Annotated in this window: 36 protein-coding genes and 1 pseudogene; 21 read left to right on the plus strand and 16 right to left on the minus strand. The window is 43.1% G+C overall.

Annotated features, from left to right (window positions below; translation table 11 throughout):
* The first annotated feature begins 42 nt into the window (after positions 1 to 42).
* Both MICAI_RS11525 and MICAI_RS11530 read left to right on the plus strand, forming a co-directional pair.
* Positions 43 to 765 (plus strand): pyridoxine 5'-phosphate synthase, encoded by a 723-nt coding sequence (locus tag MICAI_RS11525; protein WP_198285290.1) that lies wholly within the window; start codon positions 43 to 45, stop codon positions 763 to 765.
* A 67-nt stretch (positions 766 to 832) separates the two neighbouring features.
* The gene (locus tag MICAI_RS11530; protein WP_008201910.1) at positions 833 to 1,144 is read left to right on the plus strand and encodes an MgPME-cyclase complex family protein; all 312 of its coding nucleotides are present in this window, start codon (positions 833 to 835) and stop codon (positions 1,142 to 1,144) included.
* A gap of 41 nt (positions 1,145 to 1,185) precedes the next feature.
* Here the strand turns inward: MICAI_RS11530 and MICAI_RS11535 are convergent, their stop codons facing one another.
* Entirely contained in the window at positions 1,186 to 2,826 is a 1,641-nt protein-coding gene (locus MICAI_RS11535) for a phospholipase D-like domain-containing protein (RefSeq protein WP_008201920.1), read from the minus strand.
* A 228-nt stretch (positions 2,827 to 3,054) separates the two neighbouring features.
* On the opposite strand from MICAI_RS11535, the gene MICAI_RS11540 reads away from it, so the two are divergent.
* The 5 genes from MICAI_RS11540 to MICAI_RS11560 all read left to right on the plus strand — a co-directional run bounded on the left by MICAI_RS11540 (position 3,055) and on the right by MICAI_RS11560 (position 8,503).
* Positions 3,055 to 5,481, plus strand: a complete 2,427-nt coding sequence (locus tag MICAI_RS11540; protein ID WP_008201923.1) for a dynamin-like GTPase family protein — start codon at positions 3,055 to 3,057, stop codon at positions 5,479 to 5,481.
* Positions 5,482 to 5,656: 175 nt separating this feature from the next.
* Entirely contained in the window at positions 5,657 to 6,520 is an 864-nt protein-coding gene (locus MICAI_RS11545; RefSeq protein ID WP_008201924.1) for a formylglycine-generating enzyme family protein, read from the plus strand.
* A gap of 15 nt (positions 6,521 to 6,535) precedes the next feature.
* On the plus strand, positions 6,536 to 6,796 hold the full coding sequence (locus tag MICAI_RS11550) for a hypothetical protein (protein WP_369751907.1): 261 nt from the start codon (positions 6,536 to 6,538) through the stop codon (positions 6,794 to 6,796).
* A 161-nt stretch (positions 6,797 to 6,957) separates the two neighbouring features.
* On the plus strand, positions 6,958 to 7,557 hold the full coding sequence (locus MICAI_RS11555) for a Uma2 family endonuclease (protein ID WP_008201927.1): 600 nt from the start codon (positions 6,958 to 6,960) through the stop codon (positions 7,555 to 7,557).
* 49 nt (positions 7,558 to 7,606) lie between these two features.
* Complete coding sequence (locus tag MICAI_RS11560; RefSeq protein WP_008201930.1) at positions 7,607 to 8,503, plus strand: AEC family transporter; 897 nt, start codon at positions 7,607 to 7,609, stop codon at positions 8,501 to 8,503.
* Positions 8,504 to 8,962: 459 nt separating this feature from the next.
* Here the strand turns inward: MICAI_RS11560 and MICAI_RS11565 are convergent, their stop codons facing one another.
* Positions 8,963 to 10,237, minus strand: coding sequence for an O-antigen ligase family protein (locus MICAI_RS11565; protein WP_008201932.1), 1,275 nt, complete (start codon positions 10,235 to 10,237; stop codon positions 8,963 to 8,965).
* A 1-nt stretch (position 10,238) separates the two neighbouring features.
* Positions 10,239 to 11,066 carry a YaaW family protein gene (locus MICAI_RS11570; RefSeq protein ID WP_008201934.1) on the minus strand — a complete coding sequence of 276 codons (828 nt, stop codon included), beginning with the start codon at positions 11,064 to 11,066 and terminating at the stop codon, positions 10,239 to 10,241.
* 97 nt (positions 11,067 to 11,163) lie between these two features.
* On the opposite strand from MICAI_RS11570, the gene MICAI_RS11575 reads away from it, so the two are divergent.
* The 4 genes from MICAI_RS11575 (at position 11,164) to MICAI_RS11590 (ending at position 15,577) form a co-directional block, all read left to right on the plus strand.
* Entirely contained in the window at positions 11,164 to 12,108 is a 945-nt protein-coding gene (locus MICAI_RS11575; protein ID WP_008201936.1) for an NAD(P)/FAD-dependent oxidoreductase, read from the plus strand.
* Between the two features lie 98 nt (positions 12,109 to 12,206).
* Positions 12,207 to 12,461, plus strand: coding sequence for a DUF7219 family protein (locus MICAI_RS11580; protein WP_002783089.1), 255 nt, complete (start codon positions 12,207 to 12,209; stop codon positions 12,459 to 12,461).
* A gap of 379 nt (positions 12,462 to 12,840) precedes the next feature.
* The gene (locus MICAI_RS11585) at positions 12,841 to 14,904 is read left to right on the plus strand and encodes an ABC transporter ATP-binding protein/permease (RefSeq protein ID WP_008201942.1); all 2,064 of its coding nucleotides are present in this window, start codon (positions 12,841 to 12,843) and stop codon (positions 14,902 to 14,904) included.
* 139 nt (positions 14,905 to 15,043) lie between these two features.
* The gene (locus MICAI_RS11590; RefSeq protein ID WP_008201943.1) at positions 15,044 to 15,577 is read left to right on the plus strand and encodes a GNAT family N-acetyltransferase; all 534 of its coding nucleotides are present in this window, start codon (positions 15,044 to 15,046) and stop codon (positions 15,575 to 15,577) included.
* Between the two features lie 356 nt (positions 15,578 to 15,933).
* Here MICAI_RS11590 and MICAI_RS11595 read toward each other — a convergent pair whose 3' ends face one another.
* The 7 genes from MICAI_RS11595 to MICAI_RS11620 form a co-directional block, all read right to left on the minus strand.
* Positions 15,934 to 16,908, minus strand: coding sequence for an MvdD family ATP-grasp ribosomal peptide maturase (locus MICAI_RS11595; RefSeq protein ID WP_008201946.1), 975 nt, complete (start codon positions 16,906 to 16,908; stop codon positions 15,934 to 15,936).
* A 105-nt stretch (positions 16,909 to 17,013) separates the two neighbouring features.
* Positions 17,014 to 17,991 (minus strand): MvdC family ATP-grasp ribosomal peptide maturase, encoded by a 978-nt coding sequence (locus MICAI_RS11600; protein ID WP_008201948.1) that lies wholly within the window; start codon positions 17,989 to 17,991, stop codon positions 17,014 to 17,016.
* A 278-nt stretch (positions 17,992 to 18,269) separates the two neighbouring features.
* Positions 18,270 to 18,422 carry a microviridin/marinostatin family tricyclic proteinase inhibitor gene (locus MICAI_RS23810; protein ID WP_008201950.1) on the minus strand — a complete coding sequence of 51 codons (153 nt, stop codon included), beginning with the start codon at positions 18,420 to 18,422 and terminating at the stop codon, positions 18,270 to 18,272.
* Between the two features lie 790 nt (positions 18,423 to 19,212).
* Positions 19,213 to 20,493 (minus strand): rod shape-determining protein RodA, encoded by a 1,281-nt coding sequence (gene rodA / locus MICAI_RS11605; RefSeq protein ID WP_008201951.1) that lies wholly within the window; start codon positions 20,491 to 20,493, stop codon positions 19,213 to 19,215.
* A gap of 244 nt (positions 20,494 to 20,737) precedes the next feature.
* On the minus strand, positions 20,738 to 21,799 hold the full coding sequence (locus tag MICAI_RS11610; RefSeq protein WP_002733003.1) for an Mrp/NBP35 family ATP-binding protein: 1,062 nt from the start codon (positions 21,797 to 21,799) through the stop codon (positions 20,738 to 20,740).
* Positions 21,800 to 22,094: 295 nt separating this feature from the next.
* On the minus strand, positions 22,095 to 22,886 hold the full coding sequence (locus MICAI_RS11615; RefSeq protein ID WP_008201953.1) for an MOSC domain-containing protein: 792 nt from the start codon (positions 22,884 to 22,886) through the stop codon (positions 22,095 to 22,097).
* Positions 22,873 to 24,150 carry a glycosyltransferase gene (locus tag MICAI_RS11620; RefSeq protein WP_008201954.1) on the minus strand — a complete coding sequence of 426 codons (1,278 nt, stop codon included), beginning with the start codon at positions 24,148 to 24,150 and terminating at the stop codon, positions 22,873 to 22,875. Before MICAI_RS11620 ends, MICAI_RS11615 begins: the two co-directional genes overlap by 14 nt.
* 165 nt (positions 24,151 to 24,315) lie before the next feature.
* Here MICAI_RS11620 and MICAI_RS11625 point away from each other — a divergent pair, with 165 nt between their 5' ends.
* A complete protein-coding gene (locus MICAI_RS11625) occupies positions 24,316 to 25,485 on the plus strand; it encodes a glycosyltransferase (protein WP_008201955.1) in 1,170 nt (389 codons plus the stop codon).
* Positions 25,486 to 25,571: 86 nt separating this feature from the next.
* Here MICAI_RS11625 and MICAI_RS11630 read toward each other — a convergent pair whose 3' ends face one another.
* The 3 genes and pseudogenes from MICAI_RS11630 to MICAI_RS27080 all read right to left on the minus strand — a co-directional run.
* Complete coding sequence (locus MICAI_RS11630; RefSeq protein ID WP_008201956.1) at positions 25,572 to 26,903, minus strand: AtzE family amidohydrolase; 1,332 nt, start codon at positions 26,901 to 26,903, stop codon at positions 25,572 to 25,574.
* Complete coding sequence (locus MICAI_RS23815; protein WP_008201957.1) at positions 26,900 to 27,076, minus strand: DUF4089 domain-containing protein; 177 nt, start codon at positions 27,074 to 27,076, stop codon at positions 26,900 to 26,902. The genes MICAI_RS11630 and MICAI_RS23815 overlap by 4 nt, the downstream gene beginning before the upstream one ends.
* A gap of 23 nt (positions 27,077 to 27,099) precedes the next feature.
* Positions 27,100 to 27,447: pseudogene (locus MICAI_RS27080) on the minus strand (ISAs1 family transposase); the annotation flags it as partial.
* Positions 27,448 to 27,708: 261 nt separating this feature from the next.
* Here MICAI_RS27080 and MICAI_RS11635 point away from each other — a divergent pair.
* The 3 genes from MICAI_RS11635 to MICAI_RS11645 are packed head-to-tail and all read left to right on the plus strand — an operon-like array spanning position 27,709 to position 31,907.
* On the plus strand, positions 27,709 to 28,434 hold the full coding sequence (locus MICAI_RS11635; protein WP_039900039.1) for a 15,16-dihydrobiliverdin:ferredoxin oxidoreductase: 726 nt from the start codon (positions 27,709 to 27,711) through the stop codon (positions 28,432 to 28,434).
* A 14-nt stretch (positions 28,435 to 28,448) separates the two neighbouring features.
* Positions 28,449 to 29,192: a phycoerythrobilin:ferredoxin oxidoreductase gene (locus tag MICAI_RS11640; protein WP_008201963.1), complete on the plus strand. Its 744-nt coding sequence runs from the start codon at positions 28,449 to 28,451 to the stop codon at positions 29,190 to 29,192.
* Positions 29,193 to 29,213: 21 nt separating this feature from the next.
* Entirely contained in the window at positions 29,214 to 31,907 is a 2,694-nt protein-coding gene (locus tag MICAI_RS11645; RefSeq protein ID WP_008201964.1) for a PAS domain S-box protein, read from the plus strand.
* A gap of 59 nt (positions 31,908 to 31,966) precedes the next feature.
* Here the strand turns inward: MICAI_RS11645 and MICAI_RS11650 are convergent, their stop codons facing one another.
* The 3 genes from MICAI_RS11650 to MICAI_RS11660 all read right to left on the minus strand — a co-directional run bounded on the left by MICAI_RS11650 (position 31,967) and on the right by MICAI_RS11660 (position 34,471).
* Positions 31,967 to 32,269, minus strand: a complete 303-nt coding sequence (locus MICAI_RS11650; protein WP_008201966.1) for a hypothetical protein — start codon at positions 32,267 to 32,269, stop codon at positions 31,967 to 31,969.
* Positions 32,270 to 32,545: 276 nt separating this feature from the next.
* A complete protein-coding gene (locus tag MICAI_RS11655) occupies positions 32,546 to 33,238 on the minus strand; it encodes a response regulator transcription factor (protein WP_008201967.1) in 693 nt (230 codons plus the stop codon).
* Positions 33,239 to 33,262: 24 nt separating this feature from the next.
* Positions 33,263 to 34,471 carry an RNA-guided endonuclease InsQ/TnpB family protein gene (locus MICAI_RS11660; RefSeq protein ID WP_008201969.1) on the minus strand — a complete coding sequence of 403 codons (1,209 nt, stop codon included), beginning with the start codon at positions 34,469 to 34,471 and terminating at the stop codon, positions 33,263 to 33,265.
* Positions 34,472 to 34,714: 243 nt separating this feature from the next.
* Between MICAI_RS11660 and MICAI_RS11665 the strand changes: the two genes are divergently transcribed.
* From MICAI_RS11665 to MICAI_RS11690, 6 genes are all read left to right on the plus strand, one after another.
* A complete protein-coding gene (locus tag MICAI_RS11665; RefSeq protein WP_008201971.1) occupies positions 34,715 to 36,079 on the plus strand; it encodes a sensor histidine kinase in 1,365 nt (454 codons plus the stop codon).
* A gap of 161 nt (positions 36,080 to 36,240) precedes the next feature.
* Positions 36,241 to 36,801 carry a C-phycoerythrin subunit beta gene (cpeB, locus tag MICAI_RS11670; RefSeq protein ID WP_008201973.1) on the plus strand — a complete coding sequence of 187 codons (561 nt, stop codon included), beginning with the start codon at positions 36,241 to 36,243 and terminating at the stop codon, positions 36,799 to 36,801.
* A gap of 92 nt (positions 36,802 to 36,893) precedes the next feature.
* The gene (locus MICAI_RS11675) at positions 36,894 to 37,388 is read left to right on the plus strand and encodes a bleomycin hydrolase (RefSeq protein ID WP_008201975.1); all 495 of its coding nucleotides are present in this window, start codon (positions 36,894 to 36,896) and stop codon (positions 37,386 to 37,388) included.
* Between the two features lie 93 nt (positions 37,389 to 37,481).
* Positions 37,482 to 38,288 (plus strand): HEAT repeat domain-containing protein, encoded by an 807-nt coding sequence (locus MICAI_RS11680; protein ID WP_232306183.1) that lies wholly within the window; start codon positions 37,482 to 37,484, stop codon positions 38,286 to 38,288.
* A gap of 175 nt (positions 38,289 to 38,463) precedes the next feature.
* Complete coding sequence (gene psb27 / locus MICAI_RS11685; protein WP_039900038.1) at positions 38,464 to 38,865, plus strand: photosystem II protein Psb27; 402 nt, start codon at positions 38,464 to 38,466, stop codon at positions 38,863 to 38,865.
* Between the two features lie 329 nt (positions 38,866 to 39,194).
* Entirely contained in the window at positions 39,195 to 41,564 is a 2,370-nt protein-coding gene (locus MICAI_RS11690) for an endonuclease MutS2 (RefSeq protein WP_008201988.1), read from the plus strand.
* The last annotated feature ends 552 nt before the right edge of the window (positions 41,565 to 42,116 follow it).

Consider the following 42,116-nt stretch of genomic DNA (forward strand, 5'->3'; position numbering starts at 1 on the left):
GGTAAGATGGAAAGTTGGACTAACAAACAAGGAGGTTCAACTTTGCTGACTTTGGGTGTCAATATCGACCATGTGGCCACAATTCGCCAAGCGCGTCGAACCGTGGAACCAGATCCCGTGGCGGCGGCAGTTTTGGCCGAAATCGGCGGCGCTGATGGCATTACCGTTCACTTGCGCGAGGATCGTCGTCATATCCAAGATCGCGATGTGCGGCTCCTCCGGCAAACGGTGCGGACTCATCTAAATCTGGAAATGGCCCCGACGGAGGAAATGATCGCCATTGCTCTCGATCTTAAACCCGATTATGTCACCCTTGTCCCCGAAAAGCGCCAGGAAGTGACCACGGAAGGGGGGATCGATATGCTGGGCAATTTTGACCGTTTTTGTGAGGTTGTAGAGCGCCTACAAGGAGCTAATATCCCCGTTAGTTGGTTTATTGATGCCGATTTTGCCCAAATTCAAGCGGCCGCTAATACGGGGGCGAAATTGATCGAACTCCATACCGGTCAATACGCCGAAGCACAACAGGAGAGCGATCGTCAAGCAGAATTAACAATTCTTAAAGAAGGTTGTGAATACGCTTCCTCTCTCGGTTTGCGGGTGAATGCCGGTCACGGTTTGACCTATTGGAATGTTTATGATGTCGCCTGTTTGCCCAATATGGAAGAATTGAACATTGGTCACACAATTATCAGTCGGGCGGTTTTGGTCGGGTTGGAACGGGCCGTTAGGGAAATGAAATTGGCTATGCGTGGACAATTGTAAAAGCCATCAGCTATCAGCTAATCTCCCGACTCAGGAACAATTACACTGAAAAATTAAAGGAAAGATCATGACAACTTATTATTATTTGGTAGCCAGTCAAAAGTTTTTAGAAGAGGAAGCGATCGAAAAGGAAGTTTTGAAGGAAAGAATCAGGAATTATCAAGAAAAAGGTCAAGAAATTGATTTTTGGTTAATTGCCAATCCAGCTTTTTTAGATACTCCCGCTTTTGCCGATATCAAAAAGAAAACTCCCCAACCGGCAGCGGCGATTGTTTCTCTCAATCAACAGTTTATTACTTGGCTAAAATTGCGTCTAGAATACGTTATTACCGGACAGTTTGAAGCTCCTTCCGATACTATTCCAGATCCGTTAAAATAACCCTTTTTTGTCTGTGGCAAAAAATGCAGACGAGGCAATCATCACCAGCTAACTTTGCCTTGCAGCTTGTTAATTTTTCCCCGACCGATTCCCGATACTCGATCCAAATCTTCTAGGGAAGTAAAGGGGTTTTGTTGCCGGGCTGCGATAATTTTTTCAGCTAATTTGCCACTGATACCGGGTAAACTATCTAATTCTTCTTTTGTGGCGGTGTTTAAATTAATTAAGCGATCGCTTTTAATTGTTACAGATTGGGGGCAGTTTTTTCTATCCTGTTCGATCCGATTTTTAATAGTTTCCGGCAGTCCTAATTTAGCGGTACGGTACAGATATTGAAATTCTCGATCGAAATGAGCGGCAACGGTGGGATTATCGATAATCACTAAAGCTTCATCGTTTTGATGGTTAGCGGCTCTTGACCAATTATGAGAACCAGTAATCACAATTTTATCATCGATTAAACCGAATTTATGGTGTAATTTATCTCCCCGGGCTAGATCGGGAACTCCTAGGGTATTAATTGGGTTTTGCCAAGGCTGATTATCTGGTTCATAACGACATTTATTACTGAGAGCAACTCCTAATAAATCTAATCCTTCGCTATAGTATCGGAAGGCAAAACTAGGATCAATTAAAGCTTTAATTTCTATCCCTTTTTGATGTCGTTGAGCGAGAATATTAGCTAAAGGCTGTTCCGTAAAGACAAACAGGGCTAAATTCACGGATTTTTTAGCTTTATTTAAAGTTTCACCGATCAGACCATTGCTAGTAATTGCCCAGGGATAAGCGGTAGAATCGGGGGAAAATTTTACCGTCAGAATACTATTACCGATAAGGATTGTTTGCGGTTTTCTCTGGGGTTTATCTAAGCCAAATTTATGCTGATCTTCCCTTCCCCACATCAGATTAAATTCTTTTTGAAAAGCTCTAGCTAGTGGGGGATTAGTAATTACTAATAAGTGATTGGCATTCCCAACAGTTTGGGTATTAGAAAAGTCTCCATGAATATCACTTAAGGTGTAGTTAGCTGAACTGATTAAAGTAGTGTAATTATCAATAACCATGAATTTATGGTGCATTAAACCGCTACCTTTTGAGCGATCAGCGCTATCATCAATTAGGGGAATGCCAGCTTTTTTGAGGATAGTAATTGCATCTCTTTGGGCGATTTCCTCTGGAGTTAATTTACCATCTCGATTTATATCAACTAAATCAAAAAGATTTTGATAACGTTCCTGTTCTCGATCGCTTGATTGTTCTTGGTTTTTGGCTAAACTATTAATAGGTTTATTGTAAATGTTTTCGAGGATAACCCTAACTTTAATTCCCTGTTGCTGACGCTCCACTAAAGCTTGAGCGATGGCGGGTAAACGTAACTCTTGCACTGCTAGATCGATCGAAATTTTTGCCGAGTTGATATGATCAATAATAACCTGTTCTAGATTGTCCCCCTGGCGATTAATTTGGCGATAGGGATCGGTATAATTTGAATTCTGGGCTTGATTATGATTAAAATAGACTTGAATGTATTGATCTTGGGGCAAGGGTTGCGGACGATTTGGGATAACATTCAGAGAATGACAACCACCCAAAAGAAAAACTGTCCCTAACAAAAATCCTAACTGTCCCATAGTCCGAATTTTTTTTAATCTCCATTTATCTATTGCCATTTTTGCCCACATAATTATCATTCCCCTAGGATTCAGGAGTGAGGAGGTAATTTTTACCTAAGGAGGTTCTCGGAAATCGGTATGTACTAAATTGATTATAATCAATCATGATTCTAGATTCAAGACTAGGACCTTGTCCTTGATTGCTTAAATTACTGAGCAAAGATGTGACATCTAGTTAGGGAATTTTGTTATCATGTGGGGAATAATAGCACTGTTCTTCTAGATCTGGGTTTTACCATGACTGAACTTTTACCCCAATGCAGTAATCTGGCTGGTAATGTTAACAGTATAATTGAACTATTGAAATGCGAATCGTCTCTCCGCAATCAACAGGATACCAGCAAGATAGAAATTGCCCTACAAAAAGCCATTTCTCCCAAATTTGAAATCGTTTTCGCCGGTGCTTTTAGTGCCGGGAAATCAATGTTAATCAATGCACTTTTAGAGCGAGAATTGCTCTATAGTGCCGAAGGACACGCAACGGGTACAGAATGTTATATTGAGTACGCAGAAGCTGATGAGGAAAGAGTGGTTTTAACCTTTCTCAGCGAAGCAGAAATTCGTACTTTAGTCGATAGCGTCTGTCAAAATCTGCAATTAACTAATCCCAGTAACATTAATTCCCCGGAATACTGTAGTCAATTAAACCAATACTGTCAAAAAATTATCGAACAGGAAGGGGGAGAAGGCAAATCCGAGCGAGCTAAACAAGCTCAGGGTTTAAAATTATTAATTGAAGGATTTACTCAAAATCGTGAGCGGATCCATACCCTGCATAATGCCACCTATTCCATGGAACAATTTCACTTTTCTAATTTAGCAGAAGCGGCCAGTTTTGCCCGTCGTGGTAGCAATAGCGCCGTCTTAAAACGTCTAGAATATTACTGTCATCATCCTCTCCTTAAAGATGGTAACGTTTTGGTAGATTTGCCCGGTATTGATGCCCCAGTCAAAAAAGATGCCGAATTAGCCTATCGTAAAATAGAGCATCCTGATACTTCAGCAGTGGTTTGTGTTTTAAAGGCTGCTTCTGCGGGAGAATTAGCCACAGAAGAAACAGAATTACTCGAAAAAATTAGCTCTAATGCTGGTATTCGTGATCGAGTTTTTTATGTTTTTAACCGCATTGATGAAACCTGGTACTCAGCCCAACTAAAACAGCGTTTAGAGAACCTGATTCAAACGCAATTTCGTGATACTTCCCGCATTTATAAAACCAGCGGACTTTTAGGGTTTTATGGGTATCAGGTGAAAAATCAAACCAATATTAATCAGCGTTATGGGTTAGATTCTATCTTTGCCGAAAGTGTTAAAAATTTAGGAGGACAAGAAGAAACACCGCAATTTGTCAGCGAGTTTAATAACTATTGTGCCAACTCTGGTAAATTACTGGCAACTCCCTTTAAAGTTTCCATCCACGGTTATGAAACTCCTAATAAAAATTACTTCCGAGTTTTAAGTGAGTGGGGAACTCCTTTATTAGAGCAGTTAATTGCTGATAGCGGTATCGAAGAATTTCGCAGGGCAATTACTCGTTATCTTACCGAAGAAAAACGCCCGCAATTGTTTGCAACTTTAGCTGATGATTTACAATCTCTTTGCATTACTCTCAAAAATCATTATCAAGGGATTTATCGTGATTTAGAAAGTCAACCACGAGAAATTGAGGCGATGAAAGCTCTGGAGTTAAATCACCTCAATCAAGAGTTAAAGGAAGTGGGAGAGAAATTAACTAAACATATCGAGGGTTATGTCAATGCTATCGTGGTTAATAGCGATGACAACTTTGAGGAAGACTTTAAGAAACTGAAAGCGAGAATGGTATCAAGATTGGATGAGTTGTTAAATACTTTTTCTGTTAGAAATGCTTACTCGCAGGCGACTTTAGCTCATCCTCGCAATGCTACAGCACCTTTATTAGCAGTATTAGTGGAAGCTTTTTATTATCTGTCTAACCAGCTAGAAGATGTGTTAATTGAGGAGTCAACCAGTTTAATTACTCGCTTTTGTCAGCGTCTCTTAGATGCGGTAAGGCAAGGTGATTATTATCGGCAAATCTATCGTTTATTGGGTAATGATGGTGGCATAGAAAATCAGCTAAAACAGGTGGAATTGCAGTTAATTAATGCCTTGATTTCCGAAGCAAAAACTGAGTGCGATCGCTATGTAAGAGAAAATCACAATTTTTACAACGAAGGCACTTTTTCGATCTTTCAATTTCGGCAAACTGTCCAACAAACTGCCCAGGGTTATGACTGTGAAAGTATTCTTGATGCCGAACCTGCTATCCGTCAATTACTTAAGTTAGATTTTGAGCCAAAAGTATCAGCAACAATTCAGAAAAACTTCCGCCAAACCGTTAATAATACTCTCAAAAATCAATTGATACCAATGGCGAAAAAACAAGCGGATACTATTCTAAAACAGTTCAATCAAGCTCGTTCTTATCTAGAACAAACCTTAGAACAGGAAGCGGCGGAAAAAATTGCTAATAATGCCCACAAACAGCAAGAAATTCACCAAAAAATTGAGGATTATAACCAAGCGATTAACTCTCTCAATACTTGTTTAACTGCTATGGGTTTACAGAAAAATCATTTACCTGTAATTGGTGAACAAGAATTAGAGATTGTCCCTGAAGTTGTTAATGACTCCAGCAATTAATATGGGGAGTGGGAAGGTGGCAAGTGAGGGGGAACAATCCAAAAAATTAATTAAAATTAAAACTGATCGGGGGATAAGCGATCGAAGTCTTGTTATTCTTAAACTGGTAGGTTTCGAGATGTTTTTAGGCTCGCAGCTGAACCTGATCAACCGATAACCGATAGAGGGGTGCAGAATGGGAGAATGGTTAGATTTTACCGATGAGGTGGTCACTGTTAATAGCAAAGGTGAGGAAATTAAACGGGAAAAAGTCACTAATCGAGGTTATCAATATTTTTTAAGCAAAAAAACCTTTTTAGAGATGATTTCTATCCCTAGCGGTCAATACCTCATCGGTGCGCCCAAAAGCGAGTTAGGCTGGAAATCGAGTCAAAGTCCCCAATCTCCGGTTAATATTCAGGCTTTTTGTCTGAGTCGCTACCCAATTACCCAACGACAATGGCGCGAGGTGGCAAAATTAGAACCAGTAAATATTGAACTTAATCCCTATCCGGCCCATTTTGAAGGTTACGATCGCCCAGTAGAACAAATTAACTGGTGGGAAGCGGTGGAATTTTGCGATCGCCTATCCCGTCTCACGGGACTGAATTATCGTTTACCCGCAGAAAAAGAATGGGAATACGCTTGTCGGGGAGGTACATCCACCCCTTTTCACTTTGGCCCGACAATTTCCACCGATTTAGCCAACTATTCCGGGGTGGACTGGGATTATGGCGGGAAAGTATGCAGTTATGGTCGTTATGGGGAAGGTAGCCTGGGATGCGATCGCAGGGAAACCACACCGGTGGGAATGTTTGCCGTCGCTAACCCTTTCGGACTCTACGACCTGCACGGAAATGTCAGGGAATGGTGTGCAGATTACTGGCGCGATAACTACGAAGCAGCCACCATAGAAGATAGGGACAGACGAGTTTTACGCGGGGGTTCCTGGAATGACGGCCCTAACAAATGTCGCTCGGCCTACCGAGTCAAATTTATGGCTACTGCTGGACTCTATGATATTGGTTTTCGTGTGGTTAGCGATAATTCCCCTTTATAGAACCGATCAATCTTTGTGTCCTTTGTGTCTTTGTGGTTAGTTCCAGTCGCTCGCTGGCAGGAATGTGTCTTAGAGTACATTTTACCCACCAAACCCAAGAGAGCCGATAGTGTTTCTTGGGGACTTCTGGAGTTTTCGAGGATGAAACGGGAATTAGAAAATTTATTGGGACGGAAAGTTGATTTGCTAACGAAAAAATCGATCGAGCAGAGTCATAATTGGATTCGTCAACGAGAGATTTTAGGGACAGCGCAAGGGATTTATCTGGCGGGATAAGGCTTTTTTACTCGATATTGTCCGAGCAGGTCAATTAGCTCAACAATTTGCCGAGCAACTGGCAAAATTGGCAGGTGTTGGTCAGACAATTTTTAAAAATGTACCGCTCCTCGATCGAGAGTTAGAATTGATTTTAGAGACAATAAAGGTGATTTAACCAAATGATTGCTAACTTTGACTATAACTATCTTTCCCCGGAAGATTATTTAGCCACGGAGAGAATAGCCAAGGATAAACACGAATACATTCGCGGTCAAACCTACGCCATGGCTGGTGCGAGTAAAGCCCACGGTATGATTATTATCAACTTAGCCACACTTTTAAAAAACCGGCTGCGGGGTAGTGGTTGTCTTGTCTATGCCACAGATATGAAAGTTCGTCTAGAAATAGCTAATAGTTATTTTTATCCCGATCTTGTGGTCACTTGCGACTCGCGAGATAATCGGTCTTTCTCGGAAGATTTTATCCGTTATCCGCGCTTGATTGTAGAAGTATTATCCCCCACTACTGCTGCCTTTGCTCGCAACGCGCTCGCGAAGCGAGATCGGGGCGATAAATTTGCCGACTATCGTTCGATCGAAACTTTAGAAGAATATGTTCTTATCAGTCAAGAACGCATTAGTGTGGATTGTTTTCGTCGCAATGACGAAGGATTCTGGGTTCTTTATCCCTACAGCAAAGGAGCAGATATTTATCTAGCTAGTATCGATTTTCACTGTGCGATCGAATCTTTATACGAAGATATAACAGAAATCCGTTAAAAAATCAGATAAGTTTTTTTCTATGTACTATTTACTTTTTACTTGATTAATGCTTGTCATCCTCTCCGCTATTGTTCCAGTGGGTTTTATCATCCTCATCGGTGTGATAGCAGGAAAAATTCTCACTGTGGAAGTGCATTCCCTTTCCCAAATCACGGTATATATTCTTGCCCCCGCTTTGGTGATTGATGGACTCTATCACACCACTTTATCCGGCAGCAATATCGGTTTAATTATCCTAGGCTTTGCTCTTATCTCACTGGTAATGGCGATTGTCGTCGAAATTATCGCCTATTGTCTCAGTCTCGATGGTGATACCCGCAAAAGCCTCATGGCTGCCGCCGTGATGCCCAATAACGGTAATATGGGTTTACCTGTGGCTAGTTTTGCCCTGGGTGCGGCTGGACTGGAAAGAGCGATAATCTATATGATTGGCTCTAGTATTCTGTTATTTGGTATTAGTCCCGCTTATTTGCGAGGAAAAAGCTTTCTTTCAGGATTTCGCTTAGTTTTTCGCTTGCCCTTAATCTGGTCAATTTTTATCGGCATTGGCTTTCAAACTTTCCCTTTTCATCTTCCCCTGCAATTAGATAAAAGCGTTAGCTATCTGGGACAAGCGGCAATTCCCTTGGCTTTAATTATCCTAGGTATCCAATTATCTCAGCAAAAATTAGCGATCGGTAAATTAGAGTTATTAGGGACCTGTTTGCGTCTTTTAGTCGCTCCTCTTTTGGCATTTGCGATCGGCAGTAGTTTAGGATTAACCGGTATGGATCTAAAAATTCTCATCCTACAAAGTGCCATGCCCACCGCCGTTAATACCGTCATTTTAGTCACAGAATTCGGTGGTTCGGCTACTTTAATGGCCCGCACAGTTGTGGTCACTACCCTTGCTAGTTTTCTGACTATTCCTTTCTTTCTTTGGTTATTAAAAGTCTATTTATAGCAGTTATCTTAATGGTGAGGTGCGAAGTTTTCGTTTTGGGGAGCCAGTATTCAGTTATCAGTATTCAGGGGGTGCATCTCATTTTGGTAAATCTACTAATTTGGGATTTTTAAGGGGAAACTTTCTCCTAAAATTGGGCATTACTTTCGGTTTTATCACTCAATCCAAGCTTTTGGGGGGTTCTACCCCCCAAACCCCCCGCGCATTAGGTTAACTGTGAGATGCTTACACGCGATTGTTCATATTTTTGTACTAATTTAAGAGTCACTGATAATTGCTGATTGTTGGTATTTCTGCAAGTGTGGGATGCACCCTTATTCAGGAGATTATTTTATTTATTCTCCCCTCTCCCCAATTCCCCAATTCCCCACTTCCCCAATTCCCCAATTCCCCAATTCCCACACCCCACACCCCACACCCTACACCCCACTTCCCAATTCATAATTCATAATTCATAATTCATAATTCATAATTTAACCTTTGACTCACCCCGGCAATAGCAGCCAAGAGAAGCCAAACAATAGTATTAATCTTGACATCGGAGAGGGTGACATCGACGAGATTAAATAAAACGCAAGCACCAAAAGCTACCAGATAGGTAAAGATAATTAACTCACCCCCGGCTTTTTGTTGCCGTAAAAAGATAAATAAACGCACCCCTTGGGCATAAATCCAACCCACCCAAACAGACAATAAAATTAAGCCGATAATTCCCGTTTCTGCCATTAACATCAAATATAAATTATGGGGATGACCTAACCATAATCCCTGACTTTTTTCGTAGAGAGGTGTAAAACTGCGTAATCCCCAACCGAATAGGGGTCTTTCTTGGGTCATTTCTAGAGTAAAACGCCATTGAGTTGATCTGAGAGTAGCTAGAGGGCGATTGGGGAACATTTCATCGGATAATCGCGCCCAAATCGCCCTAGGAACCAAAAAACGCAGACTATCCCTGAAAGGATTGGGTCCCCAAGAAGCAAGAGAAATCACCCCTCCCAAGAGGACAAAACCGGCGACTAAGGCATTCCAACCCAGATAAAGGGCAAAAATTAAGCCTCCTAAAAAGGCTAAGGCCCAAGCATTGCGAGAATTGCTTAAAAATAGCCCTACACTGTCGATCAATATGGTTAAAGTTAAAAACCCGATTTTGAGATTTAAATTCCGATTTCTTTGTCTGTGCCACTGCCGCCAAGTTAGAATTAATAAACCGATCGCTAAAATCAGAGTTATCAGTAAATAAGCCCCCAAAAGATTAGCATACATAAAAACCGAAGACATCCGCCCCAAAGGTTCACCCCCCACCCCGTAGGGCCAGGTAAAAATCCCTTTTAATGCTTCCGGTTTTTGCCAACCGAGAAAAATTTGTCCCCATCCCATCACCACTACCCAAACCGACGGAATAACCATCACCCAAGCTAGTTGACGCAATTGAGAGGGTTTTTTAATTAATTGCCGAATATTGCTAAAAAAGAAGAAAAAGGGCAGGAAATTTCCTAAACCAATCCAAGCATCCCCCGGAGTTGGGGAAAGACTGGCACTAATCATCAACCAAAGAGTGACGATACCGAGACCTTGATTGAGACGTGACCGAATAATTGCCCGAAAATTGCCAGTAAAAACCCTAATTAAGACGATAATAATGCCGATACCCGCTAACTCCGGCAGCATCATGGCAATAAAAACTGAAAAAAGTATTAAATTCCACTCCCACCCTTGACAAAAAATCTTTTTCATGTTATGCAGGTTGCCAACAATCGTCACGAGTCAGACGAATTTGGGCAAGGGCAAAAATAGTCGGGATAATCCGGCCGTAGTCAGTGGCGATCGCCTTCCAACCGAGATCAGCAATAAACCAACCCCATAAAGCCGGTCCTACCAAACTTAACACGGTTCTGACCGCTCCGTAGCGGGCCGCCGCCCTAGTCATGCCCTGTTTAGCGGTTTGCAGGGCGATTTGATTGGCAATTGCCCCACCCTGGACTAGGGCAGTTTTTGCCCCTTGATAGCGGGCAAAATGGAGAGCGAACTGCCCGGCGATATGTTTGAGCAGAATCGGTTTCAGGATAGAATTAACGGCGATGACGCTACTGCCTTTGAGGACTATATCGAGGGGATTGTGTTGTAGGTGAACCGGTAAGGGTTGGGGAGTGCGGCAATCCGCGAGCGCCTTTTGAATTTGAATCGAGAGGGATTTTTGTTCCGATGGGGGGAGACGTTTCCAAGCTTTGTTAACCAGATGAAGATAGATTTCCGCTTCAATTTCCGTTGTCGGCATTTTTTGGGAGTAGGGAACCTTGAGGAAATGACAGACACGGACGAGAATTTGACGATAACTAACTTTTTCGGTTTGACCTTTTAATACTGTCACACCGTCGGCCGCCAAATAACGAAAACGATCCTCGACGCTATCTAACCAACTTTCCCAATCTTGACTTTGAACGGCGATTGCGTCCGGCGCTCGTAGATAATCGAGAGGGTTAAAACGACGGCAAAAGAGGATGTTAGTGATTTGCTGTAGTTCCTCCTCGGTGGCTAACTCCAAAGCTGTGCGTAGTTCGTCCAATGTGGTTTGTCCTCCTCAGCCCCAATAATCAAATCAGTTTCGCTAGTGCTGATTACTACTAATATTAACTCAAGGGTTTACAGGATTAGGAAGGCTAGTGACAAATTTTTCGATTAAGGTTGGGATCATTGGTGCGGGTTTAGCCGGGTTAACCTGCGCTCGTCAGTTGTGCGATCGAGGTTATACTGTTAAGCTATTTGATAAGTCTAGAGGTATTGGTGGTCGTTTAGCCACGCGACGGGTTAATCGAGCCAATCAAGAGATGGCTGTGGATCATGGCTTGCCTTTTTTGACTATTCAGGGCGAAAAAACGGCGGCTTTAATTGATAATCTCCTGAGAGAGAATATAGTTACTTCTTGGTTTGATTCTAGCTATGTTGCTCCTTCTGGCATCAATAGCGTGGCGAAATTTTTAGCTCAAGGTTTAGAAATTGAACGAGATTTTCTGGTTACTCGTCTGGAAAATCATCAAGAAAAATGGTTTTTAAACAATAACGGTCAAATTCGAGGGGAGTTTTCGGTGATTGTCCTGGCTATTCCCGCCCCGCAAGCAGCGTTATTGTTAGAAAACTCTCCCATAACTACTATGCCAGAATTGCGATCAATCGTTTACGATCCCTGTTTAACGGTAATGGCGGGTTATGGCGATTCTTTACCCGCAGTTGCTCCCTCCACCGATATCGCTTGGTTAGGACTTGATAGCAGTAAACGGCAATCATCCCCTGATTATGTCTTTGTTGTGCATAGTAGTGCCGATTTTGCGGTTAAATATCTCGATAGCGAGGATTTAGAAGCAGTTAAGCTAGATTTGCTCTCTCGTGCTTCTTTGCCTCTCCCGGATTGGTCACAGATTCACCGTTGGCGTTATGCTTTAGTCCGTCAGGGTTTAGCTGTACCCTGTTTAAGTGTTAATAGTCCTTTACCTCTAGTTGCCTGTGGTGATTGGTGTCAAGGAGGAGATTTATCGAGAAATTCTTCCCTAGAAACGGCCTTAACTTCTGGGATAGCGGCGGCTAATCAAGTTGAGCAGCTACTCTCTTAAGAATCTAGAGACAGGTTTAAATTCTTAGGTTAAGCTTGGGTTAACAAAAGGTTAAATATATAATAATGTAGATATCCTATACTGGGGGGTTGGTCACAATGGAAAAATTCAATTCTAAAGATAACTTTCTCTACCCTAAAACCAGCTACAGGGGTTTATTCACGCCACAAAATCTGGTTTTTAACGCTAACTTGCAGGAATTCGCCCTGAGAGTCTCTTTTATCGCCGGTTTACACAGTGGAGGAAAACTTACCTCTACGGAAGCTTACGAGAAAATTAACCAGCTATGGCAAGAGTTAAATACCAGTCGAAAATTCCTACTAGCTAATCATTTTGAGGATCACGGAGATTGAGAGATAGGGGTTTTTTAGTGACCAGTAATCAGTATCTAAACTGCCACAGTAACAAAAGTGGGTCAAGTAGTTATTAGTTATCTCAGAGCTTTCTCGCCATAGTTGGCAGTATTCTGAGAGACTGGGACTGGGTAAGTGGCGACTAATTCCGGTTTAGTCGTCAGAATCGAATATTCACAAGACTGGGGATTGTCCATCCGCTCCTGAGCATTTCGGCACATGACTTAAGGTGATTTTGAGAGCATCAACGACCGGATCATAGGTCACTTTCAACTTCGAGATAAAAATGTGACCAAAAGACAACAAGAGGTAATTCTGCCGCTAAAATATGATAGCGAGTTGTCAAGAGAACAGTAAAAGAACTGCCAATTGGATCTAGATGCCCCAATATACTACTAAACAAGCAACGGAAAACCCTGTTGTGTCCGACCAGTCCGCCAAGAATCCCTTTTCACTATTTGGTCAATTTTGGGAAAGCCTAAAAATTGTGGCTCAACCCTATTGGTATCCAACGGAGTTAAATGGACGTGCCTTTGGAGATGTGATCATTTCTTGGGGAATGTCAGCTTTGATTCTTTTAAGTATCTTGGCAACGGTGGGGGTAGAAGCTTTTAGTAGCTACTGGAATCGTTATGTACTCGACATTATTATTGAAGATAGAGACCTTTCTAAATATCTAAATACGTTGTGGTTATCCAGTTTTTTGATTATCGTGGCAACGGGTTTATTTGCTTTTTCTCAATTTATTCGTCGCAAAGTAGCCTTAGATTGGTATCAATGGTTAACGAAACAAACCGTTAAAAAGTATCTCAATGATCGCGCTTATTATAATATTGATTTTACCTCGGACTTAAAAAATCCCGATCAAAGATTATCTCAAGAAATTGAACCAATTACGACCATGACCCTAAGGTTGTTAATTACCTTCGTGGAAAAAGGTTTACAAATGATTACTTTTGCGATTATTCTTTGGACAATTTCTCGGCAAATTGCGGTTTATCTGATCATTTATACGATCACAGGAAATTTAATAGCAATTTATCTAACTCAAGAATTAAACAAAATTAATCAATCTGAACTTAATGATAAGGCCGATTATAGTTATGCTTTAACCCATGTGCGTAACCACGCCGAATCAATTGCTTTTTTTCAGGGAGAAGAGCAGGAAGAAAAAATCATTGAAGGCCGTTTTCAACGGCTTACTCAAAGCTCCGAAAAACTGATAAATTGGGAACGGTTTAATAATCTTTTTAATCGAGGTTATCAGTCAGCGATTAGTGTATTTTCAATGTTTATTTTAACCCCTATGTTTATTGAAAACGAAATCGATTATGGAGAAATTAGTCAAGCTAGTTTATGTTGTTTTCTTTTTTCTAATGCCTTGGGACAATTAATTACTGAATGGGGAACATCGGGTAAAGTTTCAAGTTATATTGAACGGTTAGCTACTTTGACAGATGCCTTAAAAGTTGCCAGTGAAGAGCCGAACAACTTAAGTCGTATTATCACCCTGGAAGATAATCGTATAGCTTTTGAGAATCTTACCCTACAAACTCCCGATTATGAAAAGGTAATTGTGGAAAATTTATCGGTTTCTGTCCCTTTGGGAGAAAGCCTACTCATTATTGGCCCCAGTGGTCGAGGAAAAAGTTCCTTGTTACGAGCAATAGCCGGTTTATGGAAGGCAGGTAGTGGCCGTTTAGTACGTCCTCCTTTAGCTAAAATGTTATTTTTACCCCAACGTCCTTATATTATCCTTGGCACTTTACGCCAGCAATTACTTTATCCTAATACCAATGAGCAGGTGAGCGATGAAGAATTAGAAGACAGCTTAAAAAAAGTCAACCTGCAACATTTATTAACTGACAAAAATAGCTTAGATAAACAAGTCAACTGGGAACAGATTTTATCCCTCGGAGAACAGCAAAGATTAGCTTTTGCTCGACTATTAATCACTAAACCTACCTTTACTATCTTAGATGAAGCAACCAGCGCTTTAGATTTGGCCAATGAAGCCAGCTTATATCAGCAATTACAGGCAAGTAAAACCACCTTTATTAGTGTCGGTCATCGGGAAAGTTTATTTAATTATCATCGATGGGTCTTAGAGTTAACAGAAAATTCCCATTGGCAGCTGTCAACTGTAGAAGATTATCAGCGCAAAAAAGTGAATAACATGGTCATGACATCAAAAAAATCAGAAAATTTCTCGGCGGTAAAAATAGAGCCTTTGTCTGAGGTTAAAACTGAGCATGATGCGGAAATTGCAGGAGTTTCTGAAATAGCCGAAGGTTTGTCCCATCAACAAATGCAGTCCCTAACTGATTATTCTTTAAGTAACGTCCGGAGTCGTGCCAGTTTAGGTAAAATTATTACTGCCAAAGATGGTTTTAATTATCGTTACGATAAAGACCCAAAAACCTTAAAATGGGTGAGAATATAGCTAATGGGGTGACAAACAGATTGAAATTGAGACAGAGTATTCAGACTTCCCCCTCTCAGGAGAACTAGAGAATGAGGTTTTTGCTGGGTAAGTTGATTAACAAGCTACTAACTGATAACTGGTATAGGAATTTTATCAAATGAAAGCACTGGAAAAACTGGTGACGGAACGATTATATTTAGTCCCCTTCAAGCTTGAACTTCTCGATGCCGCAATTATAAGTATCGATAAATTAGCAACAATTTTGGGGGTAAAAGTTGCAGCTGACTGGGCCGAACAAGAGTTGATTCAAGCTTTCCCTGATATTGCCAATATTTTGCTGCAATTCCCCTTACAAAATGAGTGGGGGTGGGGGAGTTTAATTATTCATCAAACAGAAAATACCCTTATTGGTCATGTGATGATCAAAATTATTCCTGATGCCACAGGTTTACCCACAGATGCTGTAGAAATTGGCTATCAAGTAGCGCCGTTATATCGACGACAAGGCTACGCATCTGAGGCGACAAAAGCAATGATGGACTGGACACTTTCTCAACCTGGTATGCAAACAGTGACCGCCGGCTGCGCTCCCGATAATATAGCTTCAAAGCGAGTTTTAGAAAAAATCGGCATGAATCTGATAGAAGCGAGAGAGAAAGTCTTGGTCTGGAAATTAAGTAGGGTTTGCTGAAAAAGTTTGTTGGTGGGGTTAACGGATTTAGTATTACTTCCCACTTGATCACTCAATCCAAGCTTTTGGGGGGTTCTACCCCCCAAACCCCCCGTGCATTAGTTTTTCGGTGGGATGCTTACACGCAGCCGCTGACGCATCTGTAATAATTTAAGAGTCACTCCCCTTGCAGGAGTATCTCTCCTGATATGTAGCCTATACTGAACGGATTTAGTATGATCGACGAATTTGCGTTATTTCAGCCTCTATTTTCAAGTCAGTAGTCGGGGGGAATCGGGAGTCGGAGCCTCGTCTTGGTCCGCAGATAAAAAACGAGCAAAGATGCGATGAAATACTCTGGCTCTGTCTTTGCCAGTTTATGAGTTAACTAGGATTTCAGCGATCGCCTGGGAGATAGGAAAATAAGGAGGATAAAGTTCTAGCCAGAAAAACTCGCCAACGGGATTAATTTCTAAAAAGATATAACGTTCATCTGGTGTGACAATCATATCAATTGCACCGTAATTAAGACCCAAATATTTCACTAATTCTAGTAGTTGTTTTTCAATAGTTTTCGGTAAATCGTAGGGTTGCCATTGTTGATGGAGCGCTCTTCCCTCTTTTCGCCAATCGTAGATAGCACCGTCTAATCGTTGGGAATTAATCGCCGCCGTAAATATTTGTTCACCGACGATAGTGATGCGTAATTCCAAAGCTTTAGGAATGTTTTCCTGAAAAGTCATTGGACAAAATTGCAAACCTTCCAAATTATCTAGGTCTTCCTTAGTAACAGGACTGGTAAAAACAACCATTTCCTCTTGCTTGTCTCCATAAATAGCAAATTGAGAAAGCATTTTAGTCACAATTCCCGTCACTTCAAACTCCTGAGCAAATTGCTTGACAGCTTCAGGATTATTAGAAGTTAAAGTCCCCGGAATTAATAAACCTAATTGTCGCGCCACTTGTAACTGCAATTGTTTATGATTGGCATGATCTACCTTAGCAATTGGGTCAAGATGAAAACCAGATAAACTAGCAATCATTCCTCGAATACTTAACCGACATTCCTTAAGAGAAGCTTCGCGAAATTGACTATCCATCCCATCGGGTAATTTTAGTCCGTATCTCATGCGTCGATACCAGACAGAAGAAACTTCTTTTAGCTCTAATTTTTTTTCTCCATCGGTAATAATTCCGCCTTTTTGACCGCCTGAGTAAAGATCAACTTTCACCTCTGTAGGGAAGCGATCAGTATCAAAACGGAAGGCTTTTTTACCCATCGTTTCTATGGCTTTGATTACCAGAGGAATACTTTCATTATCGTGGCTAAAAGTAACAATTAAAACGGTCATAGATTTCCTTGATGATTTGGGATTGAGAATCCTGATTAGATTTTGGATTGAGAATCTTGATAATCCTAAAATCCTCAAAATCCTGATTAGGTTTTGGTTTGATTTTTAGCATACTAAAAAATCGGCAATCGCATTAGAAATAGGTAAATCTAAATCCCGTTCTAACATTCCCCACTCACCACCCGGATTAACTTCTAAAAAAACGTATTCTCCCCTAGTAGTTAAGATAAAATCAAACGCCCCAAAATTCAACCCTAAATTAGCCATAAAAATCTGAAGTTGCTGCAATAGTGAATCGGGTAAAGTATGATGTTGCCAAGCACCAGGATCAATACCAGGTCTTCGCCAATCTACGGCAGAATTATTATACTGAGAAGATTCTAAAGCACCCACAAATGTCTGTCCATTAACCACGACAACTCTCAATTCTAATTGTTTGGGAATTTCCGCTTGAAAAACCATGGGACAATAACGTAAAGATTCCGCTTCCTCAAGGTCTTCTGCTTTCACCCTACTGGTATAAAGAAAAAATTCCGGCGATTCCATACTTCGGGCGATCGCAGTTAACAATTTACTCACCATTCGTCCCTGAACCTGGGAAAAAAACTCCCGGGCAGCATCAGGATTATTGGTAACTAAAGTGGGGGGAATAATTAAGCCAACTTCTGAGGCCAAACGAAGTTGTAATAACTTATTTTTAGCCTTCTCAATTTGCGCTAAATTATCTAACCAACGCGCTGACCTTAAACTATCCCAAAAACCGGCCAAAGTCGTCTGGGATTCTCGCACACAAACCTCCCGAAACTGAGGATCTAAATCCCCTGTTAGTTCAGGCTGCCAAATACGTCTTGTCCAAACAGATTGCACCTGTTGACTATCAATAGATTGATGGTTATAGGTTAATTGATAAAAACTTTTTTTCCCATTAAATTGGGCTGCTAATTGAACCTCTAAGGGAAATTTATCGGTATCTAAGCGAAAAGGTGTGGCTCCTTTTTTTTCTATCGCCTCAGCCACGCGGTCAATCGTGAAAAAATCGCCGCTATGGGTCAACAATAAAACAACTTTAGGCGATTCTTTCATATCAGTTGCAAGTCCTTACATTTTAACCCATCTTAAGGCTTTTGGGTCGGTCTTTATTGATCCTAATCTCAAGAAAATGCTGCAAAAAGTCTTGCTTTTGCTTGACTTATTGCAGTATTGGTTTTTTTCTTGAGTAATTACCAAAGTTACTTTACAGCACTTCTCAGGATCTCAACGTGCAGTTTTTTTGGCTGCAAGCCTTGCTTAGTGGCTCCTTTAGCTTTTTGTCTGTACGGTGTAATCAAGAAAAGTGCTGCAATTACTCATGTAACCTGAGTTTAAAACTCTTCCCAGTCAGAAGGGTATTTGAGTGTAACATTATATTCACGCTCAGGGGAAGGAGACTTGATGGAAGATTCCTCTTTGCTTACGGACAAGAAACGAGCAAAGAAAGGAAGTGCTTTACCTTGTTGATCGTTAGGATATGCCATTGTTATTCCTCTGGTAATTTCGAGTGAATAGGTTTGATCACTCAGACAAAACTAACCACCTGCAATAACCCCTGAAAGCTTTGCTGTGCATGGCTTTCAGAATTGGGATTGTGCAAATAATTTGCCTTTGTTTGGGTGATGGAAAACATCATAAGCACTAATCTGGCCAATGTCAAGCACTTAAGAACAATTTCTGCTAAATCCGACATTCAGCATATCTTCATATACTTGTATATGTTTTTACATTCCCCAAGATGTTTTAACGAAAAACCTTGATTATAGAAACTACTATTGAGAACATTGTCAATAATTGATTTTTTCTGAGAAAAAAATTTACAATTCTTCACCTTGATCAAAATCCATCATTGTAGTTATAATTCTTACTGGCAAGGGTTTGGAAGGAATATATTAGTAAAAATCATCAATTGAATGTTAAGAAGTGCGGAAAGTGGGTTTCCCACTCTACTAAATCTGCTCAAATATTAATTACCTAAGCAAAATTAATTATAGCGTTTCCTAAGCTATTGAGGTACACCTATTTTTCTTCCCTTTTGCCTTCTGCCTCTTGCCTTTTGCCTAAAACCCATAACTTTTGTACCTCAGCAGACTGAAAAACGCTATATACATCTAAGCCGTCAGCTTTTTGCCGTGATCAGTAAACAGTAAACAGTAATCAGTAAAAAGATAGTAGGAAACTTCTATTTAATACTCCACACTTAAAACTCAAATCTGATAACTGATAACTGATAACTGATAACTGATAACTGATAACTGATAGCTGCACAACTACTTAGTACAAACGCTTACGGGGGCGATAATTAGCCACGGATTCCACTAAACCCAAGGCGATAAAATTGGTTAATAAAGATGAACGTCCATAACTTAACCAGGGTAGAGGAATCCCTGTAATCGGGGCTAATCCCACGGTCATGCTAATATTAAGAATTGCCTGAAAAGCGATCATCGAGAGAACACCGATCGCTATTAAAGAACCGAAGTTTTCTTTAGCAGTATTAGCAATGACTAACAAACGCCAACAAACTAACCAGAAAGCTATTAAAACTAGAATACTGCCGACAAAACCGAATTCTTCCCCGACTACGGAGAAGATAAAATCGGTGTGCTGTTCGGGAATAAAATTTAATTGGGTTTGGGTGCCTTGGTGTAATCCCCGTCCCAATAATTCTCCGGATCCGATGGCAATGCGGGATTGAATTAATTGATAACCTCCCCCCAAAGGATTCTTTTCTGGGTGAAGAAATAGGGTTAAACGATCTTTTTGATATTCTTTTAATAAACCCCAAAAAACCTCGCCCAATTTACCCACTGCCAGATTAGTTGCCACCACGATGAAAGTAGATAAAAAACGGTAGGGAAGGGTAAACCAAGCAAGTACACCGATGATAATTGCTAAAACAATCCAAGCAGGAAAAAGTAAATTAAACAGAAAAACCGATGCGAGGGGAGATAACAGGATAATCATCCAAGGTAGTTTCGCATTAGCCCAGTAAATCATGCCTAGGGTAATTGCACCAAAGACTAATCCTGTCCCCAAGTCCGGCTGCGCCATAATTAACACCCAGGGGATGGCAGTGACGACAAAGACACGAGCGATCGCAAAAAGATTATCGGCGGGACGATGATGTAGGAGGGCCGCCAGGGTGATAATTAAACCTACCTTCGCAAATTCCGACGGTTGCACGTTAAAACTGCCGATATTAATCCAACTTTGCGCCCCATTCGCCGTCACCCCTAGGACAATTACCGCAATTAGGGAGAGATTGGTAAGAAGATAGGTTAACCAGTGCCATTTCAGCAGACTTTCGTAACGACAACGGGCCAGAAATAAAGCGATCGCCACTCCCACGCATCCGAATAACCAGTGTTGCCACCAGTCGAGAGCAGTGGTATGTCTTTCGGCACTACGAATCATTAAACCACCGAAAACGGTTAAACCCGTCACCAAAACGAACAAAAGCCAATCAATTTGGGCTATATCACGGAAAATAAAGCTAAACTGCTCACTAAAACCGCTTAGTTTCCTACTAACAAGGGACTGTCTTCTCACCATTTCTCTCCCCAAATTTACTAACTAACTAGGGTTTGCTCAATAAATCTAAAAACATTGTTCGATAAGACTTTTAGACCTTTTTGAAATCCAAAAGCACCGGACATTGGAGTGATTGGGGGGAAAATTTAGGGACTTTTTCCCTGAAAATGGGTAAAACCCTACACCCTACACCCAACCCCCCCGATGTCGGGGGGGTTGGGGGGGCCACACCCTGCCACCACCGAAAAACTTTTTGCCGCAAACCCTAACTATAGGCTGCCACGGATACTTTCGCCGCCACCTGACGAGCGATCGCTATCAGGGCTTTAGCTGAGGCCGATTCTGGTTGCCCCAAAACCACTGGTACACCAGTATCACCGCCCTCCCGCAGGGCTATCTCCAGAGGCACACATCCCAGTAAAGGAATACCCAATTCTTGCGAGGTTTTTTCCCCACCACCGGACCCAAATAGATCATAGGAGCGATCGGGCTGATCGGGAGGGATAAAATAACTCATATTTTCCACGATACCCAAAACCCGCGCCCCTAGCTGTTGGAACATTTTTAAACCCCGACGCGCATCAATTAAAGAAACCGTCTGGGGAGTGGTGACAATCACCGCACCCGCTAGGGGGACCGATTGAATTAAAGTTAATTGTGCATCCCCGGTACCGGGAGGCATATCGACGATTAAATAGTCTAAATCGCCCCAATTGACTTGATAGAGAAACTGACGGATAATGCCGTTTAACATCGGACCGCGCCAGATTACCGGTTGATCGGGGTTGATCAAAAAGCCCATGGAAACCATTTTGATGCCATGGTTAAAAGCCGGTTCCAATATCTCGCCATTTGCGCCCTGTACGGTCACTTGTGCGTCATTTAAGCCCAACATTGTCGGGGCGTTGGGGCCGTAGATGTCCGCGTCTAATAGCCCCACTTTTGCCCCTAAATGAGCCAAGGCGACGGCGATATTGACAGCCACGGTACTTTTCCCGACACCGCCCTTACCACTGGAAACGGCGATAATATTTTTAACCCCCTCCACGCCTTGGCGATCGGGTAAAGCTTTTTGTTGCGGGGTTTCGGCAGTTACCTCCACAGCGACACTTTCCACCCCGGGCAGCTGTTTAACGGCTTTTTGGCAGTCTTCCACGATAAATTCGCGCAAAGGACAGGCGGGAGTGGTCAAAACTAGGGTAAAGCTAACTTTTCCGCCATCGATCGCCACATTGCGGATCATGTTCAATTCCACTAGGCTTTTTTGCAGTTCCGGATCTTGAACGGGACGTAATACTTCTAAAATCGATGCGGTATCAAGGGGCATGGTTTCAGTGTCTCTAATCAAGTATTGTTCTTATGGTTATTTATCTTAACCTTGATACCCGCACAGTTATCAGTGGGGAGTGGGGAGTTTTTTGCTGTGAACAGTGAACAGTAAGTAGTCGTGCAAAATTAATTTCCTAGTGAAGATAGGCAAGAGGCAAAAGGCAATAGGCAAGAGCGGGGTTAGATATGTGTAATTAATTTTGCTTAGGTACTTAATCAGTGAACTGAAAGCTCACATCTGATAACTGATAACTGATAACTGATAACCTCTATTCCCTTATATCTCTAGATATCTAGATTACGGTAATAGGATCGCCGACTTTAATTGTACCTGTCTTTTCGGGGATGACATTTTCTCCGAACATGATGCCTCCGGGGAAACGGCGAAAAGTGCTTAAGGTTTTTAACGGTTCTTGCTGGGGATTTCTTCTACCTGTTTCTTGATCGGTGGTGGTGATAATACAGCGACTACAGGGTTTAACTAGAGCATAGGTGATCTCGGCAATTGTTATCTTTTGCCAACTACTTTCGCTAAAAGCTCGATCGCTACTAATAACAATATTAGGACGAAAACGATTCATCGGCACCGGTGCAACTAAACGCCGATTTAAGTCCTCTAAAGAAGCAGTATTAGTTAATAAAATTGGATAACCATCGGCAAAGCTGACGGGAGTATGATCGTTCCCTGCATAGCGAGGATTCGCGGGACGTGGATAATCCGGAGATTGTCGCACTAAACGACAGGGAATGTCGAGAATTTTCTCGAACCATTCGGCGATTTCATCCCCTTGATCCATGGCTATGGTGTGAGATTCCCAGATTTGAACCGCTCTTTTTTCTCCTGTGAAATTAGGACAAAAAGTTAGGGAATCTTGAGATGTTTTCAGAGAAAAATTATCCTCTGTCATCGTGATAGAAACGGTGGCTAATTGCGGATATTCTCTTTGAGTGATAAATTTACCCTTGCCATCCACTAACATCATTTCTCGATCCCAGAGTAAACCTTTAGGAGTCACTTCAGCTTGGGATAATTGAATACCTCGACAGGATTTAATCGGGTAGATATAGAGATCAGTAACCTGCATTTTCTTTCAGTAGTTCTACATATTTTTTCGCCACATCTTCCCAAGTCCAGAGATTAATTTTATTGGGAATATCTTCGGGTAACAAGCGAGGAATTGGATTGAGGATAAATTGTTCTAAACAATTAGCTAAACTTTCCGCATCTCCCCTAGGATAGAATTGCACTCTTTCAGGACAATTATATAATTCCACCTGTTCTTGAAACACTTCTAAATCGGAAGCGATAACGGGAATACCCTGTAAAATGGCTTCTGCTATTGCTAATCCAAAACCTTCGTATTTTGAGGGAAATACCACACAGGAACAGGTTTGATAATAAAATTGCAAGGTTTCATAGTCTTGATAACCTAATCCCTTGATATGACTCTCAAAAATTTCTTGATTTTCCCGATAAAGTCGGGTACATTCTTTGAGATATTCTTGGTATTCTTGGGTTTTAGACTGTTGAGATAATTGCAAATTTCCACTAACTAGATTATCGGTTTCTTTACCGATCAAAACTATTTGAAATTTTAAACCTTGTTTCGCTAGTTTAATGGCTGCTTTGAGCAAAGTCAGATGATCTTTGTAGATACCAAAAGAGGAAGGAAAATAAAAAGTAACTAGCTCACTTTTGACTAAATAACTCTTGGTATGAGACTGCTCGACAAATCCCGCTAAGGGTACAGCTTTTAACTTACTAGCATAGGTAGCATTGGGAAAAACTTTTAAAACATCGTCTTTAGTTTTTTGGGAAATTGTGAACAGTAGATTGGCCTTATCTAACCATTCTTTTAACGCTTCATTGTAGGGTTCTTGATAGGATTCTGAGTAAGTTAAGGGAGCAAATTGCCAAAAGACATCATAAATAATGCCACTTAAAGTAACCTTGACATTAGGGGGAGAAATCCGATTAGTCATCCCATACAAACAGTGATCAGCTTGGTAACGCTTGATAATCTGATTAATTCTTGCTTCGATGCGTAAAAGTTCAATTCTACGAGAGAAAAGACGATGAATAGAACTCAGTCTTAGGATTTTATAAAAATTCGCTAGAAGCTCATAAAAATAGATTGATTTTGTTTCAAAACTCTGGGGGTAAAAAGCAAAATCCTCATAGATAAGTTTATCGGAATCAGGCATTAAAGACTTAAAATATTCAATTTCATTACGAGGGAGGACGATAATAATTTGTTCGACGTATTCTAATAAGCTAGGTATTAAAGAGATAATGACTCTTTCTACTCCTCCTTTGCGATAAAACACGATCGGGATGACAATTTTCATAGATTTTCTGGCAGATAGATGGCAATAAAAAGATTGATTTTTGACTTGAACCTATTATATGATAGGCTCGAATTGTTCTACTGAGTCGAGAAATCGAGTTAAATTCGAGAAACTAAGGCTCTATCACCCATCGCCCCTATTTTCCCTCGATCTTGGAGAAAAAGAGTGTCACAAGCTACTCCATCCCTACAATCTAATCTCAAACAATGGCTACGGGCCAGCGCACCTTCCCTATTTCAAATTAAACAGCGTTTGAGCGCCCGTCGTTGGCCGAAAAAATCGATCGTTATTTACACAGAAAAATATCGTCCCATGCGTCCGGCGGAAATTTGGCAACGGGGGGCCAGTGGCACCCAGGCATCGGTGGCTTTTTTAGCGCAGGAATGGACGAAACGCGGCTATAAAGTGACGATTTTCGGCAATTGTGAGGGTATGGAAGGGGAACAGGACGGTATTCGCTATGTTAATTATTACCAGATGAATTGGCAGGATCACTTTGAGACATTGGTGATCTCTCGTCATCCCACCTATTGCCGTCCGGGTACCAAGGCAGAACGAATTTTTTTTGATTGGCACGATATTAAAGTGCCGGCAGACTCCTATACCCCCGAAATTTTGGCTAGATACGACAAAATTTTCTGTAAAAGCCAATATCAACGGGATTTACTGGATTTCTGTCCCGATCATCAATGTCCGATTGTTCCTAATGGTATCGATACTTCCCTTTTGGCTGTAAGTGAGACAGTGCCGGAAAGTGAGCATCTTCCCTATCGTCTAGTCTATGCCTCTCGTTATTATCGGGGCCTAGAGTCGATGTTAAAGCATGGCTGGCCGATTATCAAGGCGGCAATTCCCGCAGCCGAGTTACATCTCTACTATGGTTTTACTAAACGGGATGAAATTGGCGATCGCAAGGAATGGCGCGATAATTTAATGGCTTTGATTAAAGCTAGTGCGGGGGTAGTTGATCGCGGAATGATGGGTTATCGTCAACTAATCGAGGAAAAAGCGCGCTCTGCTATTCATTACTACGGTTGCACCTATCGTGAGATCGATTGTATTTCTGTGCGCGAGTCGGCAGTGGTGGGTTGTCTGCCAGTGGTGACGGATTTTGCTGTTTTTCGAGAAAAGGACTACTGTGTGAAAGTGCCGGGAGAAGTAACCGATCCGGCTACTCAGGAAGCTATAGCCTGGAAAATTGTCGAATTACTGAAAAATCCCCAGCTTTTGCATCAAGAGCGCGAAAGATGTCGGAAAATTGCCCTAAATGACACTTGGGAGCGATCAGCCGCCGCTTGGTTAGATGTGATTGAAAAGGAGTCTCCCAGTCAGTAGATTGTTTACTCAGACTGGAAAACTGACCTTTTCGCTTAATAAGTGCCTAAATTAGGGATTTTAAGGGGAAGTACGCCCTTGAAATCTCACTTATGCTGGATATCGATGAGCATTTCTTCTAAAACCCTGGCTACGCTTAGGATTAAGTCTTCGCGATCGGGTGCGGCGATGATTTGCAAACCTAAAGGTAGCCGGGATGAACGTTTAATCGGCAACGAAAGGGCAGGTAAACCGATAAAAGAAAAAGGTTGGGTGAATCTGCCTAAATTAGGTCTAATTAATAGCTCTTGCCCGTCAATAATCATTTTTTCTACTCCTAACTGCGGCGCAATACAGGGAATCGTCGGGGTGAGGATAATATCGACTTCGCTGAAAATCTCTCGCAGACGATCGCGATACCAACGGCGAAAACGTTGAGCCTGTAAATACCAGCTAGAGGGAATTAATGCCCCTGCCAAGAAGCGATCCCGGGTTGCGGGGTCAAAATCCTCTAATCTGGTCTGTAAACGCGGTAAATGCCAATTTGCGCCCTCGGAAGCGGTAATTATATAGGCGGCTGCCCTGGCGCGGACGGTTTCGGGAATGGTGATTTTTTTGGTAACTCCTAAACGTTCGGCGATCGCTGTCACCGCCTCGATTACTTCCGGTTCGGCTCCCTGCTGAAAATAATCATCGGCAAGGGCTATTTTTACCCCCTCTAAGCCATTTAAAGGAGCTTTAAGGTTATTTTTGGCAAAAAGACTCCAAATAGCCGCCATATCCGCCACATTGTCGCTAAAAAATCCCAGATGGTCTAAACTACTAACGAACAAAAATAGACCCTGACGGGATACGCGCCCAAAGGTGGGTTTTAGCCCCACCACGCCACAGCAAGCGGCGGGAACCCTCACCGAACCATTAGTATCGGAACCGAGGGCGAGAGGCACTAAATTAGCGGCAACGGCAGCGGCGGAACCGCCGGAGGATCCTCCCGAGACGCGACTAGGATCGCGGGGGTTGGGAGTGGCTCCATAATGGGCATTTTCGGTGACAAAACCGTAAGCGTACTCATCCATATTGGTCGCCCCCACCAAAACTGCCCCGGCCGCTTCTAGGGGTTGAATAGCGATCGCATCTTGTCCAGCGACAGGGTGATCTCGATTGATTTTGGAACCGGCAAGGGTGACAATACCCTCGATATCAAAGAGGTTTTTGACGGCGAAGGGGACCCCTGCTAAGGAGCCGACGGCTTGCCCATTGGCGATCGCTTGATCGATTTTTTGGGCTTGGGCGAGCGCCCTAGGCTGTAAAATGTCGGTAAAGCAATTTAAATGGGGATTTTTCGTCCCTATCTCCGCCAAAGTCTGGCTAATAACTTCTAAGGCGCTAGTTTGACGATTTTGGATCGATCGAGCTAAATTGCTTACAGAAATAGTCATGGTTCAAAGCTGAGGGCACTTTCCTCGTCATCCTCTAAGGGAAATTCTGTCACTAAACTGGCGATTTCTTGCAAGCGTTGCCAGTTTTCAACCACAGAATTTAAATAGCGATCGGGAATGGTCAAGTCTAGGATTTTCGCTGTGATCATGATGTATTCTTCCGGGTTATTCATACAGGGTCAGCGCATCTCAAAGCCTATTGACAGCTAGATTGTAGCTCTTGAGTGCAAGCAGGTAAGCCAGCCGCCAGCAGGGTAAACATATAATCATTATCCATCGCTGCCCACTTTGACTTCTGCCTGAGGCTGCGCTTGAAGGTAGATTCTCGCTTGAGGGTATTGACAGCAAAACGCCGCACCAGTCCCAGATTGTCTGGGACCTGCCGAGAGCGGACACGACAAGCATCTTCCCCAAAAGTGACATCGAGCGTCCAATGTCAGGAATTTTCAATACCCCAGTGCGGGCGAATGGCCAGGGCAATTTTGGGACTATAGTCAGGTAAACTGCTCAGGTAAAACTGAATTTCCGACGTTGTCAAATTGAAAGATGATCCGAATCAGATGGGAACTCAAATTACTTTGATAGCAAGGATTGCATTGCATCTTTCATATTCTGATCTGACAACGCCAATTTTTTTTATTGCTCGCTATGATCGTTAATTTTAACGCAATTTTTCAAAGCCGACGGCATCGGCAATACTCGCCCCGCTACTAATTATTACAAAGTATTAACTTCTCTCTCAGAAACGGGACAAAAGGCGGGCGGGTTGCCTATGCTTGCAAAAACCCCAAGCACCGACGAGTATATGTTTCAGCCCTTCCTCCACTACCTAGAGCGAGAACTATTCGCACGCTTCCCGTTACAGACTCGTCCGATTCTGCCAGAGTTGGAATTTCAAGTTAGTCAACGGGGGAAAAATCCGGCTATGATTGAAAGCTGGTGCTATCAGTGTCCCCAATTCCGCAAAATTCGCTACACCTACATTAACGCGGGGGAAACAGCCCAAATTTTTAATAGTGTCATTTATCCTAGTTACAATTACGATTTACCCCTGCTGGGCATTGATTTTTTGGCGTTTGGAAAAAAGAAAATATTAGTAGTTCTCGATTTTCAACCTCTTTTTCGCGACCAAGATTATTTAACCAAATACATCGAACCTATGCGATCAATCCGGGATAAATACCCCGATTTAGCTCAAGATTTGCCGATGAAATACTACGACGCTAATCAGTATTTTTCCCCCTATCTGCTCTTTGCTAAAACCGATGCGGAGACAGTAGTTAAGCAACTTTTCCCCGCTTATCAAGAGTTTATCCAACTGTATTGGCAACTGTTAGAAAAAGCCCAACCCCTAACCAGCGCAGCCGCACAAGAACCGATTATCGCCGCCCAAAAAGACTACGATCGATATAGTGCCGAACGGGATCCCGCTTCCGGTCTATTTAGCAGTTATTTCGGTCAGGAATGGTCAGAAAAATTCCTGCACCAATTCCTCTTTGAAGATGCCATTGCCACCGCCATCCACGCTTAGAAAAAAGCTTGCCCATGTCTCTTTATCAACCCTTTTTAGACTCCGCTTTCACCCTGCTGTCAGAACAGTTGTCCCTACAACCCTATCCCATTCCCGTCGGCTTTGAACGGAAGGAAACGGTTACAGGCAAGGGAAAAAGACAGGAAACGGTCATTACCACCAGCTATGCTTGGCAATCCTCAAAATTGCGGCAAATTCGAGCCGCCCACGTTTGCGGAGGTGATTCCCTTCAGGTGCTTAATTTTGTCATTTTTCCCCGTTTAGAGTACGATTTGCCCTTTTTCGGGGCGGATTTAGTCACCTTGCCGGGGGGTCATCTGATTGCGATCGATCTGCAGCCACTTTTCCATGATCGCAATTACCAAGAAAAATACAGCGATCCGATTATGCCGATTTTCCGATCCTATCAGGCTGATTTGCCCTGGGGAGGCGACTTTCCCGAAGAAGCCAAGGGCTTTTTTTCCCCCGCTTTTCTCTGGACAAGACCCCCGGAGACGGAAACCGTGCAAACGCGGGTTTTAGGGGCATTTAAGGACTATCTACAAGCTTATTTGACTCTGGTAGCTTCATCGACAGCGATTAGGGATCGCCAACAGTTAACGGCGATCGAAAAGGCCCAATTAGCCTACATTAACTATCGGGCTGCAAAAGATCCCGCTAGGGGAATGTTTACCCGTCTCTACGGACAGGAATGGACAGAAGAATATATTCACGGTTTCCTGTTTGATTTAGATCGTCAATTGGCGATCATGGGTTGAGTTTTCCCGATCAACCCCGCTATGATTAGCGGTTATCAAGACAAAAAAACTCCCGTGGTAAGTGTACTATCGATCATCACTCCCAAGATTATCTATCTCGGTCTGGCCGGGATAGCGGTCTTGGGAATTTATTATTTATTGCAGAGTCAGATCGCCAGTCGTCGTCAAGTGGAGATAACTTTACGACAACAAACCGAGCGGGAGCGTTTAATCAATCAGATCGCCCAAAATATTCGGCAATCCTTAAAATTAGGGGAAGTTTTAACCACCACCGTCGCCGATGTGCGTCAATTTTTACTCACCGATCGCGTGTTAATTTATCGTCTCAATGACGACGGTACGGGTAGCGCCATTACTGAGTCAGTTTTGCCAGAATATCCCGCCATTTTGGGGGAAACTTTCCCCCCCGAAGTTTTTCCCCCGGAATATCATCAGGCATATATCCAGGGCAAAATCAGGGCAATCGCTGATGTTAACCGAGAAGATGTGGAACCCTGTCTAGTAGAATTCCTGGCCCAGTTCCGCGTCCAAGCTAAATTAGTCGTTCCCATTATCCAACAGTTCCGCGAACAGGATTCATCTACCCCGCACCTCTGGGGACTGTTGATCGCCCATCACTGCCGCAGCCGGCGACAATGGCAACCCCTAGAAATCGATCTGATGAAACAGTTAGCCACCCAAGTGGCGATCGCTATTCAGCAATCAGAACTCTACGAACAACTGGGACAACTAAACGCCGAATTAGAGGATCGGGTGCGTCAACGGACTGAAGAACTAGCCCGGACTAACCAAGCACTACGGGAAGAAATCGCCGAACGTCAACGCACAGAGGTGGCCCTGCGTCATACTAACCAAACTCTACAATCTTTGATCGCCGCCTCTCCCCGGGCAATTTTTAGCCTCGATTTACAGGAAAGGGTGAAAATGTGGAATCCGGCGGCCGAAAGGATGTTCGGTTGGACGGAAGCAGAAGTGATTGATCGCCCCAATCCCGTCATTTCTAGGGAAAATGAGCCGGAATACGAAAACCTCTGGCAGAGCGTTTTAGCGGGAATATCGCCCCCTAGTCTGGAAATTGGCCGGCAAACTAAAGAGGGAAAAGCGATCGAGATCGTCTTTTCTGCCGCTCCCCTCACCGATAGTGATGGTCAAATCGACGGGTTAGTGGCAGTGGTGGCCGATATCAGCGAACAGAAGCGACAAGCGGAACAGGTGCGTCTTTTACAGTCGGTGGTAGTCAATACCAATGATGCGGTAATTATCACCGAAGCCGGACCGATCGAGCCGCCAGGACCGCGGATTCTCTACGTTAACCAAGCTTTCACCACAATGACAGGCTATAGTCTCGAGGAAGTGCTGGGCCAAACCCCACGCATTTTTCAGGGACCCAAAACCGATCCCGAAGCTGTTAAAAGAGTGCGAGATGCTTTCTTGCGTTTGCAACCTGTCACCGGGGAGGCGATCAACTATCGCAAGGATGGCAGTGAATTTTGGGTGGAGTTTAGTATTGTGCCGGTGGCGGATAAACGGGGAAAATATACCCACTGGATTTCTATTCAACGGGATATTAGCGAACGCAAACAAACAGAGGAAGCACTGCGACAGAGTGAAGAACGTTTTCGCTCCCTGATCGAGAATGCCCTCGATATTATCACAATTATCAGTCCTAACGGCACGATTTACTACGAAAATCCCTCCGTTGAGAAGGTTTTAGGCTATTCTCCCCCGGAATTAATCGGTCAAAACTTTTTTTCCTATATTCACAAAGATGATCTGGCCGATGTCTGTTCCCTGTTAAGTCAATCTCTCAACAATAGCGGAGAAACCCGCTCGATCGAGTTCCGTCGTCGTCATCAGGATGGCCAATGGCGCACTTTTGAGGCCCTGCCTAAGGCCTTAAGTTTTAACGAAACCGGGGAACTAGCGATCGAAGGTGCTGCTTCCCCGAAAATTTTTATCAATTCTCGCGATATTACCGAACGCAAGCGCCTTGATGAGGTGCGGATGGCCCTGGAACGGGAAAAAGCTCTTAGCGCCCTGAAAACTAACTTTTTTTCCATGGTTTCCCACGAATTTCGCACCCCTTTAAGCACGGTACTGGCCGCGGCCCAGTTGTTGGAAACTTCCCCCGGCGCTTGGGAAAATCCCGAAAAAAGAGAACGGAATCTGCATCGCATTCAAGAGTCAGTCCGCAATATGGTTCAGTTACTCGATGATATTCTCACTATTAATCGCGCCGAAACTGGTAAGTTAGAATTTAATCCCCAATGGCTGGATCTGGAGAAATTTGGCCGTCATCTACTGGAGGAAATGCAGTTAAGCGCCGGCAGTCAACACACGCTAATTTTTGTCTGTCAGGAAACTAATACTAGCGCCTACGTCGATGAAAAGTTATTGCGATCGATCCTAGAAAATCTGCTCACTAACGCGATTAAATATTCACCCACCGGCGGACAGGTCCACTGTTCTATTACTTTTTTGGAGAAAGCTATTCAATTACAGATTCGCGATCGGGGTTTGGGCATTTCGATGGAAGATCAAAAACAGTTATTTGAACCTTTCTATCGCGGAAAAAATGTCCGTCACATCGCCGGCACCGGCTTGGGGTTAGTAGTAGTGCAGAAATGCGTCGAACTACACGGCGGTTCGATCGAAATTGCTAGTATCCCCGGCAATGGAACCACTGTCACGATTCTATTACCGAAACTGGCCTGAAAATCAATAAATCGGAGCGAGAATCATTCTCAATGGGGTGAAAACTTCCGGGGAAGAAATTAGAAAACATCACCTAGACGGGCATATTCTAAAATTGACCGACTGAGAGCATCGCGATCATCGCGAGTGAGGTAATAATTCCGGCCGCCGATATCATTGAGAAATCGCAGTAGGGCCAGACAAGCGGACTCTAGATCCGCTCTGCGTCGGGCAGCCGCTAAAGCTTGTTCCGAGGTGGCATAAACTAGGCAATCGCTAATTCCTTCGCTGCCATCCACTCGCCAACATTGAAAAGAATAACCCTGCATTTCTAGGATCAATTCAATCTGCCAGCCGTGATAGTCAAATCGCGTATAAATCATCTCAAGCAGCCCCTTGTAGGAGAGGAAAGTCACAGGTTTGACCGCTCTGATTGTCTAGAAGTCCTGCACCTGTCTAACTTTCTAATTTAATGGATGATTATGGAAACCCTCTGCAAACTTCGTGCAGATTTCGTGCAGAAATGATTTTGTCCACTGTCTAGGGTTTGCTGAAAAAGTTTATTGGTGGGGTTAGGAGTCAGGAGGCAGGAGTCAGGAGGCAGGAGGCGGTCGGCAGGAGGAAAAATCGAATATGCAATTTAGATTCAAAACAGCTTATTACTTTAAACGATAACCGAGACCGTGAACGGTTTCAATAAAGTCTTCCGGCGCACCGAGGGATTTTAGCTTGTGACGAAGACCGCGAATATGGGAAGTAACGGTTTCCTCGGCTGGAGAATCGTCCAAAGACCAAACTCGCTCAATAATACCCGATCGACTTAAGACCCGGCGTCCATGGGTAACAAGTAATTCTAAGAGAGCGAATTCCTTGGGGGTGAGGGAAAGAAGTTGACCGTTATAACTGGCCTCGTGGGTACTGGGATTTAATTGCAAACCCCCCCAAGATAATAAAACACTGCTGGTGCTGCTGCCGCGTCGGATCAAGGCCCGAATCCGCGCCATTAATTCGCCCAAATCGAAGGGTTTAGTGACATAATCATCGGCCCCTGCGTCTAATCCGTCGATTTTATCGATTACCGTATCCCTTGCGGTTAATAATAGGACGGGAACGGTGGCATTAGCAAAGACGGGATGATGGGATTCCGCTCGTCGCAGACGTTGACAGAGCAAAGTTCCGCTTAATTTGGGCAGGGTGACATCGAGAACTAAAAGGTCATATTTGCCTAATTCTAGCCAATTCCAGCCTTCTTCTCCGTCTCTAGCCACATCGACAACGTATTGTCGCTCGCTCAATGCCTCTCGCAAAATCTCGGCTAGTTGCATATCATCTTCTACTACTAAAATTCGCATGGTCTAGAGTTGACACTCCCGCCGTTAAGCTGACGCTGTGACGGGGGATTCTTGATTCACAGAAACCCGCTTTTCGGTACAAGTACCAACGAGTCTTACAGTTTCTCCCCAAGCTTGAAATTCCGACTGTCCATCGGTATTTGTTGACAGTATTCTCATACCTTCTTCCCTTAAATTCTTGGCGGCGTTTTCATCTCTATCGTGCTGCGTCTTACATTCTGGACAAATCCATTCACGAATACTGAGAGTCAATAAATCATTTTTAAATCCACAGCAAGAACAGAGTTTTGTACTCGGATAAAACCTGTCAACTTCTACAAGTTTTCCTCCCTCTCTTTCTAGCTTGTAATCCAAGAAATTAAGCAACATACCAAAACCAGCGTCATGTATTGATTTGGCTAATTTAGTCCTTGCTAACCCTTTAATATTCAGATTCTCGGCTACAACGATTTGGTTTTCATCGCATAACTTTCTGGAGAGTTTATGAAGAAAATCCTGTCTAGTATTTGCTATCTTTTCGTGAACCTTGGCTACCTCCTTAATGGCTTTTTGGCGATTATTAGACCCCTTGGCTTTACGAGACAATGCTTGTTGTCTCCGCTTTAAACGTTTAGCATATTTTCTGGTAGGTTTGATTGGGTCAATCTTGTAGGTTGTTTCACCATCAAAAACCGTAACTAAAGAAGATAAACCTAGGTCTATCCCTGATATTTTTAGTTTTTCAATGGTTGTTGAGTCATCCATCTCAAACAAGATGGCAGCAAAATATTTATCTGTACTGGTTTTAGAAACAGTTACGGATTTAATCTTACCATTTATTACTTGAGAAATCTTAGCTTTTACAACCCCTAATTTAGGTAGCTTAATTCCCTTATTTCTAATTGAACAACTTTCAGGATAACGGATTGATTGTTTTTTGTGCTTACTTTTAAATTTAGGGAATTTTGTGCTTTTTGAGAAGAAGTTCTTAAAAGCAGATTCTAAGTTTTTCAATGATTGCTGCAAGGTAGCGGCAGTAGCCTCAGCTAACCATTCAAAATCCAGTTGTTTCTTGAGTTGGGTAAGGTCTTTTGCCATGTCACAGTAGGTCATTCCTTTACCAGTCTCTAGGTACTGATTGTTAGTTTTATTTAAGTAGTAATTCCAAACAAAACGGACGCAACCAAAGTTTTTAGCTAAGGCTAGTTCCTGTTTTTTGTTTGGGTATATTCTCACTTTTAAAACATTTAACATCAGCCTGACCCCATCTGTGCTATCTTTTCAGTGTAACACTTACCGCTTAAATATGTCAAGCTCATACATACCTTGAGAATCAAGCCTTTCCTTATTAGGAAACACTGTCGCGTTAGTTTAGATTCTGGGGGCAATTCATCTCCCGTTAATTTCTGGTATATTTTTAATTAAGGAGAAATTTAACGGGAGTCCTCTTGCTCCATTTAGATAGAGTAAGCTGGAAATAGTGTCAGTTAACTGCTGATGAATTGGCTCAAACAAGGAAAATGGATCGCGGGAGGTTTCGGGCTAACTGTCTTATTGATGGGAACTATTAGCCTAGTTTCCTATCGCAATACCCTCGCCCTGCGTCAGCGCGCTGCCGAGGTGGAAGTTACCTACGAGATCATCGATAATCTCGCTAATCTTTACGCTAACATGGCGGTGGCCGAATCGGGAAGACGCGATTATATCAAAACTGGCAGCCCCAGTGAATTAGGCCGTCATCATCGGGCGATCGCTTTGATGCAATCTAACTGGCAACTCCTAGCCAAACAATTAGAAAACGGCACGGATTTCGAGCGGGAAATGGTCACTCAGATCGGGGATTTAATGTATCGGCGAATTGCTTTATTTAATCAATCGATCGCTACCTATAAATTCGATCAATCCGATGATATTTTTCAAGATGTAATCACGGTTAAAAGTGTCGAAGTCCGGGATAAGTTTCAAAATCTTCTTACCTATTTACAAGCTAGTCAGAAAAGGAATTTAAGAAGTAGCATCGCTAGTTCTAGGGATAGTATTAGCGAAAATTCTCTGTTGGGTTTACTGGGAACTTTTATCAGTTTTGGGATTATTTGCGGAGTTTATCTCTTGGTTTTTTGGCAAGAGAAACGGCAACAAAAAAGTGAGGAAATTCACCGGCTATTACTACAGGAAAAAGAACTTTCTGACCTAAAAATTCAGCTTTTTTCCATGATATCCCATGAGTTCAGAACCCCTTTGACCGTGATTTTTTCCGCCTCGCAGTTATTAGAAAACGGCTTAAAAGATGCAGATCAGTCGAGCAGAAAAAACCTATACAGGATCCAGTCTTCTGTCAAGCTAATGAATCAATTCTTAACAGATATTTTGATTTTAACAAGGGCAGAATCTGGAAATCTAAGATGTCAACTAGAACCGCTCGATATTGAAGCTTTTTGTTTAAATTTAGTCGAGGATTTTCAATTTATTAATAAAAATAATACACCGATTAAATTTGTCAGTCAGGGATTGATGAGCCGTCCTTATCTAGATGAGAAACTGCTCTACTCGATTTTAAGTAATTTACTCTTAAATGCGATTAAATATTCCCCCACGGGAGCAGGGATTAGTTTGATTTTGGGGAAAGATAGCGATCGCATTGTTTTTCAAGTCCGGGATCACGGGATCGGCATTGCCGAGGAAGATAGAGACAGGATCTATGAACCCTTTTATCGGGGTCAGAATGTGGAAAATATTATCGGCACGGGATTGGGGTTAGCAGTGGTTAAAAAATGCGTCCAACTCCACCGTGGCGAAATCGCCCTAGATAGCCAAGTGGGTAAGGGAACAAGCTTTACCGTTAAACTGCCCATGTCACCCTAGTTCCAGCTTGAGCGGCCAAAAGATTACAAAATGTAACTTTCTTTCTCAGAAACGGGACGAAAGCAACGGCGAATTTTTATCTTCTAGATTAATCGATCGCAAAGTCCAATCTGGATCGACCCTAAAACCCCTTCTATTCATCTCAATTTGAGGAGAGCTTCATGCTTGACGCTTTTTCCAGAGCGGTAGTAACCGCCGATAGTAAAACCGCTGCCATCGGTGGTGCCGACTTAAACGCGCTCCGTAGCTTCATCGCCCAGGGCAACCGTCGTCTTGATGCCGTTAATGCGATCGCTAGTAACGCCAGTTGTATGGTTTCCGATGCCGTTGCCGGGATGATTTGCGAAAATACTGGCTTAATTCAAGCTGGTGGCAACTGTTACCCCAACCGTCGCATGGCAGCCTGTCTGCGTGATGCGGAAATCATCTTACGCTATGTCACCTACGCACTGCTCGCCGGCGATGCTTCCGTCCTCGAAGATCGTTGCTTAAACGGTTTGAAAGAAACCTACACCGCTTTAGGTGTACCCCTACAATCCGCCGCTCGTGCCGTAGCGATCATGAAAGCGCAAGCCGCCGCCCACATTCAAGATACCCCCAGCGAAAAATTCGCCGGTGCTAAACTTCGCAAAATGGGTTCCCCCGTTGTGGAAGATCGTTGCGCCAGCTTAGTGGCAGAAGCGAGCAGCTATTTCGATCGAGTTATTGCCGCTCTCAGCTAAAACGAGACTAAAACTCGCTTTCTGGCTGTTATTTACGCAAAAATCAGCCAATTAATTTCTTCACTCAAGTCAAACTTAAAAATAGTAAAGACATGAAATCAGTAATTACTACTGCCGTTGCTTCTGCTGATGCGGCTGGACGTTTCCCCAGCACCTCCGATCTAGAATCCGTACAAGGCTCTATCCAACGGGCCACCGCTCGTCTGGAAGCCGCCGAAAAACTGGCTGGCAACCTCGACGCTGTAGCCAAAGAAGCCTATGATGCTTGCATCAAAAAGTATCCCTACTTAAACGAAGCCGGCCAAGCGAACTCTACCAATACTTTCAAAGAAAAGTGTCTCCGGGACATCAAACACTACCTACGTCTGGTTAACTACTGTTTAGTCGTCGGTGGCACCGGTCCCCTCGATGAATGGGGTATTGCCGGACAACGGGAAGTTTATCGCGCCTTGGGATTACCCACCGCCCCCTATGTAGAAGCTCTCAGCTTCGCTCGTAATCGCGGTTGCGCTCCTCGTGATATGTCCGCTCAAGCTCTCACCGAGTATAATGCCCTTCTCGACTATGTGATCAATTCTCTCTCCTAGAGACAGATATCGATCTCGTTCACTACTGGGGGACTCGCAGTTAATTGTTTGCCTATCATGGGGGTAAGCGAATAACTAGGAGTCCCTCGGTTATTGGCAGATTTTTGGCCCTCGGTTGTCAGAAGTCAGGAGATTATTTTTATTTATTCTCCCCACACCCTACACCCTACACCTTCTTTCAAGTCAGAAGTCAGGAGATTATTTTTATTTATTCTCCCCACACCCCACACCCCACACCCCACACCCCACACCCCCCAACCCCTACCCACAGAACTTTTTAACAGCACCATGTCCCAAGAATCTTTATTCGAGCAGTTAAAGCACCCCAATCCGCACCTACGGGAACAGGCAATCTGGGAATTGGTGGAAACTCGCGACGAAACCACGATTGATCGCCTAATGGCCATTTTAGATGAAGAGGATACGACCTATCGCCGGGCCGCCGTCAAAGCCCTAGGCGCGATCGGTGTGGATACGGTTCCCCCTTTGCTGGTAGGGTTACTCAATAGCGATAATGTCACCGTGCGCGGTAGTTGTGCCAAGGCCTTGGCCCAGGTAGCGGTAAATTATCCCGATGTCCCCTTTCCAGAGGCGGGAATCGCGGGTTTAAAAACGGCACTAGCAGACGCGAATCCAGTGGTACATATCGCCGCAGCTATGGCCCTGGGAGTGGTTGGGGTTCCAGCATTGGATAGTTTATTGGAAGTGTTGCAAAATACGGAGAATTTGGGGTTAGCCGTGTCGATAATTAATGCTGTTAGTTCGATTCCAGATAATCTATCTAAAGAGGTATTGACAGCCATAGCCAATGATGAAACAGCGGATATCTACCTTCGGGAAACCGCCACCAGCGCCTTATCGCGGCTGGAATTAGTTCAGAATCAACTCACTCCGGGTTGATGGCATCGCAACTTTTAGGCAAAAATAGGGCTTTTAAAGCCAAAAAAGCCTAGATTTGGGCTATTTACCCCCCAGTTGACCCCTGATTTTTGCAGCAGGTTGACTCTCCTGGGGAACTGGTCACGGTTTCCTGATAGGATAAGGTGACTTGGGATTAACTTATGGTATCGAAAATATGTCTCTAAAACCTTACATTTCTCGCTTATTAGCTTTGGTTCTCGTCCTTGTCATCGGATTGATGGGTTGTTCTAGTAGTTCGGGGTTAACGGGCAATTATGGAAAAGATACCCTGACGGTGATTGAAACTTTAACCACAGCCCTTGATTTAGTCAAAGATGACCCGAATAAAGCGGCAGCTGAGTCGCAAGCAAAGGAACAAATCAACGATTACATCTCCCTCTACCGACGAGATAAAAAATCCGGGGGTTTGCGTTCTTTCACTACTATGCAAACAGCCTTAAACTCTCTGGCTGGTTATTATACCGCCTACGGTTCCCGTCCCATCCCCGACAAACTCAAACAACGTTTAAAACAAGAATTTAAACAGGTGCAATTCTCTCTCCAGAAAGGAATTTAGATACAGTTATCAGTTATCAGTTATCAGTTATCAGTAGAACTCGACCTAATATTATAAGCTGTACTGAATTTAAACTGCGTATTAGAAATTTTAGTACAAATGCTCGAACTTCCTCTCCCTGCTCCCAACTCCGGCACTCCAGTGCAGTCTTAACGAGTAATTTAGATAGTCAACAGATTGGCGGGATTGTTAAGTGACAGGTATTAGGTGCGAGTAACAGTGCTGTCTTTTCCCTTGACTGATTACTGTTGACTGAAATGACTCCTGTAAAAATCAGACCAAATCCGGTTAGACTAGAAATACAAAGCGTATTATAAAAAACTACAAAATTGATTCAAGACGAAACCCTAGAATTATTGGAATGGCCGCGGCTATGTCAACACCTAGCTACTTTTACAGCGACTAAACTAGGTGCGATTGCGATTCGTCAATTGCCGTTACCGGAAAGCAAAGAAGAAAGTTTAAACCTACTCTGCCAAACCAAAGAAGTTTATAGTTTAGAACAAAAATTAGATAGTCGTCTTTCCTTTGATGGGATTACCGACATCGGCGATGCTCTAGAAAGGGCGCATCTGGGGGGGTTATTATCGGGACAGGAACTTTTAAATATTGCCACGACTTTAGCCGGAGTGCGACGTTTACGGCGTTTAATTGATGAACAGGAAGATATACCAGTTTTAAAAGAGTTAGTAGCCGAAATTCGCACCTATCCAGAGATAGAACAGGAGATACACCGTTGTATCGATGAAGATGGCCGGATATCCGATCGCGCTAGTCCCCAATTACGGGAAATTCGGGGACAAATGAAGGTGATTAGAGAGCGAATTTACCGAAAATTACAGGATATCATGCAAAAACAGGGCGGTGCTATCCAAGAAGCGGTGATTACCCAAAGAAGCGAGCGCTGGGTGCTTCCCGTCAAAGCAGCGCAAAAAGAGCAAATACCGGGGATAATTCACGATACTTCCAGCACAGGGGCAACTTTTTACATTGAACCTCACTCTATCGTTGATCAAGGCAATCAACTACGGCAATATCGTCGTCTGGAACAAATCGAAGAAGAAAAAATCCTGCGGCAGTTAAGTAATCTGATCGCCGAAGCCTTTGAGGACTTAGAATATTTACTAGCGATCGCTACTAGGCTCGATCTGGCCACCGCCAGAGCCCGTTACAGTTTATGGTTAGAGGGTAATCCCCCCCACTTTATCGATGGTTCGGAAACGATTACTTTACGGAATTTGCGTCATCCTTTGCTCTGGTGGCAAAAACACCACGAACAGGGGGGGGAGGTCGTACCGATAAATGTGCAGATTAGCCCAGAAATTCGCGTTGTTGCCATCACCGGACCAAATACCGGCGGAAAAACCGTTACTTTAAAAACCCTCGGATTAGCGGCTTTAATGGCGAAAGCGGGCCTGTTTATTCCAGCGCGGGAACCGGTAGAGATACCCTGGTTCGATCAGGTTTTAGCCGATATCGGGGATGAACAGTCTTTACAACAGAGTTTATCGACTTTTTCGGGTCACATTCGCCGGATTGTCCGCATTTTAGCGGCTTTAAATTCTCGTTCCTTGGTTTTACTCGATGAGGTGGGAGCAGGTACGGATCCGGCCGAGGGAAGTCCTTTAGCGATCGCTATTTTACAATACCTCGCCGATCATAGTTTACTGACGGTGGCTACCACTCACTACGGGGAATTAAAAGCGTTAAAGTATCAAGATTCTCGCTTTGAAAATGCCTCGGTAGAGTTTGATGATCGCACTCTTTCCCCCACTTATCGACTATTATGGGGCATTCCGGGGCGTTCTAATGCTTTAACTATTGCCCAGCGTTTGGGATTGAATCCCGAAATTGTGGCCGAAGCGAGAAATCATCTGGGGGGGTTATCGGAGGAGATAAATCAAGTAATTGCTGGTTTGGAAGCGCAAAGACGGGAACAGGAGTCAAAAGCTCAAGAAGCTAGTCAATTACTCCAACAAACGGAGAAATTTTATACAGAAGTGTCCACGCGGGCTAATTCTCTACAGGAGAGAGAGCGAGAATTAAAACGTTATCAAGAGCAGGAGATACAAAAAGCTTTATTATCGGCAAAAGCAGAGATTAATGAGGTTATTCGCCGATTGCAAGCGGGAACAAAAACTGGTAAAGATGCCCAAAAAGCCACAGAGGAGTTAACTGCGATCGCAGAAAGGTTATTACCAAAAACGGAAAAAACTAAGGTTAATTATCGTCCGCAAGTGGGGGAAAGGGTACGCTTGCCCAATTTGGGACAAACTGCCGAAGTTTTAGCAATTTCACCAGAATCAGAGGAGATTTCCCTGCGTTTCGGTATGATGAAGATGACCCTACCCTTAGACCAGATTGAGTCTTTGGATGGTCAAAAAGTGGAAACTGCGCCAAAACCTGCCAAAAATTTGCCCCAAACTCCCACAAAACCCCAGGAGACTCCTTTAATTCGTACTGCTAATAATACCGTCGATATTCGCGGTTCCAGGGTGGCAGAGTCAGAAACGGATATCGAACAGGCGATCATCAGAGCCACCTCATCGGGCATATTATGGATTATTCACGGTAAAGGTACGGGGAAATTGCGTCAAGGTGTTCACGATTTTTTATCCCGTCATCCCCAGGTAAAACGCTTTCAATTAGCACCCCAAAATGAGGGCGGTTCGGGGGTAACTATCGCTTATTTAACTTAGGGTTTGCGGCAAAAAGTTTTTTGTCGGGTTAGAAGCCAGGAGATAGGGTGATAGGGTGATGGGGTTTTAGGGTTTTAGGGTTTTAGTTGAAATTCCCCACTTCCCCACTTCCCCACTTCCCCACTTCATAATTCATACTTTGTGCTTTTTGTCAAAAAAACTTTTTTTTTGCAATAAAACTACACAAAAAAAAGATCATCGTTATGACTGAAATTGACTAATTTAGCCGTCTTAATTAGGATCACCTTCTAGGTGTGGCAAAGGTTTCAGCCATTGCTGCCCAAAAAAGCACAAAATAACCCACTATGGAATTCTATCAAATCGCTGTAACCATTACAACATCGTTGTTAAATAAAAATCTTTCTCAATTAATTCTTAAGAATTTATAAATATTGCGGAATGTTAATTTAAATATTCTCAAGCTTTTGGAGTCAATCAATAATTTTTGCTTATCTTTAGCCAACATTGGGTTAGGAGACAGTATTCTCCGAGTCAGGAGTCGGGAGTCAGGAGTCGGGAGATTATTTTTATCCCACTTCATAATTCAGGTTC

It is taken from the genome of Microcystis sp. T1-4, assembly GCF_000297435.1.
Lineage (GTDB): Bacteria > Cyanobacteriota > Cyanobacteriia > Cyanobacteriales > Microcystaceae > Microcystis.

Bases quoted from the DNA above. Each gene is read 5' to 3' on its own strand.
- MICAI_RS11635 (WP_039900039.1), top strand. From the start codon at position 27,709: ATGTTTCAGCCCTTCCTCCACTACCTAGAGCGAGAACTATTCGCACGC.
- MICAI_RS11560 (WP_008201930.1), top strand. From the start codon at position 7,607: ATGCTTGTCATCCTCTCCGCTATTGTTCCAGTGGGTTTTATCATCCTC.
- MICAI_RS11590 (WP_008201943.1), top strand. From the start codon at position 15,044: ATGAAAGCACTGGAAAAACTGGTGACGGAACGATTATATTTAGTCCCC.
- rodA (WP_008201951.1), bottom strand. From the start codon at position 20,493: ATGGTGAGAAGACAGTCCCTTGTTAGTAGGAAACTAAGCGGTTTTAGT.
- MICAI_RS11630 (WP_008201956.1), bottom strand. From the start codon at position 26,903: ATGACTATTTCTGTAAGCAATTTAGCTCGATCGATCCAAAATCGTCAA.
- MICAI_RS11620 (WP_008201954.1), bottom strand. From the start codon at position 24,150: ATGAAAATTGTCATCCCGATCGTGTTTTATCGCAAAGGAGGAGTAGAA.
- MICAI_RS23815 (WP_008201957.1), bottom strand. From the start codon at position 27,076: ATGAATAACCCGGAAGAATACATCATGATCACAGCGAAAATCCTAGAC.
- MICAI_RS11645 (WP_008201964.1), top strand. From the start codon at position 29,214: ATGATTAGCGGTTATCAAGACAAAAAAACTCCCGTGGTAAGTGTACTA.
- MICAI_RS11595 (WP_008201946.1), bottom strand. From the start codon at position 16,908: ATGACCGTTTTAATTGTTACTTTTAGCCACGATAATGAAAGTATTCCT.
- MICAI_RS11675 (WP_008201975.1), top strand. From the start codon at position 36,894: ATGAAATCAGTAATTACTACTGCCGTTGCTTCTGCTGATGCGGCTGGA.
- MICAI_RS11600 (WP_008201948.1), bottom strand. From the start codon at position 17,991: ATGAAAGAATCGCCTAAAGTTGTTTTATTGTTGACCCATAGCGGCGAT.
- MICAI_RS11540 (WP_008201923.1), top strand. From the start codon at position 3,055: ATGACTGAACTTTTACCCCAATGCAGTAATCTGGCTGGTAATGTTAAC.
- MICAI_RS11665 (WP_008201971.1), top strand. From the start codon at position 34,715: ATGAATTGGCTCAAACAAGGAAAATGGATCGCGGGAGGTTTCGGGCTA.
- psb27 (WP_039900038.1), top strand. From the start codon at position 38,464: ATGTCTCTAAAACCTTACATTTCTCGCTTATTAGCTTTGGTTCTCGTC.
- MICAI_RS11555 (WP_008201927.1), top strand. From the start codon at position 6,958: ATGATTGCTAACTTTGACTATAACTATCTTTCCCCGGAAGATTATTTA.
- MICAI_RS11585 (WP_008201942.1), top strand. From the start codon at position 12,841: ATGCCCCAATATACTACTAAACAAGCAACGGAAAACCCTGTTGTGTCC.
- MICAI_RS11565 (WP_008201932.1), bottom strand. From the start codon at position 10,237: ATGAAAAAGATTTTTTGTCAAGGGTGGGAGTGGAATTTAATACTTTTT.
- MICAI_RS11650 (WP_008201966.1), bottom strand. From the start codon at position 32,269: ATGATTTATACGCGATTTGACTATCACGGCTGGCAGATTGAATTGATC.
- MICAI_RS11530 (WP_008201910.1), top strand. From the start codon at position 833: ATGACAACTTATTATTATTTGGTAGCCAGTCAAAAGTTTTTAGAAGAG.
- MICAI_RS11545 (WP_008201924.1), top strand. From the start codon at position 5,657: ATGGGAGAATGGTTAGATTTTACCGATGAGGTGGTCACTGTTAATAGC.
- MICAI_RS11655 (WP_008201967.1), bottom strand. From the start codon at position 33,238: ATGCGAATTTTAGTAGTAGAAGATGATATGCAACTAGCCGAGATTTTG.
- MICAI_RS11610 (WP_002733003.1), bottom strand. From the start codon at position 21,799: ATGCCCCTTGATACCGCATCGATTTTAGAAGTATTACGTCCCGTTCAA.
- MICAI_RS11580 (WP_002783089.1), top strand. From the start codon at position 12,207: ATGGAAAAATTCAATTCTAAAGATAACTTTCTCTACCCTAAAACCAGC.
- MICAI_RS11660 (WP_008201969.1), bottom strand. From the start codon at position 34,471: ATGTTAAATGTTTTAAAAGTGAGAATATACCCAAACAAAAAACAGGAA.
- cpeB (WP_008201973.1), top strand. From the start codon at position 36,241: ATGCTTGACGCTTTTTCCAGAGCGGTAGTAACCGCCGATAGTAAAACC.
- MICAI_RS11535 (WP_008201920.1), bottom strand. From the start codon at position 2,826: ATGTGGGCAAAAATGGCAATAGATAAATGGAGATTAAAAAAAATTCGG.
- MICAI_RS11640 (WP_008201963.1), top strand. From the start codon at position 28,449: ATGTCTCTTTATCAACCCTTTTTAGACTCCGCTTTCACCCTGCTGTCA.
- MICAI_RS23810 (WP_008201950.1), bottom strand. From the start codon at position 18,422: ATGGCATATCCTAACGATCAACAAGGTAAAGCACTTCCTTTCTTTGCT.
- MICAI_RS11615 (WP_008201953.1), bottom strand. From the start codon at position 22,886: ATGCAGGTTACTGATCTCTATATCTACCCGATTAAATCCTGTCGAGGT.